This is a genomic window from Pseudoalteromonas sp. T1lg122 (assembly GCF_002964825.1).
Lineage (GTDB): Bacteria > Pseudomonadota > Gammaproteobacteria > Enterobacterales > Alteromonadaceae > Pseudoalteromonas > Pseudoalteromonas gelatinilytica.
This window is the reverse complement of sequence record NZ_PQCG01000034.1, coordinates 503,954-551,273: the sequence shown is the minus strand read 5'-3', so window position 1 is coordinate 551,273 and position 47,320 is coordinate 503,954. Positions and strand designations below refer to the sequence as shown.

General features: G+C 42.4%; 42 protein-coding genes and 2 pseudogenes (1 of these 44 only partly in view). 26 read left to right on the top strand and 18 right to left on the bottom strand.

All coding sequences use genetic code 11. The features are described from left to right. Positions 1-278, top strand: a pseudogene (locus tag C2M33_RS21405) (transposase); the annotation flags it as partial. A gap of 213 nt (positions 279-491) precedes the next feature. On the opposite strand, the gene C2M33_RS20750 reads toward C2M33_RS21405, so the two are convergent. Then, the gene (locus C2M33_RS20750; RefSeq protein WP_105175301.1) at positions 492-1,847 is read right to left on the bottom strand and encodes a M14 family zinc carboxypeptidase; all 1,356 of its coding nucleotides are present in this window, start codon (positions 1,845-1,847) and stop codon (positions 492-494) included. 415 nt (positions 1,848-2,262) lie between these two features. Between C2M33_RS20750 and C2M33_RS20745 the strand changes: the two genes are divergently transcribed. From C2M33_RS20745 to cyoE, 6 genes are all read left to right on the top strand, one after another. Continuing rightward, the gene (locus C2M33_RS20745; protein WP_063706310.1) at positions 2,263-2,682 is read left to right on the top strand and encodes a hypothetical protein; all 420 of its coding nucleotides are present in this window, start codon (positions 2,263-2,265) and stop codon (positions 2,680-2,682) included. 235 nt (positions 2,683-2,917) lie between these two features. Continuing rightward, positions 2,918-3,832, top strand: a complete 915-nt coding sequence (cyoA, locus tag C2M33_RS20740) for a ubiquinol oxidase subunit II (protein WP_105175300.1) — start codon at positions 2,918-2,920, stop codon at positions 3,830-3,832. A gap of 2 nt (positions 3,833-3,834) precedes the next feature. Continuing rightward, the gene (cyoB, locus tag C2M33_RS20735; RefSeq protein WP_105175299.1) at positions 3,835-5,823 is read left to right on the top strand and encodes a cytochrome o ubiquinol oxidase subunit I; all 1,989 of its coding nucleotides are present in this window, start codon (positions 3,835-3,837) and stop codon (positions 5,821-5,823) included. After that, positions 5,820-6,455 (top strand): cytochrome o ubiquinol oxidase subunit III, encoded by a 636-nt coding sequence (gene cyoC / locus C2M33_RS20730; RefSeq protein WP_105175298.1) that lies wholly within the window; start codon positions 5,820-5,822, stop codon positions 6,453-6,455. Before cyoB ends, cyoC begins: the two co-directional genes overlap by 4 nt. Further along, positions 6,455-6,814: a cytochrome o ubiquinol oxidase subunit IV gene (cyoD, locus tag C2M33_RS20725; RefSeq protein WP_063706320.1), complete on the top strand. Its 360-nt coding sequence runs from the start codon at positions 6,455-6,457 to the stop codon at positions 6,812-6,814. Before cyoC ends, cyoD begins: the two co-directional genes overlap by 1 nt. A 142-nt stretch (positions 6,815-6,956) precedes the next feature. Continuing rightward, positions 6,957-7,841, top strand: coding sequence for a heme o synthase (cyoE, locus tag C2M33_RS20720; protein ID WP_054554292.1), 885 nt, complete (start codon positions 6,957-6,959; stop codon positions 7,839-7,841). A gap of 79 nt (positions 7,842-7,920) precedes the next feature. On the opposite strand, the gene C2M33_RS20715 is transcribed toward cyoE, so the two are convergent. The 3 genes from C2M33_RS20715 to ettA form a co-directional block, all read right to left on the bottom strand. Further along, a complete protein-coding gene (locus C2M33_RS20715) occupies positions 7,921-8,829 on the bottom strand; it encodes a histone deacetylase family protein (protein WP_063706325.1) in 909 nt (302 codons plus the stop codon). A gap of 53 nt (positions 8,830-8,882) precedes the next feature. Then, the gene (locus C2M33_RS20710; RefSeq protein WP_063706328.1) at positions 8,883-9,248 is read right to left on the bottom strand and encodes a PilZ domain-containing protein; all 366 of its coding nucleotides are present in this window, start codon (positions 9,246-9,248) and stop codon (positions 8,883-8,885) included. A 325-nt stretch (positions 9,249-9,573) separates the two neighbouring features. After that, positions 9,574-11,247 carry an energy-dependent translational throttle protein EttA gene (gene ettA, locus C2M33_RS20705; protein WP_105175297.1) on the bottom strand — a complete coding sequence of 558 codons (1,674 nt, stop codon included), beginning with the start codon at positions 11,245-11,247 and terminating at the stop codon, positions 9,574-9,576. A 246-nt stretch (positions 11,248-11,493) separates the two neighbouring features. On the opposite strand from ettA, the gene C2M33_RS20700 reads away from it, so the two are divergent. From C2M33_RS20700 to C2M33_RS20680, 4 genes are all read left to right on the top strand, one after another. Beyond that, complete coding sequence (locus C2M33_RS20700; RefSeq protein ID WP_063706332.1) at positions 11,494-12,441, top strand: homoserine O-succinyltransferase; 948 nt, start codon at positions 11,494-11,496, stop codon at positions 12,439-12,441. Further along, positions 12,431-13,498, top strand: a complete 1,068-nt coding sequence (locus tag C2M33_RS20695; protein ID WP_063706335.1) for a homocysteine S-methyltransferase family protein — start codon at positions 12,431-12,433, stop codon at positions 13,496-13,498. Before C2M33_RS20700 ends, C2M33_RS20695 begins: the two co-directional genes overlap by 11 nt. A gap of 9 nt (positions 13,499-13,507) precedes the next feature. Next, positions 13,508-16,138 (top strand): methionine synthase, encoded by a 2,631-nt coding sequence (gene metH, locus C2M33_RS20690; RefSeq protein ID WP_105175296.1) that lies wholly within the window; start codon positions 13,508-13,510, stop codon positions 16,136-16,138. 342 nt (positions 16,139-16,480) lie between these two features. Next, entirely contained in the window at positions 16,481-17,521 is a 1,041-nt protein-coding gene (locus C2M33_RS20680) for a GGDEF domain-containing protein (protein ID WP_158685614.1), read from the top strand. 40 nt (positions 17,522-17,561) lie between these two features. Here C2M33_RS20680 and C2M33_RS20675 read toward each other — a convergent pair whose 3' ends face one another. Both C2M33_RS20675 and C2M33_RS20670 read right to left on the bottom strand, forming a co-directional pair. After that, positions 17,562-17,759, bottom strand: a complete 198-nt coding sequence (locus tag C2M33_RS20675; protein WP_054562286.1) for a CsbD family protein — start codon at positions 17,757-17,759, stop codon at positions 17,562-17,564. A gap of 195 nt (positions 17,760-17,954) precedes the next feature. After that, a complete protein-coding gene (locus C2M33_RS20670; RefSeq protein ID WP_082874103.1) occupies positions 17,955-18,722 on the bottom strand; it encodes a substrate-binding periplasmic protein in 768 nt (255 codons plus the stop codon). 169 nt (positions 18,723-18,891) lie between these two features. Here C2M33_RS20670 and hrpB point away from each other — a divergent pair, with 169 nt between their 5' ends. Both hrpB and C2M33_RS20660 read left to right on the top strand, forming a co-directional pair. Next, positions 18,892-21,312, top strand: a complete 2,421-nt coding sequence (hrpB, locus tag C2M33_RS20665; protein ID WP_105175294.1) for an ATP-dependent helicase HrpB — start codon at positions 18,892-18,894, stop codon at positions 21,310-21,312. A gap of 150 nt (positions 21,313-21,462) precedes the next feature. After that, the gene (locus C2M33_RS20660; protein ID WP_063706342.1) at positions 21,463-21,900 is read left to right on the top strand and encodes an MBOAT family O-acyltransferase; all 438 of its coding nucleotides are present in this window, start codon (positions 21,463-21,465) and stop codon (positions 21,898-21,900) included. A gap of 4 nt (positions 21,901-21,904) precedes the next feature. On the opposite strand, the gene C2M33_RS20655 is transcribed toward C2M33_RS20660, so the two are convergent. After that, positions 21,905-22,996: an alkene reductase gene (locus C2M33_RS20655; protein ID WP_063706344.1), complete on the bottom strand. Its 1,092-nt coding sequence runs from the start codon at positions 22,994-22,996 to the stop codon at positions 21,905-21,907. A gap of 99 nt (positions 22,997-23,095) precedes the next feature. Then, on the bottom strand, positions 23,096-23,983 hold the full coding sequence (locus C2M33_RS20650; RefSeq protein ID WP_105175293.1) for a LysR substrate-binding domain-containing protein: 888 nt from the start codon (positions 23,981-23,983) through the stop codon (positions 23,096-23,098). 111 nt (positions 23,984-24,094) lie between these two features. Here C2M33_RS20650 and C2M33_RS20645 point away from each other — a divergent pair, with 111 nt between their 5' ends. The 7 genes and pseudogenes from C2M33_RS20645 to C2M33_RS20615 all read left to right on the top strand — a co-directional run bounded on the left by C2M33_RS20645 (position 24,095) and on the right by C2M33_RS20615 (position 31,917). Continuing rightward, the gene (locus tag C2M33_RS20645) at positions 24,095-25,276 is read left to right on the top strand and encodes an MFS transporter (protein ID WP_105175292.1); all 1,182 of its coding nucleotides are present in this window, start codon (positions 24,095-24,097) and stop codon (positions 25,274-25,276) included. Positions 25,277-25,365: 89 nt separating this feature from the next. Next, entirely contained in the window at positions 25,366-25,833 is a 468-nt protein-coding gene (locus C2M33_RS20640; protein ID WP_105175291.1) for a nuclear transport factor 2 family protein, read from the top strand. Between the two features lie 293 nt (positions 25,834-26,126). Further along, entirely contained in the window at positions 26,127-26,717 is a 591-nt protein-coding gene (betI, locus tag C2M33_RS20635; protein WP_105175290.1) for a transcriptional regulator BetI, read from the top strand. 1 nt (position 26,718) lies between these two features. Further along, positions 26,719-28,181: pseudogene (gene betB / locus C2M33_RS20630) on the top strand (betaine-aldehyde dehydrogenase). Beyond that, positions 28,181-29,851, top strand: coding sequence for a choline dehydrogenase (gene betA / locus C2M33_RS20625; protein WP_105175289.1), 1,671 nt, complete (start codon positions 28,181-28,183; stop codon positions 29,849-29,851). Before betB ends, betA begins: the two are co-directional and overlap by 1 nt. Before the next feature lie 129 nt (positions 29,852-29,980). Beyond that, positions 29,981-31,198 (top strand): hypothetical protein, encoded by a 1,218-nt coding sequence (locus tag C2M33_RS20620; protein WP_063706359.1) that lies wholly within the window; start codon positions 29,981-29,983, stop codon positions 31,196-31,198. Positions 31,199-31,209: 11 nt separating this feature from the next. Further along, a complete protein-coding gene (locus C2M33_RS20615; RefSeq protein WP_105175288.1) occupies positions 31,210-31,917 on the top strand; it encodes a TorF family putative porin in 708 nt (235 codons plus the stop codon). Between the two features lie 76 nt (positions 31,918-31,993). Here the strand turns inward: C2M33_RS20615 and C2M33_RS20610 are convergent, their stop codons facing one another. The 3 genes from C2M33_RS20610 to C2M33_RS20600 are packed head-to-tail and all read right to left on the bottom strand — an operon-like array spanning position 31,994 to position 34,348. Continuing rightward, entirely contained in the window at positions 31,994-32,209 is a 216-nt protein-coding gene (locus C2M33_RS20610) for a hypothetical protein (protein ID WP_063706364.1), read from the bottom strand. 48 nt (positions 32,210-32,257) lie between these two features. Then, positions 32,258-33,148: a dienelactone hydrolase family protein gene (locus tag C2M33_RS20605; protein WP_105175287.1), complete on the bottom strand. Its 891-nt coding sequence runs from the start codon at positions 33,146-33,148 to the stop codon at positions 32,258-32,260. Positions 33,149-33,196: 48 nt separating this feature from the next. Beyond that, positions 33,197-34,348, bottom strand: coding sequence for a hypothetical protein (locus C2M33_RS20600; RefSeq protein WP_105175286.1), 1,152 nt, complete (start codon positions 34,346-34,348; stop codon positions 33,197-33,199). A 127-nt stretch (positions 34,349-34,475) separates the two neighbouring features. Here C2M33_RS20600 and C2M33_RS20595 point away from each other — a divergent pair, with 127 nt between their 5' ends. Both C2M33_RS20595 and C2M33_RS20590 read left to right on the top strand, forming a co-directional pair. Next, positions 34,476-34,940 carry a MarR family winged helix-turn-helix transcriptional regulator gene (locus tag C2M33_RS20595; protein WP_105175285.1) on the top strand — a complete coding sequence of 155 codons (465 nt, stop codon included), beginning with the start codon at positions 34,476-34,478 and terminating at the stop codon, positions 34,938-34,940. An 86-nt stretch (positions 34,941-35,026) separates the two neighbouring features. Further along, complete coding sequence (locus tag C2M33_RS20590) at positions 35,027-35,776, top strand: RIO1 family regulatory kinase/ATPase domain-containing protein (RefSeq protein ID WP_063706372.1); 750 nt, start codon at positions 35,027-35,029, stop codon at positions 35,774-35,776. Positions 35,777-35,808: 32 nt separating this feature from the next. Here the strand turns inward: C2M33_RS20590 and C2M33_RS20585 are convergent, their stop codons facing one another. The 7 genes from C2M33_RS20585 to C2M33_RS20555 all read right to left on the bottom strand — a co-directional run bounded on the left by C2M33_RS20585 (position 35,809) and on the right by C2M33_RS20555 (position 41,982). Beyond that, a complete protein-coding gene (locus tag C2M33_RS20585) occupies positions 35,809-37,221 on the bottom strand; it encodes a family 43 glycosylhydrolase (protein WP_105175284.1) in 1,413 nt (470 codons plus the stop codon). A gap of 251 nt (positions 37,222-37,472) precedes the next feature. Beyond that, positions 37,473-37,943 (bottom strand): hypothetical protein, encoded by a 471-nt coding sequence (locus C2M33_RS20580; RefSeq protein ID WP_063706377.1) that lies wholly within the window; start codon positions 37,941-37,943, stop codon positions 37,473-37,475. Next, positions 37,943-39,094, bottom strand: coding sequence for a PepSY-associated TM helix domain-containing protein (locus tag C2M33_RS20575; protein ID WP_105175283.1), 1,152 nt, complete (start codon positions 39,092-39,094; stop codon positions 37,943-37,945). The genes C2M33_RS20580 and C2M33_RS20575 overlap by 1 nt, the downstream gene beginning before the upstream one ends. 100 nt (positions 39,095-39,194) lie before the next feature. After that, positions 39,195-40,034 carry a mechanosensitive ion channel family protein gene (locus C2M33_RS20570; RefSeq protein ID WP_054562265.1) on the bottom strand — a complete coding sequence of 280 codons (840 nt, stop codon included), beginning with the start codon at positions 40,032-40,034 and terminating at the stop codon, positions 39,195-39,197. A 33-nt stretch (positions 40,035-40,067) separates the two neighbouring features. After that, positions 40,068-40,778, bottom strand: coding sequence for an LrgB family protein (locus C2M33_RS20565; protein WP_105175282.1), 711 nt, complete (start codon positions 40,776-40,778; stop codon positions 40,068-40,070). Continuing rightward, the gene (locus tag C2M33_RS20560; protein ID WP_105175281.1) at positions 40,768-41,121 is read right to left on the bottom strand and encodes a CidA/LrgA family protein; all 354 of its coding nucleotides are present in this window, start codon (positions 41,119-41,121) and stop codon (positions 40,768-40,770) included. The genes C2M33_RS20565 and C2M33_RS20560 overlap by 11 nt, the downstream gene beginning before the upstream one ends. A gap of 69 nt (positions 41,122-41,190) precedes the next feature. After that, positions 41,191-41,982: a crotonase/enoyl-CoA hydratase family protein gene (locus tag C2M33_RS20555; RefSeq protein WP_063706431.1), complete on the bottom strand. Its 792-nt coding sequence runs from the start codon at positions 41,980-41,982 to the stop codon at positions 41,191-41,193. 258 nt (positions 41,983-42,240) lie between these two features. Here C2M33_RS20555 and C2M33_RS20550 point away from each other — a divergent pair, with 258 nt between their 5' ends. The 4 genes from C2M33_RS20550 to C2M33_RS20535 form a co-directional block, all read left to right on the top strand. Continuing rightward, positions 42,241-43,443 (top strand): efflux RND transporter periplasmic adaptor subunit, encoded by a 1,203-nt coding sequence (locus C2M33_RS20550; protein ID WP_229677542.1) that lies wholly within the window; start codon positions 42,241-42,243, stop codon positions 43,441-43,443. 9 nt (positions 43,444-43,452) lie between these two features. Continuing rightward, the gene (locus C2M33_RS20545) at positions 43,453-46,566 is read left to right on the top strand and encodes an efflux RND transporter permease subunit (RefSeq protein ID WP_105175280.1); all 3,114 of its coding nucleotides are present in this window, start codon (positions 43,453-43,455) and stop codon (positions 46,564-46,566) included. Between the two features lie 119 nt (positions 46,567-46,685). Then, on the top strand, positions 46,686-47,006 hold the full coding sequence (locus tag C2M33_RS20540; protein ID WP_063706435.1) for an HI1450 family dsDNA-mimic protein: 321 nt from the start codon (positions 46,686-46,688) through the stop codon (positions 47,004-47,006). A gap of 11 nt (positions 47,007-47,017) precedes the next feature. Next, positions 47,018-47,320, top strand: the 5' end (the start) of a protein-coding gene (locus C2M33_RS20535; protein ID WP_105175279.1) for a DUF481 domain-containing protein. 531 nt of this gene lie beyond the right edge of the window; only the first 303 of its 834 coding nucleotides appear in the window; it begins with the start codon at positions 47,018-47,020; the stop codon falls past the right edge of the window.

Here is a 47,320-nt window from a genome sequence, read left to right as displayed (position 1 = left end):
AGGGAATACCTTTTGAGTTAAAGTCATACCTGTTACTGGTCGAGCAAACTGGGCGTTGTATTTGTACGGATAAGCCCGGATATATAGAGCATCATTTACCTCCTATTCTTGAAAGGCTGAATTTCGAACCGAAAAAATGGTTAACACTAACAACTCAGTTTGAAAATTTATTTCATGGAGCTGCAGGTAGAGCTGGGGCTATTGAACGTTATTGCAGTAAAACTGCCCGTAAGCGACGAAGTAACCTAACAAGCTGTAAGTTATTACTTGCTAGCTAAGCTTTAAAATAAATCTCTTTTAATTTTTGTAAATTATTGCTGCACTCTTGTACTTTCCATTCGCAGATAGCTATACCTTTTATCCTGGTTTTTATTTGCGTATTAAGCCAATAGGGTAGGTTGCCTGCGGAACGAATATTTTAGATCAAATAATCTAAGGTCTTTGAAGGTTTAGCAGGCACTTTTAACAGTGCCTGTCTTTCCAAATCGTGTTTATTCTAAATTGATTAACTCAGCCCCTAAAATAGCGTACTTATTTTTACCGTTTGCTTGTAAGAAAAAGGCGGCAGGTGCATGAAGTGAAGGTATTGATGTGAATACACTTTTGCACGCGTATACAGGCCATGTTGTAGCGTTATCTAGCATACTAATGTCGCCAGAAAAGCAATTGTACCCTTGTTTTAAAAGCGCTTTATATTTACTTTCTGTAAGCGTCAACGACTCATTTAAAACAAAACTGTTACCGGTTCTAAAGATTAGGCTGCTTGCATCCAAACTCGTGTAACCTTGACGGATACTGCTTATATCACCCAATTCTTTAATTATGGGTGACTGTCCTTTGTTATTGACTGCAATATCTATTTGGTAATCACCTAGCTCACTCTTTACAGTTACATCATCTATTAGTAAGTCTACCCAATTGTCTTTAGTGTTAAATGGAATGGCGTGGTACTGGGCTATTTTAGCGCTTTGCCACTCTCCCGAAGTTATTGAATCAATGGTTTTTTTATATAAAACACGGTTAACTTTACGGGCTATTTGTCGGTTTGGGTCGTTTGGGTAAGCACCTGATTCAATTAATATAATTCGGATACCTTTTTCTGAAAAAGTATCACCAAAACTACGGTAAGAGTAACTGTCGTTGTACTTCCCCAAGTGCCCTGGGATCATGGTTTCAACCGTTTTGGCTAAATGAGCAATAAACTGCATAGCCTCACCACGAATTTTATTTACTTCTCTTGCTTCATTATAGGCAGGTGCTAGCACTGAAATAGAGGCTTGTTTTCCCATTTTACCTGCACCGTAATATGCATTCTGATCATGTAAATTAAAGCCGAAGTCAGGTTTGAATTCATTTGCTGCAGCCATGAGTATTTGTCCTTCTTTCGTGCGAAGAGCTTTTGCATCACGATTTAAATCAATACCTTGTGCATTATGGCGTGTTTGAACAGCAGCGCCATCCGGGTTCACCATAGGGATTATGAGAAGGGTTATTTTCTGTTGCCAGCTTTCTAGCCATTGTGCGTTTTCATCTGCGGTTATAAAGCTTAAAAAATCCATCAGTGCCGCAGTTGCTGTATTTTCGTCGCCGTGCATTTGGCTCCACATCATCACTTTGATTGGGCCTGTGCCGATTTTAAGAGAGTTAAGTGCCTGTCCTTGGAAAGAAGTGCCGATTTGTTTTAGTGTAACGCTTGGGTGTTTTGCTGCGCTTTTTAAGTGGGGTTCTATATCGGCGTAGTAAATCGCAGGTTTATCTAAGCCAGCTACAGCGGTATCTTCAATCGTTTTTGCAATTGTTGTATTACTCAATGCCAAAAGGGCTGTGGCGAGTGCGTATTGGCGCATAATTATCTCTTTTATTCTTTATTTTGATATTTGTAAGAATATTATATTTTAACTTGTTTGGCTAATCCTTGTTCAGTAATAAAGCTTCGATTGCTACTGACTAAGTATGCTTTAAATCGCTATTTTTATGCTATTTTCTTTTTCTTCATTGCTTTTCGCTATATAAAATACAGTATTAATTTTAATTACTTAGCTTAAAAAAAGACTGATTTTTTACGCTTTGTTATCAAATTGATAAACAACACTTAACCTTGCGTCTTGAAATTCTACTTGTACCGTCTGTTGACTTTGTTATACTCCACATCGAAATTTCAGTAATTACTGAAACTTTATTGATGAAGATCATGTTACCGCATTTAAAAATAGGGTAAGCCACTTACCTGAAATGCAGTAAAAGCGATAAAAGGCGTGAGTTTTGCGAGCAATTAATCAGTCACAAGGTGTCAAACAGTCTAGTTTAGCTAGATTGCAATTGGCTGCGCGTGCGTTTTTTGCTGGTAAAGAATTAATGTCAGTTTTAGCCTTGTTGCTGATTAATTCAGCTATGCTAATCAACGGTACATTAGAAGATGCTCACGGGCTAAGAAGCTTATTAAGCGAAGGTGCTTTATACGAAACACCATTACTTAATGTCTTGAGCTTTTTAGCTTACCCAGTGGTGTCTTGCCAGTTACTAATTGGTCTATGCTGGTTGGTCTTCCATTTCTTCCCTGCGCGTCGTGCAGGTGTCATTTTACGTAAAGCGGCCTTCGCTGCGCGTGAAACGATAAAGTCTTTAGTAGTACACAGCGCTCATGGCTGTCGTGCTCCTCCTCGTGTAAGTGGTTGTCTGTAATTAAGCTTTGTTGCTTAAGTTCAGCCATTTTAGTCGTTTACTAAGTTGTCTTTACTAAGCACCTAGTGGGCTTTTTACGCCCAAATTTCAGTCAGCCAACCTAAAATCCCTCACTTTTTAGCGTGTCGATTTGTCGTGCTCGTTAATCAGCAGGGGATATCTGTAGCATCTGTTGCAGAAAAGCGTCGTGTACTTATTTCGACAAGTGTTAACTTTTAGGTTGTAGGATATTCCTTTGTCAATTCGAAACCTTTGTAATATTGCTCTAGCGTCTTTAGTGCTGGCTTTGTCTGGCTGTAAAGGCGGGGTACTCGATCCAAAAGGTCAAATTGGTGTCGACGAGAAGTATTTAATTATCGTAGCTACGGTGTTAATGCTGATTGTCGTAATTCCAGTTATTGCCATGACAATTTATTTTGCATGGAAATACCGTGATGGACGAGATCAAGAAATTTACGCTCCAAAGTGGGCGCACTCTACCAAGATTGAAGCTGTAGTTTGGACCATACCTATCATTATCGTTGCGATTTTAGGTGTGATCACATGGCAGTCAACACAACAACTTGACCCATATAAACCACTTGAAGGTAAAGGTAAGCACCTTACTGTTGAAGTTGTTTCTTTGAACTGGAAATGGTTATTCATTTATCCAGAGCAAGGTATCGCAACAGTAAATGAACTTGTTTTTCCTGCCAATGTGCCAGTGCAGTACAAGATCACCTCTGAAAGCACCATGAACTCGTTTTTCATCCCACAGCTTGGTAGCCAAATTTACTCAATGGCTGGTATGGAAACAAAGCTTCACCTAATCGCTGATGAGCCTGGTACTTTTAAAGGTTTCTCTGCTAACTACAGCGGTGCAGGTTTCACTGGTATGAAGTTCGATGCCATTGCAACAGCCACTGAAACTGATTTCGATGCATGGGTTAACAAAGTGAAAAACACCGGCTCTGCACTGACTAAGCAAAGCTATGTTGAGCTTGCAAAACCAAGTGAATACGACCCAGTTAAATACTATGCCAGCGTAGATAAAGATATGTTCCATTCAATCGTAATGAAATATATGCAAGCGCATGGCTCACACGCTGCAATGCAACACGCTATGCCTGAGCACTCTGCTCACAAGAAGCACAGCGAGGACGAGGAATAATCATGTCGTTGTTAGGTAAATTAACATTAGACGCAATCCCGTACCATGAACCAATTATCATGGTTACCATGGCGGTCGTTGCTGTCTTAGGTCTGTTAGTGGCAGGCTTAGTAACAAAATATAAAAAATGGGGCGTGATTTGGCACGACTGGATCACCTCAATTGACCATAAGCGTTTAGGTGTTATGTACATCATTCTTGCGCTTATCATGCTTTTCCGTGGTTTCGCGGATGCTATTATGATGCGACTGCAATTAGCAATGGCTACTGGCGGTGCAAGTGGTTACTTACCACCAGAGCATTATGACCAAATCTTTACGGCGCATGGGGTGATCATGATCATCTTTATGGCGATGCCGTTTATGATTGGTTTAATGAACATCATTTTACCTCTGCAAATTGGTGCTCGTGATGTTGCATTCCCATTCTTAAATAACCTTAGCTTTTGGTTAACTGCTGGCGGTGCAATTCTTATCAATATCTCATTATTCTTTGGTGAGTTTGCAAAAACGGGTTGGGTTGCATATCCACCGTTGTCTGAATTGTCATTCAGTCCAGGTGTCGGGGTCGATTACTATATTTGGGCCTTGCAGATATCCGGCTTGGGTACCTTATTAACAGCGGTAAACTTCTTAGCAACCGTATTTAAGATGCGTGCGCCAGGCATGACATTGATGAAAATGCCAATTTTCACATGGACATGTACATGGGCAAATATCTTAGTTGCAGCATCGTTCCCTATTTTAACAGCGGTACTGGCAATGCTTACCCTTGACCGTTACCTAGACTTCCACTTCTTTACGAATGCGGCTGGCGGTAACGCTATGATGTACATCAACTTATTCTGGGCATGGGGTCACCCTGAAGTTTACATTCTGATCTTACCTGCGTTTGGTATTTTCTCAGAAGTAATCTCTACGTTTGCGGGTAAACGTCTGTTTGGTTATAAGTCGATGGTTTACGCAAGTGGTGCAATTTCAATTTTAGGTTTCATCGTTTGGCTTCATCACTTCTTTACGATGGGTTCAAGCGCTAACGTTAATGCCTTCTTTGGTGTTATGACCATGGTTATTGCAGTACCGACCGGGGTTAAGTTGTTTAACTGGCTGTTCACTATGTATCGTGGTCGTTTACGTATTACTGTGCCTGTCCTTTGGACTTTAGGTTTTATGGTGACGTTCACTATCGGTGGTATGACGGGTGTTCTACTTGCAATTCCAGGTGCTGACTACGTATTACATAACAGCTTATTCTTAATCGCTCACTTCCATAACACTATTATTGGTGGTGCGGTATTTGGTTACTTAGCAGGTTTTGCTTACTGGTTCCCTAAAGCAATGGGCTTCAAGCTTGATGAAAGCTGGGGCAGAAAGTCTTTCTGGTGTTGGTTAATTGGTTTCTTCGTGGCATTCATGCCGTTATACGTACTTGGTTTCTTAGGTATGACACGTCGCTTAAACCACACTAACAACCCTGATTGGAATATCTGGTTATACATTGCAGCTGGCGGTGCGGTAATCATTCTGTTCGGTATCTTATTCCAAGTTGTACAACTTGTAGTGAGCTTCAAAAACCGCGAGCAACTTGATGATACAACGGGCGATCCGTGGAATGGTCATACTCTTGAGTGGGCATCTGCTTCTCCTCCGCAGTACTACAACTTTGCAAAAATCCCACATATTGATGACATCGATGCGTGGACAGACATGAAAGAAAAAGGCCTAGCTTACAAACAAGAAGCGTCTTATAGCCCAATTCACATGCCAAAAAATACACCGGCAGGTGTGTTAATGAGCGCAGGTATAACAACCTTCTGTTTTGCCATGATTTGGCACATTTGGTGGCTTGCAGCCTTTGGTTTACTGGGTGCTATCGTTGTATTCATCAAGCGTTGTTACACCAGCGATGTAGATTACTACGTGCAACCAGATGAAATTGTTGAACTAGAAACGGCTCACAATACAGCCGCTACGAAGGAGGTGAATGCATGAGTGCCATTCCTGCTGGACTAGACACCTTAAACGGCGCACACGGTCATGTCGATGCACATGACCATGATCACCACGATACAGGTGGTAACACCGTATTTGGCTTCTGGCTATACCTTATGACTGACTGTCTGCTGTTTGCATCATTCTTTGCAACCTACGCAGTATTGTTCATGAACACTGCTGGCGGTGTGTCGGGTAAAGACATTTTTGAACTTGATTTTGTGGCGGTTGAAACCGCAGCACTACTACTTAGTAGTATCACATTTGGCTTTGCGATGATCTCTGCTCACGGGCAGAAAAAGGCGGCTACGTTAACTTGGTTGCTGGTTACCTTTGCTTTTGGCGCTGTGTTCATTGGTATGGAAGTGTATGAATTCCATCACCTAATTGCACACGGTAATGGCCCACAACAAAGTGCCTTTTTAACATCGTTTTTCTCTTTAGTGGGCTTACACGGTCTTCACGTTACTGCGGGTCTAATTTGGATGACGGTAATGATGATTGAAGTTATTCGCCGTGGTTTAAACCCACAAACAGTGACACGCCTAAGTTGTTTAAGCTTATTCTGGCACTTCTTAGATGTGGTGTGGATCTGTGTATTTACCGTTGTTTATTTAATGGGAGCAATGTAATGAGTCACAGTGAATCACATGTAATTAATAACTTAGAAGTACACGCACATAATGAGCAATCACATGGCAGCGTTAAAGACTATTTAATTGGTTTCGTATTGTCAGTGATTTTAACGGCTATTCCATTTTGGGCTGTAATGAGTGGTTCGTTTTCTAAAACGACCACCGTATGGTGCATCGTGAGCATGGCAATTGTGCAAATTTGGGTGCATTTGAAATATTTCTTACACCTAAACTTCAAAACTGAAGACGGCAAAGCAAGTTCAATGTCGTTTATCTTTAGTGCTTTAATCATCGTGATGGTGGTTGGTTTGTCGGTGTGGATCATCTACGAATCGAACGCCATGATGATGTACTAATAACAATTACTTTGTAATTGGTAAAAAGATTTACGAAAGGAGCTGGTTAGTCTGAGGTTGTGTCTCCAGTTCTTACAGTCTGTTACTAACTAGTTTCTTTCGTAATATTGCGTTTGTGCTGAAAATTAGAGGAGTCGAGGAAGTGTTTCGACGTTATTTAAATGTCACTAAACCTGGCATTATCATGGGTAATTTGATTTCTGTCGCGGGGGGATTCTTGCTAGCCTCTCGTGGTGACATTGACCCATGGTTAATGATCGCAACCTTGCTAGGGTTATCTTTAGTAGTGGCATCAGGATGCGCGATTAATAACGTAATTGATCGTGATATTGATGTTGCTATGGCGCGCACTCGCAAACGCGTCACAGTGACTGGCGAAATGTCAGCAAAGGCGGCTATGGCACATGGCATCGTGCTTGGTGTTATTGGTTTCGGTTTATTAGCTGTGTATACCAACGTAGTGGCACTCTTATTTGCTACTTTTGGTTACGTCATCTACGTAGGTGTGTACAGCTTATATATGAAACGTCGTTCTGTGTATGGCACCTTTGTAGGTAGTTTATCTGGCGCAGTACCGCCTGTTGTGGGTTATTGTGCCGTGACTGGGCAGTTTGATGCCGGTGCTGTGATTTTATTGGTCATGTTTAGTCTATGGCAAATGCCTCATTCATATGCAATTGCAATCTTTCGTTATAACGACTACCAAGCGGCCAGAATTCCCGTGTTACCTGTAGCGCAGGGGATCGAGAAGGCAAAGCATCACATTGTTTTATATATCGCCGTGTATGCGTTGGTTGTGATGTTATTAACCATTAGTGGTTATACAGGTTTAGCCTTTATGGCTGTAGCCTGTACAACGAGTTTTTGGTGGTTGCTAATGGCGCTCCGTGGCTATCGTCGCAATATTGATGTAAGCGGGTGGGCGCGCCAAGTGTTTGCTTTTTCAATTGTAAACATCACGGTTTTGAGCATAGCGATGGCTTTAGATTACCATTCAGTAGCTCCACAGCTACTTGTTTTAACTTAGAAAAAAGTTGCTAACATATCCCAATGTTACAGTAGCAAAGGCCCGGAAGTCTCCTCCGGGCCTTTTTTCTTTATCGTTTTTAAAAGCGGGCAGCTTGCTCTACCACAATGCCATGACGAGCCGCTAAACGGCGATGGTCCTTATCATAACCACCTCCAATTACTGTTGCGACAGGCACATTGTGCTCAAGGCAACGCTTGAGAACTAAATGGTCGCGTTGCTCAATCCCTTGCCAGCTTATATCGAGTTTCCCTAAACCATCTTGCTGCCAAACATCAACACCTGCATCATAAAGCACTAAGTCTGGGTTTAAGGTGTTTAATAAATAACTCAGCGTATCGTCAACTACGCCTAAGTATTCACTATCAGCGACATTCGGCGCTAAACCTATGTCTAAATCACTGGCTGATTTGCGAAACGGAAAATTCTTCTCACAGTGAATAGAGCAGGTATAAGCATAAGGCTGATGCGCTAACATCGCAGCGGTACCATCACCTTGATGAACATCTAAGTCAAAAATAAGTACATTGGTCACTTCACCACTTTTTATCAGGGTTTCACTGGTAAACGCGAGGTCGTTTACCATGCAATAGCCCGAACCAAAATCAGTATGTGCATGGTGAGTGCCTCCAGCTAAGTGGCAAGCAATACCATGTTTAAGTGCTAAACGTGCCGTTTGCAAGGTGCCCAAAGGAGCGGTAAAAGTACGTGCCATTAGCTCTTTTGACCAAGGTAAGCCAATGCGGCGCATTGCTTTTTCATCTAATCGATTGTGCCAAAGGTCGTGGATATAGTTTTCGCAGTGCACTAATTCAAGAGGCTCAGGGCTGCCGAGCAGTGGTTGAGTTAGGTTATCATTTATTAATCCAAGGCTTTGTACATGCTCATATAAATAAGCAAACTTACTCATCACAAAGCGATGGTTAGGATCGAAACTAAACGAGTAATTTGGGTGATACACCAAGGGTAAGTGGGGATTTAACTGCATAGCTCATTGAATAGCTGAATTTGCTACAGCATAACGAATCTACCGATAAAAGTTTACTCTGGCGCGTGAATTAAATGGCCTAACTCGCGATGTAATAATGCTTCATCACCCAGATTTAGCTCAATCAACCGTTTTAAGTGAGTAATACTATCAATATCGATATGTTCACAGCGAAGGCCTGCATGTTGATGCTCAACATGACATAGCTCCACTTGCATTTTAATCTCGATTGATGACTCTGGCAGGGTAAAGATTAAGTCAGCTTTACTATGAATAGGCACTAAAAATGAATCACTTTTAGTTATAAGCGCACCTTGCAAAGATAGATCAAGTAACTGACAGTGATAGTCGTTACCTTCAATGCGAAGTATCGCAGGGCAATAAAATAATACCCGCGAAAACTCTCTGCGTTCATTCATAGCTGTATCTCCAACTTTATTAACGTATACCAATCCTTAATAATACTTAATCATTTTGAGGGATTAAACCTGTCGCTAACTGCGTTAAAAACTTCTGATTTACGACTGCATGGATGCAGAAGGTAGAGCAATGCAGGAGCAATTGCCGAGCATAACTAAATAACGAAATTTTTGCCTTGCTATCAACGAGGTTTCCTTGCCTCAAAATTGACTACATAATTAAGCGAATTGGTATTAATAAGTATAGATCATAATGGAGTGAGTGATAGTAAAGCTTACTGCAACAAAAAAGCCCCTAAGTTGGGGCTTTTTAAGTATCAGCTAATTAGCCAATTTTTTTGTATTTAATACGCTTAGGTTGTGCCGCTTCTGCGCCTAAGGTTTTCTTCAACCACTCTTCGTATTCTGTGTAGTTACCATCGAAGAAGTTAATTTGGCCTTCGTCACGGTAATCAAGAATATGTGTAGCAATACGGTCAAGGAACCAACGGTCATGCGAGATACACATTACACAGCCAGGGAACTCTAAAATAGCGTTCTCAAGTGCACGTAGTGTTTCAACGTCTAGGTCATTGGTTGGCTCATCCAGTAGTAATACGTTACCACCTGCTTTTAATAGCTTAGCTAGGTGTAAACGGTTTCGCTCACCACCTGATAAGTCTTTAACGAATTTTTGTTGGTCGTTACCTTTGAAGTTAAAGCGGCCAACATAGGCACGGCTTGGGAATTCAAAGTTACCAATTTTCAATACGTCTTGACCGTTAGAGATTTCTTGGAAAACCGTGTTGCTCTCGTCCATGTCGCCACGGAACTGATCAACCGTTGCAAGTTCAACGGTTTCACCAACAATGATCTCACCGCTATCTGGCGTTTCTTCACCACTTAGCATTTTGAATAGCGTCGATTTACCCGCACCATTGGCACCGATAATACCTACGATAGCGCCTTTCGGCATTGCAAAGTTTAGGTCATCGATTAATACGCGATCGCCAAAGCTCTTCTTCAGGCCTTTCACTTCGATAACTTGGTCACCTAAGCGTGGACCCGGTGGAATGAATAGTTCATTCGTTTCGTTACGCTTTTGGTAATCGTTTTGCTGTAGCTCAGAGAACTGTGCCATACGTGCTTTAGACTTAGCTTGACGGCCTTTCGGATTTGAACGAACCCATTCAAGTTCTTGTGCGATTGATTTTTGACGTGCTTTTTCAGATTTCTGTTCTTGTTGTAAACGTAAATCTTTTTGCTCAAGCCACGATGAGTAGTTACCTTCCCAAGGAATACCTTCACCACGGTCAAGTTCTAAAATCCAACCTGCTACGTTATCTAAGAAGTAACGGTCGTGGGTTACAGCAACTACGGTACCTTCGTAGTCGTGTAAGAAGCGCTCTAACCAAGCAACTGACTCAGCGTCTAAGTGGTTGGTCGGTTCGTCAAGAATAAGCATATCTGGTTTTTCAAGTAGTAAACGACAGATCGCAACACGGCGACGCTCACCACCCGAAAGGTGTTCAATTTTTGCATCCCAAGGTGGAAGACGTAATGCATCAGCTGCACGCTCTAACACGTTGTCGATATTGTGACCATCGTGTGCTTGGATGATAGCTTCAAGTTCGCCTTGCTCTTTCGCAAGTGCATCGAAGTCAGCGCCGTCCATTGCATACTCGTTGTATACTTCATCTAGGCGATTTAATGCATTTTTAACTTCGCTTACCGCTTCTTCTACTGTTTCGCGAACTGTTTTGTTCTCGTCTAGCTGCGGTTCTTGCGGTAAGTAACCGATTTTAGTGCCTGGTTGAGGGCGAGCTTCACCTTCAAAGTCTTGGTCAACACCGGCCATAATGCGCAGTAACGTCGATTTACCTGCACCGTTTAGACCTAGCACACCAATTTTTGCGCCTGGGAAAAAGTGTAAAGAAATATCTTTTAAGATAGTGCGCTTAGGTGGCACAACCTTAGATACTCGACTCATCGAGAATATAAACTTGTCTGGTAACACCATGAAAGAAGCCTTCAATTTATAATAAAAATTAACAGCAAGTATTGTATACCCAAACTACCTCAAAATACAGAATTCAGCGTTTATGATAGGCTTAATATCAAGGTGTTATTTACTCAAAAAGCCATACATTTCAATTAATGACCACTCAGAAATATCATTTCGTTTGGACATCTAAACATCTAGAGGTTGAAATTTCTAACTATCCGTTCATAATTAGCAGTCAGATAAGTATGCTCGGAGCCAGCTATGCCCATTACAGTAAAAGATGAATTGCCAGCCATTGCAAAATTACGCCAAGAAAACGTGTTTGTAATGCCAAAAAGTCGCGCGAAAACGCAAGAGATACGCCCAATGCGTTTGGCCATCTTAAACTTAATGCCAAACAAGGTTGAAACCGAAGTGCAGTTTATTCGCTTGTTAGCTAATTCACCGCTACAAGTTAATGTTGAGCTGTTGCGCTTAGATACTCACCGCACCAGTAGTCACTCTGAGCAGCACATGGATACGTTTTATCGCTATTTTTCAGAAGTGAAAGATAATAACTACGATGCCATGATTATCACTGGGGCACCGCTTGCTCATTTAGAGTATGACGAAGTTGCTTACTGGGACGAGCTAAAAGTTATTTTAGATTGGGCAGAGCAACATGTTACGTCTACGCTGTTTTCGTGTTGGGCGGCCCATGCGGGTCTATATCATCACTATGGCCTTAAGCGCGAACTTAAACCAAATAAATTAAGCGGCGTATTTACCCATAAAAGTTATTTTGACCATGCAGCACTCACTCGTGGTTTTGATGATACCTTTTTAGTGCCACACTCTCGCTATGGTCATATTGATATCGACAAGATCACTGCCTGCGATGATTTGGTGGTGTTAGCTGGTTCTGAGCGAGTAGGTGCCTACTTAATTAAAAATAAATCAGGCAGCCAAGTGTATATTACTGGCCATCCAGAGTACGATGCACATACCCTTAAAGGGGAGTATTTGCGCGACCAAGAAAAATCAGCGGATGCGCCTAAGCCAGAAAATTACTTCCCAGACGATAACCCAGACAACGAACCGTCGAAGACCTGGCAAAGCCATGCCTTTTTATTGTTTTCGAATTGGTTAAACTATTATGTGTACCAAACTACACCGTATGATATTAACTTAGTTAGCCAAGATGTAAGGACTAACAACTATGCCGAGTAATGCAGTGAATAAACGCGAACAATTAACCGAGGCGCTGAAACAGCGAATTTTAATCCTCGATGGCGCGATGGGCACCATGATCCAAGAACATAAATTAGAAGAACAGGATTATCGCGGTGAGCGCTTTAAAGACTGGCATGTACTTATTAAAGGTAATAACGATTTATTAAGCCTGACTCAGCCAAAAATCATTGCGGATATTCATCGTGCCTATTTAGAGGCGGGGGCTGATATCATCGAAACGAATACCTTTAATGCCACGACTATTTCGATGGAAGATTACGATATGGCGAGCCTTAGCCGCGAAATCAACCTCGAATCAGCGAAACTTGCACGCAGCGTCTGTGATGAGTTTGAAGCAAACGATCCTAGCAAACCGCGTTATGTAGCCGGTGTACTTGGACCAACATCAAAAACCTGCTCTATCTCTCCAGATGTAAACGACCCGGGTTACCGTAATATCAACTTTGATAAGCTGGTGGCTGCGTATGTTGAGTCAACACTGGCACTGATGGAAGGTGGTGCTGACCTTATTTTAATAGAAACCATCTTTGATACCCTTAATGCTAAAGCGGCTTCGTTTGCCGTAGAAGAAGCATTCGAGCAAGCTGGTCGTAGTTTACCTGTGATGATCTCAGGCACCATTACCGATGCCTCAGGCCGTACTTTATCAGGACAAACCACAGAAGCATTTTATAACTCAATTCGCCATATTAAACCGCTATCAATCGGCCTTAACTGTGCCCTTGGCCCTGATTTACTGCGTCAATATGTTGAAGAGTTATCACGTGTTTGCGAAACCTTTACCTCGGTGCATCCCAATGCCGGTTTACCGAATGAGTTTGGTGAATATGATTTAGAAGCCCCTGAAATGGCAAAAGAAATTATCGACTGGGGTAAGTCTGGCTTTATTAATATTGTAGGTGGTTGTTGTGGCACCACACCGGCTCATATTAAGGCGTTTGCGAAAGGTCTGAGTGGTGTTAAGCCACGTCAATTGCCAGAGCTTGAAGTGCGTATGCGCTTATCGGGCCTTGAAGCGTGTAACTTAAACTAGGAAACCGACATGACTGACCAAATTGCTGTATTTACTAACGTCGGTGAGCGTACCAATGTAACTGGTTCGGCTATGTTTAAGCGCTTAATCATGGAAGAAGATTACGAGACCGCTCTTAACGTTGCCCGTGAACAGGTAGAAAATGGCGCGCAAGTGATTGATATCAACATGGATGAAGCCATGTTGGACTCAAAAGCGGCGATGGTAAAGTTTTTAAACTTAATTGCCTCAGAGCCAGATATCTCAAAAGTACCGATCATGGTCGACTCATCGAAATGGGACGTGATTGAAGCGGGCTTAAAATGTATTCAAGGCAAAGCCATTGTAAACTCAATTTCACTTAAAGAAGGTGAAGAGCCGTTCATCCGCCAAGCTAAGCTAATTAAACGCTTTGGTGCCGCAGCAGTTGTAATGGCGTTTGATGAAACAGGGCAAGCTGAAACCGCTGATCGTAAGTTCGAGATTTGTCAGCGTAGCTACAAAATTCTTGTTGAAGATATTGGTTTTCCGCCTGAAGACATTATTTTTGACCCAAACATTTTTGCTGTTGCAACGGGCATTGAAGAGCACGATAACTACGCGGTTGAGTTTATCGAAGGTACGCGCCGAATTAAGCAAGGCTTACCGCACTGTAAAGTGTCGGGTGGTGTATCGAATGTGTCGTTTTCGTTCCGTGGTAATAACCCAGTACGCGAAGCTATTCACTCTGTGTTTTTATACCACGCGATTAAAGCGGGTATGGACATGGGCATTGTAAATGCGGGTCAATTAGCGGTTTATGATGATATTCCTTTAGAGCTGCGTAAAGCCGTGGAAGATGTGATCCTCAATACCGACCCAGGTGCTGGTGAGCGACTAGTTGAACTTGCACCCAAATACTCAGGTATGGCGCAAGCGGAAAAAGTTGAGGATTTAGAATGGCGTACTTGGCCTGTTGAAAAGCGTCTTGAACACGCGCTAGTAAAAGGCATTACCGAATACATCGATGAAGATACCGAAGAGTGCCGCAAGGGCAAAGCTAAGCCTATCGAAGTGATCGAAGGCCCGCTTATGGACGGCATGAATGTCGTTGGTGACTTATTCGGTGCAGGTAAAATGTTCTTACCACAGGTTGTTAAGTCAGCTCGTGTAATGAAGCGCGCCGTTGCCTATCTTGACCCTTTCATTGAAGCTGAAAAAGAAGAGGGCGCAACCAATGGTAAAGTGGTTATGGCAACCGTTAAGGGCGACGTACACGACATTGGTAAAAATATCGTAGGCGTGGTACTGCAATGTAATAACTACGAGGTTATCGACCTTGGTGTGATGGTGCCTGCAGAGAAAATTTTGCAAACCGCCATTGACGAAAAAGCCGATATTATTGGTTTATCAGGGCTTATTACCCCATCCCTTGATGAAATGGTGCATGTTGCCAAAGAAATGACCCGTCGTGGTTTTGAATTACCGCTACTGATTGGTGGTGCAACAACCTCTAAAGCGCATACCGCGGTTAAAATTGAGCCTCAGTATGATAAAGGTGTGGTTTATGTCAATAACGCCAGCCGCGCTGTAGGTGTGGTTTCTAATTTATTGTCGAAAGAATTAAAGCCGGCATTTTTAGAGAAAACCAAGGCTGAGTATGAAAAAGTACGTGAACAACAAGCGCGTAAAAAGCCACGCTCAAAACCAGTTACTTTACAGCGTGCTCGTGACAACGCAGTAAAATTGGATTGGGACAACTACACACCACCTGTGCCGAAAAAGCTAGGTGTGACTGAATTTAAAGATGTTTCGATTGCGACTTTAAGACAGTACATCGACTGGACACCTTATTTCATGACGTGGTCAATCGCTGGTAAGTATCCACGTATTCTTGAAGATGAAATTGTGGGTGAACAGGCTAAAAGCTTATTCGCAGATGCTAATGCAATGCTTGATGAGCTAGAGCAATCAGGTGCACTACAACCTCTAGGTGTCATTGGTTTATTCCCTGCAAACCGAGTAGGGGATGACATTGAGATTTACACCGATGAGTCGCGTACAACGCTTTTAACTACATCGTGTCATTTACGTCAGCAAACTGAAAAAACCGACTTTGCTAACTACTGTTTAGCTGATTATATTGCGCCAAAAGGCACCCCAGATTACTTTGGTGCGTTTGCGGTTACTGGTGGTCTTGAAGAAGACGACCTTGCCGATGCCTTCGATGCTAAGCAAGATGATTACAATAAGATCATGGTTAAAGCCGTTGCAGACCGTTTGGCTGAGGCATTTGCAGAGTACTTACATGAGCAAGTACGTAAAGAGTATTGGGGCTATGCGGTAGATGAAAACCTATCGAATGATGAACTTATTCGTGAAAACTACCAAGGTATTCGCCCAGCGCCAGGTTACCCGGCTTGTCCTGAACATACAGAGAAGAAGAAAATCTGGCAGTTACTTAATACCGAACAGCGTATCGGCATGAAACTAACAAGTTCATACGCAATGTGGCCGGGTGCGGCGGTTTCTGGTTGGTATTTCTCTCACCCTGAAGCTAAGTACTACGCAGTGGCGCAAATTCAACAAGATCAGGTTGAAGATTACGCTAAGCGTACCAACATGACTCTTGCAGAAGCTGAGCGATGGTTGTCGCCTAATTTAGGCTATGAACCAGAATAATAACCTTTAGTTATTAGCTTTTGTTTAAATTAAAAACGAGCCTCACATGGCTCGTTTTTTTATGCCCATTTTTAATCATACTTTTTTCTTTTTAATTGCTTTAATACTGGTAAATTCCTTCTAATTTAAATATTTGTGTTAAAGTTATACCAATTCGCTTAATAAAGTGGTCTATTTTGAGGCAATAAAGCCTCGTTGATAACAAGGCAAAAATTTCGTTATTTAGTTGTTCTAAATCAGAAATTTTTAACGCAGGTAGCGACAGGTTTAATCCCTCAAAATGATTAAGTATTATTGCGGATTGGTATTGTTGAGATTGATCAAGAAATCTAAGGTGAAATTGTGATTGATACAGTGAATGCAAGCGACAAAGATAAAGCACGATTTTTACGTGTTTTTGCATTTATTGGTTCGATCACTTCGTTTTTAATGGCGATCACCAGCTATCAAGATGGATACCATGCCCTTAGCTATTTATTGATTATTGGCGGCTTTGTGTTTGCCTCACCTTTCGTTATTAAAAATCGTGACGAAACCATAGCAGTACTTATGTTGTACGCTCTCTATTCGATGATGTGTTTTTTAATTGTCTCTGGGGGCAGCAATGGCACAGGGCCGTTATGGCTGTTTATAGTCTCGCCTGTGACCTTTTTTATTCGTGGCTTAAGGCGCGGAGCGTTCGATCTTATTCTGCTTGCCATCATTATTTCAGTGCTTTTCTACTTTACCGATCAATTTGGCTATTACAGATATCCGAGTCATTACTTTCCTACTCGGGTCATGCTGTGTTTCTCGATTTTATGTATTTTGGGCGGCTTCTACGAATATTACCGCAACAAATACAGTTTGCAGTTAATGGAACAGCTTAAGCTTAATCAAAAGCTTGCACGTACTGATGCGATGACTGAACTCGCTAACCGTCGCTTCGCAACTGAATGCTTGCAAGATAAGCGCTTTGGCGAAGGGGCTGTATTCTTGCTGATGGATGTTGATAACTTTAAGCAAATCAACGATACCTACGGTCATCAAGTGGGTGATGAGGTGCTGATATTTTTTGCTAATGTCTTTAAAGAAGTGTGCACAGAAGACGATGTTATTTCCCGTTGGGGCGGCGAAGAGTTTTTAATTGTGATCCCAACAGGGTATGAGCTTAGAGCAAGAAAAGTCGCTGAAAAAATCCATAAGAAGCTTGCCGAAAAGCCATTTACGAGCGGTCAGCATCGTTTTCATGTCACCTTAAGTATTGGCTTGTACGTGCGCGTTGCTGATGAAAGCATGGATCATTGCTTAAACATTGCCGATAAACGACTTTACCGCGCTAAATCGCAAGGTAAAAATCAAACGGTTGCTGAAGTTGATTTAGCGAAGCATGAGCCGGCTTGATAAATAAAGCCGCAATTAGCGGCTTTATTGATTGCTCAAATTAATGGCTTTTTTCAAAGTCGCTGACTTCACGTTCAGCTTCTTCCTTCGATTTACCGTATTTTTGCTGAAGTTTACCAACCAGCTCTTTACGGCTACCTTCAATTTTATCTAAATCATCATCGGTAAGGTCACCCCATTTACGTTGTGCTTTACCTTTAAGCTCTTTCCAGTTGCCTTCTAAACGATCGCTGTTCATCATAATCTCCTTACTTTGTTAAACATTCATCTTAGTAATAGCAATCGCAGTACCAACTTGGTGAATTTATTAACTGATTGATTTATAGTTGTTTTATGCTTTTACATATAATGAGTGGAATTTAAAAGTTTGCAATTACTACGTAGTTTTTAGAATCAGCCTGTAATATTTTCTGTTGCGCTAGTTTTTAGATACTTAGTGGCTTTTAGATGTATAGCGATTGATTATCCGCGTGTATTCTTCAGTTGATTTTAGTTTACGCAAGTTCTCGTTAAACTGGTCTCTTAAGGCTTCGTCTCGGAATAAAAAGCCACTGGGATTTTTGCCAAATAACGCAAATCGTTGTACAGGTTTAGAGACATCAATTTCGTCATTGATATTAATTAACGCTCGATAATAATCAAAAATTTTACCGTCCATCTGGATCACCTCGTAGCGCTCTCGATACAAAAGCTGTACTTGTGCAAGTTGATCATAGGTTTCTGCGTATTGTGGGTTTTCTCTGGCCATTGCTTGATATTCTGGTGTGAGTAATTCTTTTGCACCTTGCCATGAAAGAACACTAAAGTGTTTTAATTGTGCAATAGAGCTAAGCTGCAGGTTTTGCTTGGCCAGACTAAAAGCGAAGTTCTCGTAGCTGTAAGCAATATCTGAAAAGTAACCGCTCATTTGATGGGTTTCGATAATTTTTTCATTAATATCAGACACAACATCAACTAAGTTCTCAGTATACAAAGGGATCCGCCTTGCATAGGGAACGTAGACAAAGTGTATTTGATAACCGTGAACACCGAGTGTTGCACGAAGTAAGTCAGGAATAATACCTGTGTTGTCTTCAACCATCACCCAAGGTGGTAGTGTATTGCCAAGTGCAACCGTAATTTTTTGCTGACTAAACGCTTTTTGAAACGGGAAAACTAAAAGTAGCAAGGTGATTAAAATACGGGTGTAAATCCTGAACAAGTTAATTCCTTATTCTGATTTTTGTTTGGTCGTTTAATCAAGAATAAGTCTAAACTGGCAGAATGCAATGTTTTCACTTCTAAAGCCCGAGATAGAAAATAAGCCTATAGCCATCGCAATTTTTAGTTTTTTGATACAATGCGCGAAAAGAAAGTAAGAGATACCTAACGTGCTGCCAGTTCAAGATATTTATCAATCCCTGTTAACCACATTACAGAGTAACCCAATGGCTTTATTGCAAGCGCCACCGGGAGCGGGTAAATCGACATGGCTGCCTCTTACCCTAATGCGCGAAGGTCACTTTAAACGCATTGTTATGTTAGAGCCAAGACGACTGGCCGCACGCAATATTTCCCAGTATTTGGCAAGTCAGCAGAATGAAAAAGTCGGTGACAGTGTCGGCTTACGCATTCGTGGCGAATCAAAAGTAAGTTCTGCAACTAAACTCGAAATTGTCACTGAAGGCATGCTGACGCGTATGTTGCAAAATGACCCAGTGCTTAGTGATGTAGACTTACTTATTTTTGATGAGTTTCACGAGCGCTCAATTGCCGCAGATACGGCTTTGGCATTTGCCCTCGAAACACAGGCGGCACTTCGCGATGATTTAAAAATCTTACTGATGTCGGCAACCTTAGATGGCGATCGTTTCAGTGAGTTTTTCAGCTGTCCGATTATTTCATCACAAGGACGAAGCTACCCCATTGATGAAGTGTATATTCCACTTAAAGACGAAAGCCGTTGGCTCGATGACATACCTGCACTAATAAAACAGGCGCTTAGTGAGCAAACGGGCAGTGCTTTAGTATTTTTACCAGGGCAGCGTGAAATCATGCGCGTTCAGCAGTCTTTAAATGATTTAGGTGATAGCGTCGAAGTATTTAGCTTGTATGGTGAGCAAAATAAAAACGAGCAACAAGCTGCTATCGCGCCTGCTAAACATGGTAAACGCAAAGTGGTATTAACCACCAATGTCGCTGAAACCAGTTTGACCATTGAAGGAATACGCATTGTGGTTGATAGCGGCAAACGCCGTGCTGCCAATTTCAATTTAAAAACCGGTGTTACAGAGCTCGTTACGCAAAGTATTTCTCGTTCTTCTGCCATTCAGCGCGCTGGTCGTGCTGGGCGAATTGAGCCGGGGGTTGTGTATCGATTAGGCTCTAAACAAACTTTTGAGCGCCGTAATAGCCATGATGCGCCAGAAATTCTGACCAGTGATATTAGTCATTTGTTATTAGAGGCAAAGCAGTGGGGGGCGTCACTTGCTGAGCTTAGCTTACTCGACCCACCTAGTAGCCAGCAGATTAAACAGGCAACGGCACTTTTGAAAATGCTCGAAGCCATTGATGAAAATGAAAAGCTAACAGCCCTCGGTAGCCAAATGCTGAGCTATGGAGCCGATATTCGCCTCTCGCATATGCTCATTAAGGCAAAGCAACTAGAGCAGCGCATGCCTGGTATTTATGTATTAGCGGGGTATTTAACGGCACTGCTTGAAAGCCGAATTAGTATGCCTGCTGATCTTAATTTGGCATTACATAGTCAGCACAGCAAACCGCATCCAGTATTTAAGCAGCAATTAACATATTGGCTATCGCGCTTGCAACTCAAGCCGGTTAATGAGCTTAAAACAGAGTACTTGTCGCTGCTGGTGGCGCTTGCCTTTCCTGACCGCCTAGCCAAAAAACGCGGTAATGGTTATTTACTTGCCAATGGTGCGGGCGCCGAATTAAGTGAGGGGTTTTGGCATAACGATGATTATATTGCCATTGCACATATGGGCGGCCATAAAGGAAAACGTGTTTTTGCTGCTGTTGCCTTTATGCCAAGTGACCTTGAAGATGAGCTTTCGCATTTATTTGCTGAGCAAACTCGCTGCGAATACGATGAAAAAGCAGGGCGCTTTATCCATCAAGATGAGCTCAAGCTCGGTGCTATCACCATAGCGAGTCAGCCAAGTAAACAGCCCCTAGATAAGAGCGAACGCACTAAAGCGTGGTTAAACTTATTTAGTAAGCAGGGCTTTTCGTTATTTAATGAACAGCCCGACAGTGAGCAGTTACTTATTCGAATGAGTTTGGCAAGTAAGCTGTTACCAGAATCATTCCCGCTTTTAAATCATGATGAATTAATTGCCGATAACCAATGGCTTGCACCTTATTTGGATGATATTAAAAACCTTGAGCAATTAAAAAAGTTCAATTACAGCGAAGCAATTAAAAGCTGTTTTGATTGGCAGCAGCAAAGTTTATTGAATGAACTCCTCCCCTTGCGATTAACGGTGCCAAGTGGTTCAAATGTAAAAGTGACCTATCAGCTTGATGGCCCTGCGAAGCTCAGTGTACGCATGCAAGAAGTGTATGGCATGACCAGCACGCCTTTGCTGGCACAAGGTAAACTGCCATTATTAATGGAGCTATTATCACCAGCGAGGCGACCGCTGCAGTTAACTCAAGACTTAGCTAACTTTTGGCAAACGAGTTACCGCGATGTGCAAAAAGAAATGAAAGGGCGTTATCCAAAACATTTTTGGCCAGACGACCCAGCCACCAGCCAAGCAACTAATAAAGTAAAAAGTAAGATGTGATTTTAATGAAGCTGAGTGCTTAGCTCAGCTTCATCACTTGCCTTAGAGCTGCATGCTTCATAAACCGTTACAATTTCCAGCCTTGTTTTGGTATCCCTTTTGTTGACTGTTTAGTAGTCTAATTGAGTCATTAGTAAAAAGAGAAAGCCAGTGTCTGCAGCTATTACCCTTGCTCAATATGTTAAAAAACGAACAGGTGTGCCTCTGGGGCATAAAGATTCGCTGCGCAATATGCTGACACGCTCGCTGGGTGCGAGCTCGTTTTATCTGTTTTGGCGATATTGGAATCCGGTGTGGAGCTATTATTTATCTCGGTATGTAATGAAGCCTTGCAATGACATTATGCCGGTTTGGTGTGCGGTTGTTGTTACTTTTGCTGTCAGTGGGGCGCTGCACGATTTAGCAGTGAGTTTAGTGAAGTTAAAGCCACTATTCTTTTTTACTCCTTGGTTTACTGTGATGGGCGCTTTGGTATTAGTAAGCAAGTACAGCCAAATACAGTTTAGCTCTGCTCCTTGGTTGTTTAGAGCGCTCGCCAACATCAGCTTTATTGTATTGAGCTATTGGTTGACGAGCCACCTTTTTTAGTGCGTTATTGCGTTGCTAAGGGGTAGTCAGTGTAGCCTTTAGCACCGCCTCCAAATAGGGTATCTGGATCATGCTGAGCCAGTTCAATGCCTTGTTCAATACGCGCTGGCAGATCTGGGTTGGCAACAAACGGGCGACCAAAACCAATTAAATCAGCCCAGCCTGCGGCTAATGCTTGCTCTGCTTTCTCGTCAGTGTACTTGCCTGCATAAATCATTAGTCCAGCATAGTTCTTACGTAGCGCTTGCTTAAAACTTTGCTCCATTAAAGGCGCATCATCCCAATCAGCTTCGGCAATGTGCAGGTAAGCAACGTTGAGTTTATTGAGTACTTTTGCTGCGCCAATATAGGTTTCGAACGGGTTTTCATCGACCGTCCCATTGAGTGTTGTGAGTGGAGCAAGGCGTACGCCAACACGCTCAGCGCCAATTTCATCACATACCGCTTGTGTCACTTGTTGTAAAAAGCGTAAGCGGTTTTCTAAACTGCCGCCGTATTCATCGGTGCGTTGGTTCGACTCTGAATCAATAAATTGATTAATTAAGTAACCATTGGCAGCATGAAGTTCAATACCATCAAACCCTGCATCTACAGCATTACGGGCAGCTTGACGGTATTCGTTTATAACCTGTTTGATGTCGTCGTGGCTCATTGCGCGTGGCTGTGCTGTGGCAACAAAATCGGGTTTGTCATCTTCATCAATAAAAACTTTGACGTCTTTAGCTGCAATCGCTGATGGCGCAATTGGTTGCTCACCACCTGTGTTACTTGGGTGAGATACGCGGCCAACATGCCAAAGCTGAGCAAACATAATGCCACCAGCTTGATGAACTTTGTCGGTTACTTTTTTCCAGCCAGCAATTTGCTCGGCAGTATAAATACCCGGTGTCCAAGCATAGCCCTTACCTAGGGCTGATATTTGTGTGCCTTCGCTAATAATTAAGCCGGCGCTGGCACGTTGTGCATAGTAGTCGGCCATTAACTCATTGGCGATATCACCCGGTTGTGATGAGCGAGAGCGAGTCATTGGTGGCATGACAATGCGGTTTTTTAGTGTGTGACCGGCAAGTTGTACGGTATCGAATAATTTGTTCATTACGGCTCCTTGAAAGCGAATATGCTTTCAGCATAACGAAAATTATTTATGAAATTAATGCCACTAATCACAAAACACTTTTGTTAAAATTGCAAAAAACTACAGCGTTAACCTGGGTGCTATAAAGTCTAAAAACGCTAATACTCGTGATGAAACACCACTGTTTTGATAATACACCGCATGCACTTTTTCGCGGCGATTAGGGCTCAGTACCTCGCCTTCGAGCACTTTTACTAAACGACCTGCTTTTAAATCTTCGTTGATCATAAATTCCGATAACAAGGTAATGCCGTGACCTTGAATACAAAGCTGGCGCACAGTTTCACCACTTGATGCACTGATTGAAAATTTTAGGTCTAAAGGCGTGGTTAGCGGCCAGTGATTTAAATGCGGCGCGTCGGTAAAACCAATAAGCTGGTGTGAGGCTAAGTCGGTTAGTTCATTTAATGGCGGTGCCGCTTTTAAATAATCCGGGCTGGCAACGAGCTGTAGTTTGCTAACTCCCAAAGTGCGCGCATGCAAGTTTGAGTCAGCAAGCTCGCCAATACGAATAGCAATATCGGTTTTATGCTCAAGTAAATCGATAATGTTGTCGTGGCTGGTGATCTCAAGTTTTATGTCAGGATAAGCTTGGTTAAAGGCTTTTAAATGTGGCGCTAATTGGTGAAACACAAAGGGACTTGCGGCATCGACTCTTAATTTTCCTGATGGGGCGCAGTGTAGAAGCTTTAAGGCTTCTTCGCCTTGTGCAAGCTGACTGAGTGCTTCTCTAGCATAGCCTAAAAATAACTGACCTTCTTCGGTCAGCTCAATGCGCCTTGTGGTGCGGTTGAATAAGGTAACGTTTAATGATTTTTCAAGCCGAGTTACCGCCCGTGATATTTTTGCAACTTGCTCATCTAAGGCATTGGCTGCACTTGAGAACCCGCCGGTGTCAACCACGCTAATAAATGCTTCTAAATCTTGGGTGTTGGAGATCACGCTCATGGTTTTACCTTTTCATTTTTGACAAAAGTATTTTGTCACTACTGCTATTTTTTGCAAATTTAATTTTAGCCACAATAGCCGCACTTTCAAAATTAAATTAGAGGATATGTGATGCCAATAGCATTACTAGCGTTGACTCTCAGTGCGTTTGCCATAGGCACCACTGAGTTTGTGATTGTCGGCTTAGTGCCAACTATTGCTGAAGATTTAGCTGTTTCGTTACCGAGTGCCGGGCTACTTGTAAGCTTGTATGCTTTGGGTGTTGCGGTGGGGGCGCCAGTATTAACTGCGCTAACAGGGCGATGGAATCGAAAACATGTATTACTTAGCTTAATGAGCCTATTTGTAATCGGTAATTTACTGGCTTGGCAAGCACCTAGTTATGGCAGTTTGATCACAGCAAGGATTCTAACAGGTCTTGCCCATGGGGTGTTTTTCTCAATTGGTTCAACCATCGCAACAGGGCTTGTCAGTAAAGATAAAGAAGCCAGTGCCATTGCGATTATGTTTACGGGGTTAACGGTTGCATTAGTAACCGGTGTGCCATTAGGGACTTGGATTGGTCAGCACTTTGGTTGGCGAGCGACCTTTTTAGTGGTGTCTTTACTGGGCTTAATTGCACTCATTGGTAGCACATTTTTAATTCCTAGCAACTTAAAGCAAAGTAAACCGGCTACTTTGAGTGAGCAATTAAAAGTAATGGTGCAACCTAGGCTTTTACTGGTGTATTTGATGACCATACTTGGTTATGGCGGCACATTTACTGCCTTTACCTATTTAGCGCCAATTTTAGAGCAGCAAACTGGATTTGCATCAGCCACTATTAGCTTAATCATGCTGGTATATGGGGTATCGGTTGCTGTTGGCAATATTTACGGCGGTAAATTAGCCGATAAAAAAGGCCCCATTAGTGCGCTGACTATTATCTTTAGTGCTTTAAGTATTGTGCTGTTAGTGCTGACCTTTACCATGCAATCTAAAGTCGCTGCGGTACTGACCATACTTGTATGGGGGGCATTTGCGTTTGGTAATGTGCCTGGGCTGCAAGTCTATGTGGTTAAACTTGCCGAAAAGTTTACACCCAATGCCGTCGATGTGGCATCAGGGTTAAACATTGCAGCGTTTAATATCGGGATTGCGCTAGGTTCAGTGTTAGGTGGTGTTGTCGTTGAAAACTACTCATTGCAAGACACTGCTTGGATTGGCGCTATCATCAGTTTAGCGGCGTTAATTGCAACACGATACAGCGGCTATTTAGATAAACGCGAGATCATAAAGCCACAAACAGCTTAAAACTAAATTGTTGATAGTTCGGTGCTTTGTCGTTATTTTAGGTGCGTAGTTTGATTATTAGTCATTAACTAAAACCACAAGGAATAACGATGAAGCCCCTTTATTTTCTAGCTATTTGCTTGCTAAGCACATTTAGCAGCCAAGCAAAGCAAACTAACCCAGAGCTCACAGCATTAGCACAGCAGTACTTTAATACCATGGTTGCAACACAAGCACCTAATGCGACTAAAAAAGAGTTAGAAGCTTTTTTAGCTTTATTAACTGACGATGTAGCAAATCAACACTTACCTTATCAAACCGATGATTCAAGAGAACCAGATGGTAAAGCCATGATGCGTAAAGGCATGACTTTTTACCTTGGGGCGCACACTGAATACCAAGCAAACTTACTCGATACCTTTATTTTTAATGATTCTGCCATTGCTTTGCGTTATACCCATCACGCTAAAGGTATACACCCACAAAACCAGCAAGAAATTGAATACACGCAAACCATTATGGATGTGCTCGAAATCGAAGATGGCAAGATAGCGGTTATTCGTAAATACCACGAATGAACTTAGCTTAACTTTTAGCCTAACATGAGCGCTTTTATAAGCGCTTTTTTATTAAAAATACGCCAGCAATAAATTTTCTCTTTTTTCCGCATTTCAGCTTAAATTCATACTTTTTAGGCTTTATTTTGAATAAATTTAAAACTTTTTTATATTCCGGATAATAAATGTAAGAACAGTGAGTTAGCTTAACTTACGAGTGTATCTTTGCGGTTGTTTACAATTTGTCAACCTTGAATTGCCATGCTCATTACCTTAACCTTTATTTTAATTGAACGTTCAATCAATAAAAAATTATGCCGAAAGTTGGAATGGAACCTGTTCGTCGTCAGCAGTTAATTGACGCCACAATAGAGTCGGTTGCAGAGCTTGGTTTGCAAGGCACCACCATAAATAGCATTAGTAAAAAGGCAGGCTTATCGTCTGGCATTATCAGTCATTATTTTGGTGGTAAGCAGGGCTTAATTGAAGCCACTGTGCGTTATTTATTGACCAGCTTAAAGCAAGCACTTTTGAATCAAGTAACGCCGCAGACCAGCCCAGAGCAACGATTAATGTTTATCGTTGAAGCAAACTTTTCACGCATTCAGCAGCAAAGCAATAACACCAAAACTTGGTTGAGCTTTTGGGCGCATTCAATGCACGACGCCCAGTTGCATCGCTTACAAAACGTAAATAGTAAACGTTTATTTAGTAATTTATTAAGCTCATTCAAACAGTTAATGAGCGATAGCGATGCCAACTTAGCTGCTGAGTTAAGTGCAGCCATGATCGATGGTTTATGGCTAAGAGCCGTATTAAGTAAGTCAGACCATGATCAATTCGAACATTGTGAGCAATTAGTAAAAGACTACATTCGTTCACTGATAAAACAGTATGGAGCCTAAAATGACCACACCTGTTTACGAAAATTTTATAAATGGCCACTTTTTGAAAAATCAAACTGGCGATACTTTTGCAGTAAAGAACCCTGCAACAGATGAAGTAATTTATCACGTTGAAATCGCCGATGAGTTTATTCAAAACGCGGCAATCGAAAGCGCAAAACAAGGCTTTGCAGCGTGGTCTGCAATGACGCCAATTGAGCGTAGCCGCATTTTATTAAAAGCCGTGGCAATCTTACGCGAACGTAATGATGAACTGGCAAAAGTTGAAGTACTTGATACGGGTAAGCCATGGCAAGAAGCTGAGTGTGTTGATGTTGAAACTGGCGCCGATGTAATTGAGTATTTTGCTGGTCTTGCGCCTGCACAAGTGGGTCAGCAACAAATGGTTGGCAATGACTTTTACTACACACGTAAGAGCCTTTAGGTATTTGTGCCGGTATTGGTGCATGGAACTACCCTCTGCAAATTGCTTGTTGGAAATCAGGCCCGGCACTGGCTGCGGGTAATGCGGTTATTTTCAAACCTTCAGAAGAAACACCACTTGGCGCAATTAAACTTGCAGAGATTTTCATCGAAGCGGGTGTACCTGCTGGCGTATTCAACGTTGTGCAAGGCGCTGCTGAAGTAGGGCAATGGTTAACAGCAAACCCAAATATTGAAAAAGTGTCGTTCACTGGTGAAGTAGGCACAGGCAAAAAAGTAATGGCAAGCGCTGCTGGTTCACTTAAAGATGTGACCATGGAGCTTGGCGGTAAGTCACCGTTATTAGTATTTGATGATGCCGATGTATCACAAGCTGTTAGTGCGGCAATGTTAGGTAATTTTTATACGCAAGGCGAAGTCTGCACTAACTGTACGCGCATTTATGTGCACAAAAATGTTTATCAGCAGTTTATTGATGAGCTGAAAACACGCACTGAGCAAAATATTATTGCTGGCGACCCAATGGATCCTGAGGTGAATTTAGGGGCGCTTATCTCTAAAAAGCATCAAGAGCTAGTACTTGGCTATATCGATAAAGGTATTCAAGAAGGCGCAACCTTATTAACCGGCGGTAAGGCACTATCACCAGTATCTGCGCCAAACGGCTACTTTGTGGAACCGACCGTTTTTGTCGACTGTAAAGACGACATGACCATAGTTAAAGAAGAGATCTTTGGCCCGGTAATGAGCGTGTTGGTGTTTGATGATGAAGATGACGTTATTCAGCGTGCAAACGATACCCACCTAGGCTTAGCCGCAGGCGTGTTCACTAAAGATATTCAGCGTGCACACCGCGTTATCCACCAGTTACAAGCCGGTATTTGTTGGATAAACAGCTATGGTAATTCACCAGCTGAAATGCCAGTAGGTGGTTACAAGCAATCAGGTATCGGCCGTGAAAACGGTATCGAAACTTTAGATCACTATACCCAAACTAAATCGATTTATGTGGGTATGAGCAATATAGAGAGTCCATTTTAATGAGTACACAGAACTATGATTACATCATAGTCGGTGCTGGCTCAGCAGGCTGCGTGTTGGCAAACCGACTATCAGCAGACCCTTCCAATAAGGTGTTATTACTTGAAACGGGTGGTAGTGATAAAAGCATTTTTATAAAGATGCCTACCGCGCTATCAATCCCAATGAATACTGACAAATATGCATGGCAATTTCATACCGAGCCAGAGCCATATTTAGATAACCGTCAAATGCACTGCCCACGAGGTAAGGTGTTAGGTGGCTCATCATCGATTAACGGCATGGTCTATGTACGTGGTCATGCCAAAGATTTTGATGAGTGGCAGCAACACGGCGCTAATGGTTGGGATTATCAAGCATGCTTACCGTACTTTAAACGTGCAGAATCATTTTACTTAGGTGGTAACAGTTACCGTGGCGATAACGGCCCATTAGGGGTTAATAACGGTAATGAAATGGCTAATCCGCTTTATAAAGCCTTTATCAAAGCGGGCCAACAAGCAGGTTATGCGCAAACTGATGACTACAATGCAGCCCAGCAAGAAGGTTTTGGGCCAATGCATATGACAGTTAAAGATGGCGTAAGAAGCTCTGCTAGCCGTGAGTATCTAGACCCAGTTAAGTCACGTAAAAACTTAACGCTAGTCACCGGTGCTTTAGTGGAAAAAGTTTTGCTAGAAGGCAAAAAAGCCGTTGGTGTTGAGTTTTCAGTATCTGGCTCTAAGCAGCAAGCATTTGCAGCAAAAGACGTTATTTTAAGTGCGGGCCCAATTGGTTCACCGCATATTCTGCAATTATCAGGTATTGGTGATAAAGACATCCTGAGCGAAGCGGGGGTTGAGGTTAAACATCACTTACCAGGTGTTGGCCAAAACTTACAAGATCACTTGGAGTTTTACTTCCAATATAAGTGTAAGCAACCAATTACTTTAAACGGCAAATTAGGCCTTGTTTCAAAAGGGCTAATTGGTGCTCGTTGGTTATTAAATCGCTCAGGTTTAGGGGCGACTAACCATTTTGAATCATGTGCATTTATTCGCTCAAAACCGGGTGTTGAATGGCCAGATATTCAGTATCACTTTTTACCAGCAGCCATTCGTTATGACGGTAAGAGTGCCTTTGATGGTCATGGTTTCCAAGTTCATGTTGGGCATAACAAACCAAAAAGCCGTGGTGCAGTAACGATTAAGTCGGCGGATCCTCAGGTTGCGCCTAAGATCCAATTTAACTACTTACAGCATCAAGATGACATTGAAGGCTTTAGAGCTTGCGTACGTCTAACTCGCGAGATTATTGAGCAAAGTGCGTTTGATGAATATCGCGATGGTGAAATTCAACCCGGTAAAGATGTGCAAAGCGATGAAGAAATTGATGCGTTTGTTCGTCAAGCGGTTGAGAGTGCTTACCATCCGTCATGTTCGTGCAAGATGGGTGAAGATGAGATGGCCGTGGTTAACTCGCAAACTCAAGTACACGGTATCGAAGGTTTACGGGTTGTGGATTCATCTATCTTCCCAACCGTTCCAAACGGTAATTTAAATGCGCCAACCATTATGGTGGCAGAAAAAGCGGCGGACCACATTTTAGGTAAGCCTGTGTTATCGGCATCAACTGCAGATGTTGCCATGGAAAAACAATGGCAATCAACGCAGCGTAGTTCGGAGATCTAATAAGGCCACCCGCAGTTTCGGCTGTGGGGCTTGCAGTGGCGCGCATCACGAGTTGTTTGTGGTGCGTTAATGCGAGGAATAAAACTGGAGAAACAATGAAGTATTATTACTTATTTTGGGGGGGTAACTATGACCTTTTGGCTTAGTGCTGGCATCATTTTTACCCTGTTAGCAATTGCGGTTATTTTATTTAAATGGGGTACGGTTAGGTGTGTTGGCGTCACACCGGTTAGAACGTTTACGTTCATTGCAATTTTATTTACATCGGGCCTAGATGTTGGCTTGATTATGTTTCCACTGACAGAGTTTGCAGGTTATGCAGACATAAAAGCAAGCCCAGAGTATGCGTTTGCCAATCCATTAGCCATCGAGTTTGGCTTTTGGGGCTTCTTGATCTGGGGATTTTATTTCCTTACGTGCTTTTATTTCTGCGTAATAGAACCCAAAGTAAAGTTCTTTGAAATTGCTTGGGTAAGACTAATTAATAACATCGTTATTATTGGTACATGCGCATTTACTGCATTTTTACTGCTGTCGAATTTACCTTGGTACCTGCCGTCGCTTGGTGATGGTGAGTCAATTATTCCGACATTCTACTTAATGGTGTTTGCAGCGATTTGTTTTGCTGTGTATTCGAGCACAGACATTAAGTATGTACGCTTTTTAAGTATTTCTACTACTTGGTTGTTTATCGCTTTAATCGCATTTATGTGGTTCGGTGCCTTTGTAGGTTCTGATGCACAAACATCAGCATTTGTTGATAACCTTACGTTGATCGGTGGTTACTTTGGCAACATCAATGAGTTTGTATTACCACTAAATGATTACCATGCCTTCTACCTGTTTTGGTGGTTTGCTTGGAGCATCATGATTGGTCAATTTACTTCGCGCTTTGTGGGTGGTTTAAAAACTTACCAAGTGCTGGCGGCTATGTTGATTTTCCCGTCTATTCCAATCGCTATCTGGTTTAGTGTTTTGTATCAATATCATGAAGCGGGTATTGCAACAGCAGGCCTGAAAAACATCGCTATGGTGTTTGTTGGTGTGGTGTTTGTGATCAACTCACTTGATTCTTTGATCCGTTTATACACAGATAATCTAAACTTAACGGTGAAACGTTTAGGTAAATTTAATTATATTGCCTTAAATGTGGTGGCGCTTTCATTGTTAACCCTGTTGTTTAAGTTCGACTTTTTACAGATCCAATGGGTTGGTGCGCTCGTTATTGCGTTATTTTTCGGCTGTGCTGCGTTTATTGGCTACAGCAAGTTAAAAACAGTGAAAAATATCGAAGGTTCACCAAAAGACAATAAATTAGATTACACAAAAATAGAAACAGTTAGCTAAGGGAAACCAACATGACAACAAGACAAACAGTATTAGCAGCAGCGTTGCCATTGGCATTACTGTCGACATCAGCCATGGCTGACTTATCGACTACGGTTACATTGGCATCGGATTACACCTTCAATGGTGTAAGCCAAACCATGAATGACCCCGCGATTCAGGGTAGCTTAGATTATGCCTTTGCAGATTCAGGTATGTATTTAGGTACTTGGGCTTCAAATGTAGATTTTGGCGAAGGCACCGACATCGAGTGGGATGTGTACTTTGGTAACTATGCTGAGTTAACCGATGCTCTTAGTGTTGATTATGGTATTGCCTACTACTCGTATCATGGTGAAGATCACTCGAGCGATGGTAATTATCCAGAGGTGTATTCGAAATTTGGTTACGACAGCAGTATAGGCCAAGTAGAATTTAACTTGTGGTATAGCTGGGATTATTTTGGCACCGGTGCAGGCCATTTAATTTACATGGTCGCTCACACATTTGAAGTTGCACCAAATCATGCTTTTCGTGCTAGTTTTGATGTTTCTAACTCATTAGATGGCGATAAGTTTAGCTGGGATGGCAGTGATAAGTCATACAAGCATTATCGTTTAGCGTATCAAACGAGCTATGCGGGCTTTGATATTGAAATTGCAGGTGAAAATACCAGCATTGATTCTGAATATGCAGATGAGCGAATCGTTGCGTCAATTTCTCGCAGCTTTGATTTATAAGTAGGGCTTTATTAGCACAGCTTTAATAAAAACGGCTAACCAAGGTTAGCCGTTTTTTATGTCTAGAAAATGAGTATTAAATCTCTTCGCCTTCGTGTTGCATCGCTAAATCATCAAGCTCCGCAAGGGTGTAATCAAAACCACTGGTATCGACTTCGTAGCGTATTTTTACGCCAAAACCACCTTGGCAAAGGGTCGCAGTGACTTTAGCCACTGACCAATGCTTAAGCTTGTTTAAAAACCGATTGGCGGTTTGCTGTGAGTCAAAGCGATAACTGACTTGCGATTCCATCTTTTTTCTAGCCTAAAATTTTTTCGAGAGTGTATGAAATTGCTTTGTTTAAATCAATTGCTCATTGAAAAACGCCAATGTGCGCTGCCATGAAAGCTCTGCCTGTTTTTCATCATAACGAGAGGTAGAGTCGTTATGAAAGCCATGGTTTGCCTTTTCATACATATGCATAGTGTAAGGCACTTGATGCGCTTTTAAGTCGCTCTCGTATTCTGGCCAAGTTGCATTAACGCGGTTATCAAATTCAGCTAAGTGTACAAGTAGCGGGGCTTTTATATTTTGTCTGAGTTCTTTAACGGCAGGAGTGCCGTAATAGGGCACGCCCGCATTAATTAATTTGCTATCAACTGCTGCTAGGTAGTTGACTATATAACCACCAAAGCAAAAGCCTACCGCACCGAGTTTGCCATTACTATTTGGGTGTCTTTTTATGTATTCAGCTGCGGCAATAAAGTCTTGTTGGATTTTTTCTTTATCCATAGAGCGCTGCATTGCGCGACCTTCATCGTCATTACCAGGATAGCCACCAAGAGGGTGTAATGCATCTGGCGCAAAGGCAATAAATCCAGCTTTGGCAAGGCGGCGAGCAACATCTTTAATATAAGGGTTTAAGCCTCTGTTTTCGTGGATCACTAACACTAATGGGTGCTTACCCGTTAAGTTAGCGGGTTCGACTAAATAACCTTTACCTTCGCCATGGCCTTTAAACGAGTCAAAGGTTTTATAGCTGGCTTTGATATCAGGGTCATTAAAGGACACTTGCTCAGCTAATGCATAGTTTGGCAGTAAAGCGCTACTTAGCATTGCCATTGAATAACCAAGAGCGACTAAGCCACCTAGCTTTTTCATAAAGGTACGGCGGTCCATCAAGCCATGGGCGTATTCATCGTACCAATCGAAAGCTTCTTGGGGAATGTGGTTATGGCGTTGCTCAGTCATACTTATATCCTTTAAAAACGAGTTAGGTTTATAACTTTAGCTGAAATATCAGCGATTAACAGCCAGTTGCTTTGTTTGTATTACCACATCCATAAAGCGGCGCTGCCAAATGGCCTTAAAGGCTTTATTGAACAGGTATAAAAAAATCAACGGCATTAGTAACAGTTTTAAAATCAGTAGAGACAAGATATTCAAAAAGTCGATAAATAAGTCTTCGACGGCAGCTACCATATTGCTAATGCCAGAGGTGACGGTGTCTATAATTTTACTCACCTGCGACGATTGGTCATGATTGAGTGATGCGTTAAGGTTTTCTAGTTGTTCGTTTAAGGCGTCTTTGTCAAGATTCAGCTGTCTTTGCTGGTTTAGTGCTGCATTAAGTTGCGCTGTTAATTGCTGCTTTTTATCAAGTAATGGTTTGGCTTGTTCAAGCTCAGTAAAGGTCAGTCGCTCAGACAAGCTGCGAGTTGCTTGAATCGCTTCTATTTGGCTATCAACCTCTGCCAGCTTAACTTTGAGTTCTGTCGCTTGCTGGTGGTTTTTTATCTGCTGCTCATTTAATAGCGAGAGCTTGTCTAAGATGGTTTGTTTTTCACTATCGACCTCGGCCTTTAGCTTGGCAGATAGGGCAGAGGTATTATTTGCACTGCTATTCACCGTCTCGACTTTTTCGCTCACCAGTTCACTTTGCTGGTTTATTTGCTCATCTAAGAATATTTGACTAACAAGGCCTGTTGTAAGCACCACAGCAGGCACTAAAAAGCGAATTAAAATTAAGCTCGCCATAATCTTATGACGTAAGTTAGGAAAATAGTTACGCCATTCACATATAAAGTAAGCGACGACCGAAACAGTAAAAACACCACTAAAAATAACCCCAGAAGAAATGGTGTATAAAATGCGCTGTAAAAATAACGAGCCTATTGCAAGGCGCATAGCATCTGACATGTATTCAGCTAGGTCATTTACTGGGTCGAGTAGTTGTGCAGGTTGAATACTCGCAATACCAATGCCCACTTCGGCTGATTGCAATAGCGATATAGCAGCATTAACTGTACGAGAAGAAGCGTACACTAAGGTTGATTGTACAAGGGCGCTGTCGATAAAGCGCATAATGAAATGGTTATAATGCTCTAGCCAACAAAGAAGTAGCAGTATTGTAAGAGATAAATACTTGATAATATGTTGTTTAGTTAGCATAACGCCCCCGACAGTTAGTACGCTTCTTCACGCTACACTATTCATAGCCGTTGAAGCAATCTAATAGGATTGAATTATTTTGCTAATTAACTGTCTATGAATTGCTATTCATCGCTTTAGAGGAAATATGAAAGAACCTGCATCAATTGGCCAGTGCTGTATTGAAGATTTAGATCCCGTGCAAGACTTAGGTCGCTTAGTCTCTTATTTACGTTCAAATCTGGTGACTCATCTTGATAATGCGTTAGAGGATAAAGAGTTAACCTCGGCTCAGTACATTGTGGTTGTGCTACTTGCACGCGGTAAAGTAAATACCTTGGCTGAGGTGTGTGAGCACATGGTGTATGACCGCGGTGCCATGAGTCGGTTACTTTCTCGTTTAGAAGACAAGGGCTTAGTTGCTAAAAAGCAGTCAGTTGAAGATCGCCGTTCAACTCTTTTATGCCTCACAGAAAAAGGCCAACAGCTTTACCCAGAAATTTTACCCACTGTAAATGATATCTATCGCAAAGCACTCACAGGCTTCTCTGATGATGAGCAAAAGCAACTCGCAAGCTTGTTGTTTAGAGCAATTCATAATTTAAAAGCATAAATTTCTCTAAGCGGTACATTGTCGCTGAAGGTTCATTTTGATAATATAGTTGCCTAGGCATTTAATTTTAACAAGTCCGGATTGTTATGTTTGAATCATCTTTGCTTGCGCAGCTTCACGCTCAATTTCCAGCTCATCAATTTAGCCCAGAAGGTTTGTCGGTTGTTCACACAGGCCGCTTTGCCAATGCCATTGTTTATCGTTATAAAGACGCGAAATTTGATTTAATTATTAAAGATTTTCAGCACAGCCCATGGTGGGTGAGAAAAACCATCGCGCCGCTTTTTATCAATCAAGAGTACAAAGGGCTGGCACGCCTGCAAGACGTAGACGGAGTGGTCGATAACTTTTGCCGTTTGTCATCAATTGCCATTGCTTATGATTTTATTGAAGGCACGCCACTTCGCCAGCTTGCCTTGCAACAGCAGCATTTACCGAGTGATTTCTTTAAAGAGTTTGAGCGTTTGGTCGCAAAAATGCATCGCCGCGGGGTGGTGCACCTCGACTTACGTAATTTGGGAAATGTGATTTGTTCAAAAGATGGCAAGCCATACATTATTGATTTTCAGTCAGCGATTCGCTTTGCACGCTTTCCGCGCTGGTTACAGCGTTTTATGCGTGGTGCCGATATGAGTGGGGTTTATAAGGCGTGGCAGAAGTTAGCCAATGACTCGTTACCGCAAACAAAGGCGGATTATTTGCACGACTTTAATCATGTGCGTAAGCGTTGGATTTTTAAAGGTTACCCGATTCAACGTGCCTATTTGTGGTGTAGCGGGGCTGTAACTCAGATTCTTAATTCTGACTTTATTCGCAGTATTTTAGATAGATTGTAAAAAGCGCGTTTGCACGCGCTTAGTGGGGAGAACTAGTATTTAGGCCAGCCGTTCGCATCCCAATTCAGGGTGCTGATGAGCAATTTAGGGGTGCCATTATCACCTGCATCATAGGCATGACGAACAATCACATCGGTATTTAAAATGTCTTGTCCACCTGGACCTACCCATTGGCTATTACCCGCATCAAGAATGCTACCGCCGCTAGCTAGCATGTCGGTGCCATTTTTATCTAGGTATGGACCGCGGATGTCACTAGAGCGGCCGTACGCAATGCGGTAAGTGCTATTCGTGCCGTCACAGCATTTGCCAACCGACACAAACAAATAGTAGTAACCTTGGCGATACACTATGGTAGGTGCTTCGATACCACCTGAGCGACTTGCTAAAGAGTAGATTTGGCCAAATGGTTTCATGGTCATAGGGTTAATTCGCGTTAGTTTAATACCCGAATTCCATGAGCCAAAGGCAAGCCAAGGTGCACCATCTTTTGCCACCACAAGATCAGGGTCAATAGCGTTGTAATCATTGCTATTAGTCGTGTTAATGACTAAACCATCATCACGCCAATCACCGGTTGCTACACTGCTTGCTGAGGTAAGGCCAATAGCACTGACACGTGAACCAAAGGTCGAAATAGCATAATAGAGCCAGCTGCGGCCGTTGTAGCTTTTTAATTCAGGCGCCCAGACATCAATTCCATCATGATCTGGCACATAGTTACTCCACCAGCTTAAACCATTTGAAAAAATTGGTAGGGCATCATTCCAATCAACACCGTTGCTTGAATATTTTCCGTAAATACCAGGTCCTGTTTGAAAAACCCACCAAGTGCCATTTTCATAGCCAAGGGTTGGATCGTGAGTGACTAAACTACCTGTTAGTGGCCAGTGGTTTGCAGCGCCATTGGTCGTTGATGGATCCCAAGGGGTTGATTCAACATTAGCAAGCTTAGTTAGCTGCCATTGCTGCGCATCGCTGCCGTTGTAGCTCCACTGGCTAATATTTGCGCCATCGTTGCCATCAAAAGCATAAAGGTCGAGTGCCTTACCACTGTGATCGTTAATGAAGCTGTAATAGCCGCTACCTTCATCATTTATTTGCCAGTGTTGGCTGGCAAGATTAGCGTACTCATATTGCACCACATTGCCGCCATCGGCAGTCGAGAAGTCAAACACCTCTAGGGCTTTACCACTATTTAAGTTAATAACCGAATAGTTGCTGCCACCTATGTTGGTGATTAACCAGCGCTGGGTGTCGTGATTCGTGTCAGCCCATTGACTAACATTCGCACCATCGTTGGTTTGCGCGCTGGCTACTTCAACAAACTTAGCACTGTACTTTGATTTAATGGTGTATACGCCATTATCAATCGCATAAGCATTGGGAAGTATGAGGGTTGCTGCCAAGCTGAGCGCAGCTAGGGCTTTTTTTGAAAGTATCATTGTGTCTCCAAATCATTGTTATTGAGCTTTCCTTGTGTGTTCTGCTCCTTGGATGAGTTTTGATCAACACCAACTCTCTTAAGAGGATTGCTGCAAATGAAAACTATTTATAATACTTTATTATATTATTACTTTTGTAAAGGTGATCGGTAAAAATAATTAACAAAAATTTTACCTTTAACTATTTTGAAAGGGACTTTAGTATTTAGCTTAGATACAAAAAAGCCACTCAGTGAGTGGCTTTTCGGATGTTATTGAGTAATAAACTGGCTGGGAATATCCCATTTGAGGGTATGCAGTTGGCCTTGCCAAGTTTGGATGGTGATCCACAATTTATCATCAGCTGAGATGGTTTCAGGGGCTATCGCGTGGGCATGCTGGCCATGATTGGTGCCATGCATTATGCCTTCTTCATCTTTAGCAAACTCAGTCAGTGGTAAAGGTGCTTGGCCAATATTTAAATACGCCTGACGAACATTGCTTATGTCACCTTGATTAAAGGCGATAAAGAAATCTTTAACATACTCATTGTGGTGTGAATACGGGGCATCTTCATTAAGTGGCATTGGAGCGATTTTAAATTCGCCCGCTTGTTGTTCTTGCCAAAGAGCAGGAAACTGAGGATTCAATGACTGATAAATAAACCATACAGGTAAAGCCAGTACCACAGCATGTAAAACATACTTTTTACGTTGCCACCAAGTTGCTTGTAAACGAGCCATTAGTTTGCCTCCTGAACGTTATTCACTGGCGCAGCTTGGCGCGCTTTTACAGGTTTGTTATTTACTAATTTTGCGGCGTACATCATAAAACCAGTGATCGACATACCACTTAAAATCAAACCAAAGATAAACCAAATAACTTTTGTCCACAGACCGCCAATATTACCGTAATGCAGCGGATCGGCGATATGCGAAAGGGTAAGTAGTCCCGACATGGTTTCTGGGCTCTTGCTTGCTGCAATTTCACCTGTCCAAGGATTGATTGAAGTTGAGTAAGCGTAGTTATCGTAGAAAATAGTATCGCCACTGCCCATGATATTAAACATGCCGCGGTTATGCTCTGGCAGCATCACATAGCTAGGTTTGAAATCTGGGTATTTCTCTTTGGTAATAGCCAGTGCCGCTTTTAAGTCGGTTGGTGGTGTTTGCTTATCAGCAGGTAAAGTTGAAACCGCCACGAGCGGTGCATGCTCTTCTATGTCTATTTCGTTATGCCACATGATGGCTTGCACTAAATACCACAGGCCTGTTAGTGCCATTACAGCCATAAACCAAATTGACCAAACGCCACTTAGGGTATGTAAATCTTTAAGAAAGGTTTTTTTACCTTGGTTAAAACGTAGTTTTGGCTGACTAAATGCGCGCCAAAAGTTTTTATAAATCACTAAGCCTGTTACTAGTGCACCTAAAATAACAAAAGCCATAGCGCTGACGAGGTAGTAACCTACGCTGTAACCTTCTTGCCAAGGGAAGAATAGCCAGCCGTGTAGGGTACGCATAAATTCAATGAATGAGATAGTGTCATTAACCGCTTGTACTTCGCCGGTGTATTGATTGACGTAAGCCACAGCATAAGGTTTGTCGGTATCAGTGAAAATAACCGCATTTACCAAGTAAGGTTCATAAGTGAGTACACTCATTACATCGGCAGTCGGGTAGGCTTTTTCAACGCTATTAATAACTTGATCAACACCAAGGGCTGGTAAATCATTCGGGTTGTTTGCGCGTGCTTCACTGTTGGTCAGCCAAGTAAGCTCATGGCTTATAACAGATACAGTACCTGTGACGCAGATAAAGCAAAATAGCACCCATACTGGGAGCGAAAACCAACCATGCAGTTGGAACCAAAGACGTTTACTCATGGTAAAAATAGTCCGACGTTAATTGATGATAGTAATTGTTATCATTTAAATTGTACTACAATCTTTTGAACAAACACAATCTCTGTCGACGAGCTGCAAAAAAGGCGCTTTAAGCGCCTTTATCATTAGTTTGATTGAGGGTAACAATTCGTTGTGGGAAAGGAATTTCGATATCCGCTCCTTGAATTGCTTTAAATACATTGCGGTTCACTGCTAATTTGGTCTCAATAATTTTGGTGGTTGGCACCCAAAAGCGATAGCTCAAGGTAACACCGCTTTCAGCAAAGCGCTCAATACCGACTTGTGCATGAGGAGAGTCACTAACTAGTTCATGCTCGTCTAACACTTTTTCGATAAGCTCAATAGCGAGGTCTGCATTGGCATCATAGGCGATGTCTATTTCACCTTTAACTAATGAATAGCTAAACGAGTTATGTAAAATCTCACCAACAATATGTTTGTTAGGAATGGTGATTTCGACTTTTTCTTCGTTAATCAGAATTGTGTGACCAAGCTCAATGGTTTTAACTTGCCCACTCACGCCTTTTACTTCAATAGTATCGCCAACAACAAATGGCCTTGTTGCAATGATAGCAAGGCCCGCACCGTAGTTTGAAAGCATGCCTTGCATTGCTAAACCAGCACCGAGTGATGCAGCACCAATGGCAGCGACAAATGGGGTCACGCTAATGCCAATTTTGCCAAGGGCAATAACCAAGAACATAATGATCAGCAATACTTTGATGACATTACTGACAAAGTTGGTGAGGGTAATATCGATATTGTGACGCTGCATGAGGCCTGCAACCATATTCGATACTTTTTGCGCAATCCATAAACCAATAAATAGAATTAAGATGGCACCTAAAATTTGCATACTGTAGGTGACCAAATATTCCATAATCAGATTGTAGTATTTTTCGACTTGCTGTATTTCTGAGTCAATCATGTGTTTTCCTAACAAGGTTACTGCGAATTCCGACTATACCAGAACATGCTGAATAACAGGATAAAGTATCGGCACTATTATCGCGCTGAGTAGCGCACTTAATGCCATCGCCACAGAGGCAAAGGCACCGGCTTTTGGCTGATCGCTAATCAATGATGCTGTGCCAATGGCATGGCAAGCGGTACCAATGGCAACGCCTTTTGCTTGTGCATTGCGGATATTGATAAGCGAGAAAATCAAATTACCAAATATAGCCCCAAGTACGCCAATAAAAATCACCATGGCTGCTGCTAAAGAAGGTATGCCGCCTAGCGACTCTGTTACTAACAAGGTGATGGGTGTTGTTACAGACAAACTTGCTAAAGATGCGCTTAGCTGTGCAGGGGCTGCAAAAAAATAACATATTAGCGAGGCGACCAAGGTGGCATTGATCACCCCTAAACTACAACTTATAAGGATTAGTAGCAGGTTCTTTTTGACATGGATAAATTGCTGATAAAGCGGTAAAGCCAATGCCACAATGGCAGGCTCAAGTAACCAGCTTAAAACTTTACTGTGCTCGGCAAAAGGCTCATAGGGGAGCTTAAGCGCCACTAACAACGCTGCAGTTAACACAATTGCCCAGCACACAGGATTACTAAGCGCTTTAGCCGTAGCGTGCTGGGTTTTCGCGTTTAAAAACCGCAGAACTAAGAAAAGTACAATAATGCACGGGACGCTGAGCCACCATAAACTAACTGTCATTTTCACGGCCCTTAAAATAGGCGATAACAGTGCCTATGAGTAAAACACTGGTCAGTGGCACGACAATAAAAATAGTCAGTAATAAAGGCCAGTTCTGCGAAATTAAACCTAGATGCTCAATAATGCCAACCCCTGCAGGGATGAAGAACAACGGCATGTAATTAAGTAAAGGGCTGGCAGCTGGTTTTAAATGATGTTCTTTAACGAGGCCCGTTAACAGTAGCACGAGAAGTAACACCATACCGAGTAACGGGGCAGGGAAAGAGCTTTCAAGCAAAGCCGTTAAAAACTTTGCAACGGCTAAGCAAGTAAGAATAATGACACTACTGATAAGGTATTTCATAAGTCAGGATAATTGCGAATAAAGTACAACTACATCATACCCTTGTCAGTTGTACTATGCGACTTTAGCTTACCATGATTTGGCATTATTAAACTGAATATCCTCTGCGCCTTTCGCCTTTGCAATCGCTTTTTTAGTATTTGGATTCATCAGTAAGCGAATTTGACTCCAGGTTTCTTTAGCAAGAATCTTGCGCTGCTGTGAACGGTAGCTTTGCTGAGTAATTCGTTTAATTGCAGCAAGGGTATCCGGCGAGCGCGCCATGAGGGTTTCTAGTACAGCATCGGTTTGTTTATCAACGTCATCAGTGAGTTGTGTAACTAAGCCATACTCTTTTGCGTCTTCAGCCGAGACCGGCCCTGCATGACTTGCCAACCAAAGTGCTTGGTCACGCTTCATTAAACCTGCAAGCACCACGTTAGCCCCCATATCAGGGCACAAGCCCCAACGCGCTTCCATGATCGCTAATTTAGCGTTTTTATCGACGATGCGGTAATCAGCACCGAGTGCGATTTGCATACCGCCACCAAAGCAGTGTCCGGTTACTTTTGCAATCACCGGAATACTTAAGTCTTGCCAACCTAGCACTACTTTTTGCGCTAAGTTTTGGTTTCCTGGTAACCACTTGAATAAAAGCTTGATGATATTGCTTGGCTTTTTCATCACCGCAGCAACATCCAGTCCAGAGCAAAAGTGTTCGCCTTCGCCAGAGATAACCACCGCACGTAAGCTGCGATCGCGTTTAATTTTTTTGATTACGTTTGAAAGCTCGACAAACATGGCAAAACTGAGCGCATTTTGTTTCTCTGGACGAGCAAGGCTAACCCATGCGACTTGTTGTTTTATTTCTAGTTTTATCATGGTAACTCCTCTGACCTGTTTGCTAGAGCTTACGAGTTAATTACAACTAAGTAAAGAATTGCTGATGTGTCGCAAGGAATCATTATATTTCCCAAAAATGGGTAACATTGTCATATATTTAGTTACAAATTGGTGTATATTTTTAAAACAAAGATGCTAGTTCATCGCTAGTTTGATTTTGTGATTAGTTAGATACTTTCGCAAAATCCCATGACACGACTAGACTTAGCTTTAAGTCGCGCTACAAGGAGTAAATATATGCTGATGCGCAAAACAGCTCGCATAACAAAACAATCATCTCGTTCTTTGGCTTTTGCTGCAATTTCTGTCGCATTAACAACCACATTGGTTGGCTGTTCAGATGATAAAGCACAACAACAAGCTACGCCGCCACCTGCTGTATCAGTATTTAATGTCGTCACACAAGAAGTTGGTAATTACCGAGAATTTGTTGCACGCACTGAAGCATTCCAAGAGGTTGCGATTAGAGCCCGTGTTGAGGGTGAACTCATTGAACGCCACTTTAATGAAGGCTCATCGGTTGAAAAAGATCAGCTCTTATTGCGTATTGACCCATCTGAGTACCGCTCGACTGTGTCAGAAGCTGAAGCTGATTTAAAAAGTAAAATTGCCGCAGCAGGTGCCGCTGAACGTGATTTAAAGCGTGGTAAAGATGTGGCAGCGCAAGGTTTTATTTCGCAATCAGACCTCGATAAACTAACTACTAATTTTGAGCAAACCACTGCAGCGGTAAAAGCCGCAGAGGCTGAGCTTGAAAAAGCGAAACTCAATTTAGGGTATACCGAAATTCGAGCGCCGTTTGCAGGGCGCATAGGTAAAGTAAACTATGACGTGGGAAATATTGTCGGCCCATCATCCAATGAACTAGCAGAGCTGACCGATGTCGACCCAATTTATGTGAGCTTTCAGGTTGAAGAAGCTGACTACATCTCTTATCGCCAAAATCATCAAGCACCGTCAGATAAAGACCCTCGTGATGTGCCTATTGATTTAACTTTACGCTTACCGAACAACTCGACTTTCGCTGATAAAGGCGTACTTGATTTTGCTGATACCAAAATTAACCGTAATACAGGCACGGTTGAACTTAGAGCTGCATTCGATAACCCAGATGGCATTGTCATGCCTGGCTTATTTGTCACTTTAATCGTTGAAAGCACGAACAAAAAAGAGTTGGCGTTGATCCCGCAGGTCGCAGTGCAAGAAAACCAACAAGGTAAGTTTGTGCTTGTTGTTGATGACGAAAACAAAGTGGCGATGCGAATCGTTAAGCTGGGTCGTCGTATTAATGCAATGTGGGTGGTTGAGTCAGGCTTAGAAGCTGGTGAAAGAGTGATTATTGAAGGCTTACAAAAAGTTCGCCAAGGCGTTGAAGTGAAAGCTGTTGAAAAAAATGTCGATGAAACAACCGGCACTATTTCTAGCAAAGCTAACTCTTAGGAGTGAGATATGATCAGTAAAACTTTTATATCTCGCCCAAAATTTGCCTTGGTAATTTCGATTGTTATTACCATTGCGGGTTTAATATCAATGGCCTTGCTGCCAGTGAATATGTACCCGCAAATAACCCCTCCGCAAGTACAAATTAGTGCTAGTTACCCAGGTGCAAGTGCGCAAATTGTAGAAGAGTCGGTGATCCGGCCCATAGAAGAGCAAGTTAATGGTGTTGAAGATATGATGTATATCGAATCAACATCGTCTAACAATGGTACGGCAAGTATCACTGTGTATTTTAAAGTCGGCACAGACACAGATATAGCCCAAGTTAACGTACAAAACCGTGTGGCACTTGCAGAAGCTGGGTTACCTGAAGAAGTTAAACGCCAAGGTGTGTCGGTTAAGAAAAAATCGAGCTCGATGCTTCTCGGTATCAACTTGTACTCGAATCAAGAAAATATCGACGCTATTTTCTTAAGTAACTATGCAACCAATTACTTAACCGAGCCACTTGGCCGTATTAATGGGGTTGCCTCTGCTGAAGTAATGGGGGAGCAAACCTATTCAATGCGTTTATGGTTACGCCCAGATCGAATGGCTTCACTGGGTTTAACTGTGTCAGAGGTTCAAGCAGCGCTACAAGAGCAAAATACCATCGTAGCAGCAGGTAAACTCGGTGCTGCACCCTCTGCCCCAAGCCAGCAATTTGAATATTCGATTCAGGCAAAAGGGCGTTTAAAAACCCCTGAAGAGTTTGGTCAAACCATTATTCGCTCGAGCAAAGATGGTAACTTTGTGCGCTTAAACGATATTGCCCGTATAGAATTAGGTGCGGCAAGCTACAGCACAACAGCTAAATTAAACCAGCAAGACACTGCATTCTTAGTTATTTATCAGCTAACAGAAGCGAATGCGACACAAGTTGCCAACGATGTAAAAGCGCGTATGGCTGAGCTTGCTAAACAGCTACCTGATGGCGTTGAGTACTCAATTCCTTATGACACGACAGAGTTCATTAATCGCTCGATTGATGAAGTGGTTGTAACCCTTGTCCAAGCGGTGGGCTTGGTTATTTTAGTGGTATTTTTATTCTTACAAAATTGGCGCGCTACGCTCATTCCAACGGTGGCTATTCCGGTATCTTTGGTGGGGACTTTCGCGTTTATGATGATGATGGACTACTCCATCAACTTAATCACCTTGTTCGGTTTAGTGCTTGCAATAGGTATCGTAGTAGATGATGCCATTATTGTTATTGAAAACGTTGAAAGAATACTAAAAGAAGAAAAGCTACCAATTAAAGAAGCGGTTACCAAAGCGATGGAGCAGGTATCGGGGCCAATAGTGGCAACGACCTTAGTATTGCTTGCGGTGTTTGTGCCAGTAGGCTTTATGCCGGGAATAACCGGGGAGCTTTATAAGCAATTCTCGGTGACGATTTCTTTTGCGGTACTCATTTCATCTTTAAACGCACTGACATTAAGCCCTGCATTGTGTGCTTTATTGTTAAGCGAAAAGGCCATGAAGCCGATTAAGTGGTTAGCCCCGTTTGAAAACATCATTACTCGCTCAACCAAGGGTTACAGTAAGGTTATTAACTTTATTCTCAAACGTAGCGCGAGAATGGCACTATTTGCTCTGGTAATTTTTGCTGCCGCAGGGTGGCTAGTAAAAACAGTGCCTACAGGCTTTGTGCCAGCAGAAGACCAAGGCTTTCTGTTTGTTGATGTGCAATTACCAGATGCGGCAGCAAGCGGTCGTACCCAAGAAGTGATGCACAAGCTGGGGGATATTGTTAAAAATGAACCAGCGGCAACCGATTTTATTGCGGTGTCTGGTTTCTCATTACTCGGCGGTGCGGGTTCTAATAATGCGCTTGGTATCGTGGTACTCAAAGATTGGGAAGAGCGAACCAGCCCTGAGCTTGGTTTACGAGCTGTACTAACCCGTTTAATGGGGCAGTTTTGGGCAATGCCGGATGCGCAAATCATGGCCTTTAATCCGCCTGCAATTCCGGGGCTTGGTAACAGTGCTGGTTTTGAGTTTAGATTACAAGACAGTGAAGGGCGTGAGCCTGCTGAGCTTGCTCAAGTATTAAATGGCTTAATTTATGAAGCAAACCAGCGTCCAGAGCTTTCAAATGTTTACAGTACATTTAGAGCGAATGTGCCGCAGTATTTCCTTGAAATTGATCGCAATAAAGCAAAGGCTCAAGGGGTGGCGCTTAGCGATATTTTCTTAACGTTACAGGCGCAACTCGGCTCGTTATACATTAATGACTTTAACCAGTTCAGCCGTACTTACCGCGTTATCATGCAGGCGGAAAGCCGTTTTCGTCAAAACCCAGCAGATTTACAGTACTACTATGTACGTAATGATGAAGGGGCAATGGTGCCGCTCACTACATTAGCTAAACTTGAGCCAATTCTGGGTCCTACAAGCTTAACGCACTTTAACTTATACCGCAGTGCAAGCATTAGCGGACAACCGGCAGCGGGTTATGCCAGTGGTGATGCGATTAAAGCGATGCAAGAGTTGGCCGAGCAATTACCTACAGGCTATGTGTATGAGTGGGCTGGGCAATCTAAACAAGAGATTGAAGCGGGTAACATGGCGCCAATCTTATTTGGTTTAGCGGTGGTGTTTGTGTATCTATTCTTAGTAGCGCAATACGAAAGCTGGACAATTCCGTTCTCGGTCATTGCAGCAGTGCCGCTGGCGTTATTTGGTGCCATGCTTGCGTTGTATGTGATTGGTATGGAAAACAACATCTATGCACAGGTTGGTTTAGTGCTACTGATTGGCCTTTCCACTAAAACTGCTATCTTGATTGTTGAATTTGCTATGGAAGAGCGCGCGGCAGGGAAAGGTATTTTTGAAGCGGCCCTCAACGCGGCAAAATTACGATTTAGAGCGGTATTGATGACGGCACTGTCGTTTGTGCTTGGCGTATTACCGCTGGTGTTTGCAAGTGGCGCAGGGGCGGGTAGTCGTATATCGCTCGGTATTACCGTGTTATTTGGGATGTTAGCGGCAACCATTTTTGGTACTTTGCTTGTTCCGCTATTTTATACGCTCGTGCAATCAATGCGCGAAAAAATAAAAGGCACAGCAACCACAGAGTAAAAAGTCTTATAAATTACAAAAAAGTCAGGGTAACCTGGCTTTTTTTTTGGTAAAAATCAAAACAGGTTTGTTATCATAGCCAGATTCAAAAGTGACACACATGTGCAGAGGTTTAAGGAATGGCTGGTCCACGCTTATACAGTGAAGAAGAAGTAACACATCAGGCGTATGATATCTTTTTAGAGTTAGCACCTGATAACTTAAGCGAGCAAGATATTGCTGATTTTAACGAGCACAGAGAAGAGCTAGGTTTTATTGAAGAAAGTGAGCCTGACGATCAGTGGCAAGATTTTGTCGCATTAGAAATTGAACCTGAGCTATTTGTGCAAGTCTTAGTAGGACTTGAATTCGACAATCAAGATATTTTGTTTGCGAAAATTTTAATTAGCCGAGACAAAGATGCACCGTTTTGCCACATTCTTTGGAAAGATAGCGAATAACTCTCCAGCCGATGTTTGACTCTAGTTTTAAGACCATAAAACGAATTTTTTTGGCCGCCTTGCTTGTTAGCAGTGGGCAGGCTTTTGCTGTTGATCCGTTTGAAGACTTTCACGAATACGGGCAGCTATCAGAAGAAGAGATCCATCAAATCCATAAAGGCGAATTGCTATACGGAGATATGGAGTTTGGTTTTATGGTAAGCCGTGGCAATACCAACTCAACCAGCTTCAAACTCAAAGGTAACCTTTATCAAGATTTTGAAAAATGGCGTAACCAATTTAAGCTCGATACCTTATATAAACGTGACCGCAAC

Bases quoted from the DNA above. Each gene is read 5' to 3' on its own strand.
- C2M33_RS20750 (WP_105175301.1), bottom strand. From the start codon at position 1,847: ATGCGCCAATACGCACTCGCCACAGCCCTTTTGGCATTGAGTAATACA.
- cyoB (WP_105175299.1), top strand. From the start codon at position 3,835: ATGTCGTTGTTAGGTAAATTAACATTAGACGCAATCCCGTACCATGAA.
- cyoC (WP_105175298.1), top strand. From the start codon at position 5,820: ATGAGTGCCATTCCTGCTGGACTAGACACCTTAAACGGCGCACACGGT.
- cyoD (WP_063706320.1), top strand. From the start codon at position 6,455: ATGAGTCACAGTGAATCACATGTAATTAATAACTTAGAAGTACACGCA.
- C2M33_RS20715 (WP_063706325.1), bottom strand. From the start codon at position 8,829: ATGCAGTTAAATCCCCACTTACCCTTGGTGTATCACCCAAATTACTCG.
- C2M33_RS20710 (WP_063706328.1), bottom strand. From the start codon at position 9,248: ATGAATGAACGCAGAGAGTTTTCGCGGGTATTATTTTATTGCCCTGCG.
- ettA (WP_105175297.1), bottom strand. From the start codon at position 11,247: ATGGTGTTACCAGACAAGTTTATATTCTCGATGAGTCGAGTATCTAAG.
- C2M33_RS20700 (WP_063706332.1), top strand. From the start codon at position 11,494: ATGCCCATTACAGTAAAAGATGAATTGCCAGCCATTGCAAAATTACGC.
- C2M33_RS20695 (WP_063706335.1), top strand. From the start codon at position 12,431: ATGCCGAGTAATGCAGTGAATAAACGCGAACAATTAACCGAGGCGCTG.
- metH (WP_105175296.1), top strand. From the start codon at position 13,508: ATGACTGACCAAATTGCTGTATTTACTAACGTCGGTGAGCGTACCAAT.
- C2M33_RS20675 (WP_054562286.1), bottom strand. From the start codon at position 17,759: ATGAACAGCGATCGTTTAGAAGGCAACTGGAAAGAGCTTAAAGGTAAA.
- C2M33_RS20655 (WP_063706344.1), bottom strand. From the start codon at position 22,996: ATGAACAAATTATTCGATACCGTACAACTTGCCGGTCACACACTAAAA.
- C2M33_RS20650 (WP_105175293.1), bottom strand. From the start codon at position 23,983: ATGAGCGTGATCTCCAACACCCAAGATTTAGAAGCATTTATTAGCGTG.
- C2M33_RS20645 (WP_105175292.1), top strand. From the start codon at position 24,095: ATGCCAATAGCATTACTAGCGTTGACTCTCAGTGCGTTTGCCATAGGC.
- C2M33_RS20640 (WP_105175291.1), top strand. From the start codon at position 25,366: ATGAAGCCCCTTTATTTTCTAGCTATTTGCTTGCTAAGCACATTTAGC.
- betI (WP_105175290.1), top strand. From the start codon at position 26,127: ATGCCGAAAGTTGGAATGGAACCTGTTCGTCGTCAGCAGTTAATTGAC.
- betA (WP_105175289.1), top strand. From the start codon at position 28,181: ATGAGTACACAGAACTATGATTACATCATAGTCGGTGCTGGCTCAGCA.
- C2M33_RS20620 (WP_063706359.1), top strand. From the start codon at position 29,981: ATGACCTTTTGGCTTAGTGCTGGCATCATTTTTACCCTGTTAGCAATT.
- C2M33_RS20615 (WP_105175288.1), top strand. From the start codon at position 31,210: ATGACAACAAGACAAACAGTATTAGCAGCAGCGTTGCCATTGGCATTA.
- C2M33_RS20610 (WP_063706364.1), bottom strand. From the start codon at position 32,209: ATGGAATCGCAAGTCAGTTATCGCTTTGACTCACAGCAAACCGCCAAT.
- C2M33_RS20605 (WP_105175287.1), bottom strand. From the start codon at position 33,148: ATGACTGAGCAACGCCATAACCACATTCCCCAAGAAGCTTTCGATTGG.
- C2M33_RS20600 (WP_105175286.1), bottom strand. From the start codon at position 34,348: ATGCTAACTAAACAACATATTATCAAGTATTTATCTCTTACAATACTG.
- C2M33_RS20595 (WP_105175285.1), top strand. From the start codon at position 34,476: ATGAAAGAACCTGCATCAATTGGCCAGTGCTGTATTGAAGATTTAGAT.
- C2M33_RS20590 (WP_063706372.1), top strand. From the start codon at position 35,027: ATGTTTGAATCATCTTTGCTTGCGCAGCTTCACGCTCAATTTCCAGCT.
- C2M33_RS20585 (WP_105175284.1), bottom strand. From the start codon at position 37,221: ATGATACTTTCAAAAAAAGCCCTAGCTGCGCTCAGCTTGGCAGCAACC.
- C2M33_RS20580 (WP_063706377.1), bottom strand. From the start codon at position 37,943: ATGGCTCGTTTACAAGCAACTTGGTGGCAACGTAAAAAGTATGTTTTA.
- C2M33_RS20570 (WP_054562265.1), bottom strand. From the start codon at position 40,034: ATGATTGACTCAGAAATACAGCAAGTCGAAAAATACTACAATCTGATT.
- C2M33_RS20565 (WP_105175282.1), bottom strand. From the start codon at position 40,778: ATGACAGTTAGTTTATGGTGGCTCAGCGTCCCGTGCATTATTGTACTT.
- C2M33_RS20560 (WP_105175281.1), bottom strand. From the start codon at position 41,121: ATGAAATACCTTATCAGTAGTGTCATTATTCTTACTTGCTTAGCCGTT.
- C2M33_RS20555 (WP_063706431.1), bottom strand. From the start codon at position 41,982: ATGATAAAACTAGAAATAAAACAACAAGTCGCATGGGTTAGCCTTGCT.
- C2M33_RS20550 (WP_229677542.1), top strand. From the start codon at position 42,241: ATGCTGATGCGCAAAACAGCTCGCATAACAAAACAATCATCTCGTTCT.
- C2M33_RS20545 (WP_105175280.1), top strand. From the start codon at position 43,453: ATGATCAGTAAAACTTTTATATCTCGCCCAAAATTTGCCTTGGTAATT.
- C2M33_RS20540 (WP_063706435.1), top strand. From the start codon at position 46,686: ATGGCTGGTCCACGCTTATACAGTGAAGAAGAAGTAACACATCAGGCG.